Annotated in this window: 51 protein-coding genes, 1 tRNA gene and 1 pseudogene (1 of these 53 running past the window's edge); 36 read left to right on the forward strand and 17 right to left on the reverse strand. The window is 43.6% G+C overall.

Features of this window, described 5'->3' with window-relative positions:
* On the forward strand, positions 1 to 789 hold the 3' portion of the coding sequence (gene rnd, locus SNR28_RS13955) for a ribonuclease D (protein WP_375753204.1). 327 nt of this gene lie to the left of the window's left edge; only the last 789 of its 1,116 coding nucleotides appear in the window; its start codon lies off the left edge, out of view; the stop codon is at positions 787 to 789.
* A gap of 62 nt (positions 790 to 851) precedes the next feature.
* Here the strand turns inward: rnd and minE are convergent, their stop codons facing one another.
* Genes minE through minC form a run of 3 tightly spaced genes read right to left on the reverse strand, consistent with a single transcriptional unit; the run spans position 852 to position 2,607 of the window.
* Complete coding sequence (gene minE / locus SNR28_RS13960) at positions 852 to 1,118, reverse strand: cell division topological specificity factor MinE (protein ID WP_375753205.1); 267 nt, start codon at positions 1,116 to 1,118, stop codon at positions 852 to 854.
* A gap of 1 nt (position 1,119) precedes the next feature.
* On the reverse strand, positions 1,120 to 1,932 hold the full coding sequence (gene minD, locus SNR28_RS13965) for a septum site-determining protein MinD (protein WP_375753207.1): 813 nt from the start codon (positions 1,930 to 1,932) through the stop codon (positions 1,120 to 1,122).
* A 12-nt stretch (positions 1,933 to 1,944) separates the two neighbouring features.
* A complete protein-coding gene (gene minC, locus SNR28_RS13970; RefSeq protein ID WP_375753209.1) occupies positions 1,945 to 2,607 on the reverse strand; it encodes a septum site-determining protein MinC in 663 nt (220 codons plus the stop codon).
* Positions 2,608 to 2,794: 187 nt separating this feature from the next.
* Here minC and SNR28_RS13975 point away from each other — a divergent pair, with 187 nt between their 5' ends.
* Positions 2,795 to 3,073: a YcgL domain-containing protein gene (locus SNR28_RS13975; RefSeq protein ID WP_375753210.1), complete on the forward strand. Its 279-nt coding sequence runs from the start codon at positions 2,795 to 2,797 to the stop codon at positions 3,071 to 3,073.
* A 93-nt stretch (positions 3,074 to 3,166) separates the two neighbouring features.
* Positions 3,167 to 4,111, forward strand: a complete 945-nt coding sequence (locus SNR28_RS13980) for a lytic transglycosylase domain-containing protein (protein ID WP_375754085.1) — start codon at positions 3,167 to 3,169, stop codon at positions 4,109 to 4,111.
* Positions 4,112 to 4,169: 58 nt separating this feature from the next.
* Here SNR28_RS13980 and SNR28_RS13985 read toward each other — a convergent pair whose 3' ends face one another.
* Together SNR28_RS13985 and folD are read right to left on the reverse strand one after the other, a co-directional pair.
* A complete protein-coding gene (locus SNR28_RS13985) occupies positions 4,170 to 4,607 on the reverse strand; it encodes a LysM peptidoglycan-binding domain-containing protein (protein WP_375753212.1) in 438 nt (145 codons plus the stop codon).
* 170 nt (positions 4,608 to 4,777) lie between these two features.
* Positions 4,778 to 5,638: a bifunctional methylenetetrahydrofolate dehydrogenase/methenyltetrahydrofolate cyclohydrolase FolD gene (gene folD, locus SNR28_RS13990; RefSeq protein ID WP_375753214.1), complete on the reverse strand. Its 861-nt coding sequence runs from the start codon at positions 5,636 to 5,638 to the stop codon at positions 4,778 to 4,780.
* Positions 5,639 to 5,962: 324 nt separating this feature from the next.
* On the opposite strand from folD, the gene SNR28_RS13995 reads away from it, so the two are divergent.
* Both SNR28_RS13995 and SNR28_RS14000 read left to right on the forward strand, forming a co-directional pair.
* Positions 5,963 to 6,039, forward strand: a tRNA-Arg gene (locus SNR28_RS13995).
* 99 nt (positions 6,040 to 6,138) lie between these two features.
* Positions 6,139 to 6,486 (forward strand): RidA family protein, encoded by a 348-nt coding sequence (locus SNR28_RS14000; protein ID WP_375753216.1) that lies wholly within the window; start codon positions 6,139 to 6,141, stop codon positions 6,484 to 6,486.
* Positions 6,487 to 6,530: 44 nt separating this feature from the next.
* Here the strand turns inward: SNR28_RS14000 and SNR28_RS14005 are convergent, their stop codons facing one another.
* Together SNR28_RS14005 and SNR28_RS14010 are read right to left on the reverse strand one after the other, a co-directional pair.
* The gene (locus SNR28_RS14005; RefSeq protein WP_375753218.1) at positions 6,531 to 6,818 is read right to left on the reverse strand and encodes a helix-turn-helix domain-containing protein; all 288 of its coding nucleotides are present in this window, start codon (positions 6,816 to 6,818) and stop codon (positions 6,531 to 6,533) included.
* Positions 6,819 to 7,038: 220 nt separating this feature from the next.
* Entirely contained in the window at positions 7,039 to 7,629 is a 591-nt protein-coding gene (locus SNR28_RS14010) for an EF-hand domain-containing protein (protein WP_375753219.1), read from the reverse strand.
* Between the two features lie 200 nt (positions 7,630 to 7,829).
* Here SNR28_RS14010 and SNR28_RS14015 point away from each other — a divergent pair, with 200 nt between their 5' ends.
* Both SNR28_RS14015 and SNR28_RS14020 read left to right on the forward strand, forming a co-directional pair.
* Positions 7,830 to 9,602, forward strand: a complete 1,773-nt coding sequence (locus SNR28_RS14015; protein ID WP_375753220.1) for a DUF1800 family protein — start codon at positions 7,830 to 7,832, stop codon at positions 9,600 to 9,602.
* Position 9,603: 1 nt separating this feature from the next.
* On the forward strand, positions 9,604 to 10,998 hold the full coding sequence (locus SNR28_RS14020) for a DUF1501 domain-containing protein (protein ID WP_375753222.1): 1,395 nt from the start codon (positions 9,604 to 9,606) through the stop codon (positions 10,996 to 10,998).
* A gap of 45 nt (positions 10,999 to 11,043) precedes the next feature.
* On the opposite strand, the gene SNR28_RS14025 is transcribed toward SNR28_RS14020, so the two are convergent.
* On the reverse strand, positions 11,044 to 11,799 hold the full coding sequence (locus tag SNR28_RS14025; RefSeq protein ID WP_375753223.1) for a hypothetical protein: 756 nt from the start codon (positions 11,797 to 11,799) through the stop codon (positions 11,044 to 11,046).
* A 101-nt stretch (positions 11,800 to 11,900) separates the two neighbouring features.
* A complete protein-coding gene (locus tag SNR28_RS14030) occupies positions 11,901 to 12,356 on the reverse strand; it encodes a hypothetical protein (RefSeq protein WP_375753224.1) in 456 nt (151 codons plus the stop codon).
* Positions 12,357 to 12,587: 231 nt separating this feature from the next.
* Between SNR28_RS14030 and SNR28_RS14035 the strand changes: the two are divergent.
* Positions 12,588 to 13,295: pseudogene (locus SNR28_RS14035) on the forward strand (formylglycine-generating enzyme family protein).
* 12 nt (positions 13,296 to 13,307) lie between these two features.
* Positions 13,308 to 14,111, forward strand: coding sequence for a formylglycine-generating enzyme family protein (locus SNR28_RS14040; protein ID WP_375753226.1), 804 nt, complete (start codon positions 13,308 to 13,310; stop codon positions 14,109 to 14,111).
* Here the strand turns inward: SNR28_RS14040 and SNR28_RS14045 are convergent.
* Both SNR28_RS14045 and SNR28_RS14050 read right to left on the reverse strand, forming a co-directional pair.
* Complete coding sequence (locus tag SNR28_RS14045; protein ID WP_375753228.1) at positions 14,104 to 15,993, reverse strand: methyl-accepting chemotaxis protein; 1,890 nt, start codon at positions 15,991 to 15,993, stop codon at positions 14,104 to 14,106. The two genes, SNR28_RS14040 and SNR28_RS14045, sit on opposite strands and share 8 nt — an antisense overlap.
* A gap of 212 nt (positions 15,994 to 16,205) precedes the next feature.
* Entirely contained in the window at positions 16,206 to 17,891 is a 1,686-nt protein-coding gene (locus SNR28_RS14050; protein ID WP_375753230.1) for an NAD-dependent malic enzyme, read from the reverse strand.
* Positions 17,892 to 18,337: 446 nt separating this feature from the next.
* On the opposite strand from SNR28_RS14050, the gene SNR28_RS14055 reads away from it, so the two are divergent.
* From SNR28_RS14055 to SNR28_RS14090, 8 genes are all read left to right on the forward strand, one after another.
* A complete protein-coding gene (locus SNR28_RS14055) occupies positions 18,338 to 19,714 on the forward strand; it encodes an SLC13 family permease (RefSeq protein ID WP_375753231.1) in 1,377 nt (458 codons plus the stop codon).
* A gap of 150 nt (positions 19,715 to 19,864) precedes the next feature.
* Positions 19,865 to 20,776, forward strand: coding sequence for a LysR family transcriptional regulator (locus tag SNR28_RS14060; RefSeq protein ID WP_375753233.1), 912 nt, complete (start codon positions 19,865 to 19,867; stop codon positions 20,774 to 20,776).
* A 353-nt stretch (positions 20,777 to 21,129) separates the two neighbouring features.
* Positions 21,130 to 22,617 (forward strand): DASS family sodium-coupled anion symporter, encoded by a 1,488-nt coding sequence (locus SNR28_RS14065; RefSeq protein WP_375753235.1) that lies wholly within the window; start codon positions 21,130 to 21,132, stop codon positions 22,615 to 22,617.
* 148 nt (positions 22,618 to 22,765) lie between these two features.
* The gene (gene frdA / locus SNR28_RS14070; RefSeq protein ID WP_375753236.1) at positions 22,766 to 24,589 is read left to right on the forward strand and encodes a fumarate reductase (quinol) flavoprotein subunit; all 1,824 of its coding nucleotides are present in this window, start codon (positions 22,766 to 22,768) and stop codon (positions 24,587 to 24,589) included.
* The gene (locus SNR28_RS14075) at positions 24,586 to 25,326 is read left to right on the forward strand and encodes a succinate dehydrogenase/fumarate reductase iron-sulfur subunit (RefSeq protein ID WP_375749919.1); all 741 of its coding nucleotides are present in this window, start codon (positions 24,586 to 24,588) and stop codon (positions 25,324 to 25,326) included. The genes frdA and SNR28_RS14075 overlap by 4 nt, the downstream gene beginning before the upstream one ends.
* 3 nt (positions 25,327 to 25,329) lie before the next feature.
* Positions 25,330 to 25,713 (forward strand): fumarate reductase subunit FrdC, encoded by a 384-nt coding sequence (gene frdC, locus SNR28_RS14080; RefSeq protein ID WP_375748744.1) that lies wholly within the window; start codon positions 25,330 to 25,332, stop codon positions 25,711 to 25,713.
* Between the two features lie 10 nt (positions 25,714 to 25,723).
* Positions 25,724 to 26,086, forward strand: a complete 363-nt coding sequence (frdD, locus tag SNR28_RS14085) for a fumarate reductase subunit FrdD (protein WP_375753238.1) — start codon at positions 25,724 to 25,726, stop codon at positions 26,084 to 26,086.
* A 108-nt stretch (positions 26,087 to 26,194) separates the two neighbouring features.
* Positions 26,195 to 27,064 (forward strand): AraC family transcriptional regulator, encoded by an 870-nt coding sequence (locus SNR28_RS14090; protein WP_375753240.1) that lies wholly within the window; start codon positions 26,195 to 26,197, stop codon positions 27,062 to 27,064.
* A 61-nt stretch (positions 27,065 to 27,125) separates the two neighbouring features.
* On the opposite strand, the gene SNR28_RS14095 is transcribed toward SNR28_RS14090, so the two are convergent.
* Positions 27,126 to 28,337, reverse strand: a complete 1,212-nt coding sequence (locus SNR28_RS14095; RefSeq protein ID WP_375753242.1) for a B12-binding domain-containing radical SAM protein — start codon at positions 28,335 to 28,337, stop codon at positions 27,126 to 27,128.
* Positions 28,338 to 28,604: 267 nt separating this feature from the next.
* Between SNR28_RS14095 and SNR28_RS14100 the strand changes: the two genes are divergently transcribed.
* Entirely contained in the window at positions 28,605 to 30,056 is a 1,452-nt protein-coding gene (locus SNR28_RS14100) for an adenylosuccinate lyase family protein (protein WP_375753244.1), read from the forward strand.
* A 103-nt stretch (positions 30,057 to 30,159) separates the two neighbouring features.
* Positions 30,160 to 30,678 carry a tripartite tricarboxylate transporter permease gene (locus tag SNR28_RS14105; RefSeq protein WP_375753246.1) on the forward strand — a complete coding sequence of 173 codons (519 nt, stop codon included), beginning with the start codon at positions 30,160 to 30,162 and terminating at the stop codon, positions 30,676 to 30,678.
* 207 nt (positions 30,679 to 30,885) lie between these two features.
* Here the strand turns inward: SNR28_RS14105 and SNR28_RS14110 are convergent, their stop codons facing one another.
* A complete protein-coding gene (locus SNR28_RS14110) occupies positions 30,886 to 31,902 on the reverse strand; it encodes an IS110 family transposase (RefSeq protein WP_375748966.1) in 1,017 nt (338 codons plus the stop codon).
* 71 nt (positions 31,903 to 31,973) lie between these two features.
* Between SNR28_RS14110 and SNR28_RS14115 the strand changes: the two genes are divergently transcribed.
* The 7 genes from SNR28_RS14115 (at position 31,974) to SNR28_RS14145 (ending at position 37,393) form a co-directional block, all read left to right on the forward strand.
* Entirely contained in the window at positions 31,974 to 32,966 is a 993-nt protein-coding gene (locus SNR28_RS14115) for a tripartite tricarboxylate transporter permease (RefSeq protein WP_375753248.1), read from the forward strand.
* A gap of 125 nt (positions 32,967 to 33,091) precedes the next feature.
* Entirely contained in the window at positions 33,092 to 33,763 is a 672-nt protein-coding gene (locus tag SNR28_RS14120) for a response regulator transcription factor (protein ID WP_375753251.1), read from the forward strand.
* Between the two features lie 3 nt (positions 33,764 to 33,766).
* Positions 33,767 to 35,053: a sensor histidine kinase gene (locus SNR28_RS14125; protein ID WP_375753252.1), complete on the forward strand. Its 1,287-nt coding sequence runs from the start codon at positions 33,767 to 33,769 to the stop codon at positions 35,051 to 35,053.
* 74 nt (positions 35,054 to 35,127) lie between these two features.
* Positions 35,128 to 35,742: an effector binding domain-containing protein gene (locus SNR28_RS14130; RefSeq protein WP_375753253.1), complete on the forward strand. Its 615-nt coding sequence runs from the start codon at positions 35,128 to 35,130 to the stop codon at positions 35,740 to 35,742.
* Positions 35,743 to 35,747: 5 nt separating this feature from the next.
* Entirely contained in the window at positions 35,748 to 36,077 is a 330-nt protein-coding gene (locus SNR28_RS14135) for a hypothetical protein (RefSeq protein ID WP_375753255.1), read from the forward strand.
* Positions 36,078 to 36,148: 71 nt separating this feature from the next.
* A complete protein-coding gene (locus SNR28_RS14140; protein ID WP_375753256.1) occupies positions 36,149 to 36,298 on the forward strand; it encodes a hypothetical protein in 150 nt (49 codons plus the stop codon).
* A gap of 12 nt (positions 36,299 to 36,310) precedes the next feature.
* The gene (locus tag SNR28_RS14145) at positions 36,311 to 37,393 is read left to right on the forward strand and encodes a B12-binding domain-containing radical SAM protein (RefSeq protein ID WP_375753258.1); all 1,083 of its coding nucleotides are present in this window, start codon (positions 36,311 to 36,313) and stop codon (positions 37,391 to 37,393) included.
* A 77-nt stretch (positions 37,394 to 37,470) separates the two neighbouring features.
* Here SNR28_RS14145 and SNR28_RS14150 read toward each other — a convergent pair whose 3' ends face one another.
* Positions 37,471 to 38,931 (reverse strand): DUF3360 family protein, encoded by a 1,461-nt coding sequence (locus SNR28_RS14150; protein WP_375754086.1) that lies wholly within the window; start codon positions 38,929 to 38,931, stop codon positions 37,471 to 37,473.
* A 392-nt stretch (positions 38,932 to 39,323) separates the two neighbouring features.
* Between SNR28_RS14150 and SNR28_RS14155 the strand changes: the two genes are divergently transcribed.
* On the forward strand, positions 39,324 to 41,882 hold the full coding sequence (locus SNR28_RS14155) for a DUF294 nucleotidyltransferase-like domain-containing protein (protein WP_375753259.1): 2,559 nt from the start codon (positions 39,324 to 39,326) through the stop codon (positions 41,880 to 41,882).
* Positions 41,883 to 41,890: 8 nt separating this feature from the next.
* Here SNR28_RS14155 and SNR28_RS14160 read toward each other — a convergent pair whose 3' ends face one another.
* Positions 41,891 to 43,306, reverse strand: coding sequence for a YdiU family protein (locus SNR28_RS14160; protein ID WP_375753260.1), 1,416 nt, complete (start codon positions 43,304 to 43,306; stop codon positions 41,891 to 41,893).
* Between the two features lie 231 nt (positions 43,307 to 43,537).
* On the opposite strand from SNR28_RS14160, the gene SNR28_RS14165 reads away from it, so the two are divergent.
* The 6 genes from SNR28_RS14165 to SNR28_RS14190 all read left to right on the forward strand — a co-directional run bounded on the left by SNR28_RS14165 (position 43,538) and on the right by SNR28_RS14190 (position 50,541).
* Complete coding sequence (locus SNR28_RS14165) at positions 43,538 to 45,502, forward strand: methyl-accepting chemotaxis protein (protein WP_375753262.1); 1,965 nt, start codon at positions 43,538 to 43,540, stop codon at positions 45,500 to 45,502.
* 267 nt (positions 45,503 to 45,769) lie between these two features.
* Positions 45,770 to 46,180 (forward strand): hypothetical protein, encoded by a 411-nt coding sequence (locus tag SNR28_RS14170; RefSeq protein ID WP_375753264.1) that lies wholly within the window; start codon positions 45,770 to 45,772, stop codon positions 46,178 to 46,180.
* A 239-nt stretch (positions 46,181 to 46,419) separates the two neighbouring features.
* Positions 46,420 to 47,415: a TRAP transporter substrate-binding protein gene (locus tag SNR28_RS14175; RefSeq protein ID WP_375753265.1), complete on the forward strand. Its 996-nt coding sequence runs from the start codon at positions 46,420 to 46,422 to the stop codon at positions 47,413 to 47,415.
* Between the two features lie 74 nt (positions 47,416 to 47,489).
* Positions 47,490 to 48,116 (forward strand): TRAP transporter small permease, encoded by a 627-nt coding sequence (locus tag SNR28_RS14180; RefSeq protein ID WP_375753267.1) that lies wholly within the window; start codon positions 47,490 to 47,492, stop codon positions 48,114 to 48,116.
* A 3-nt stretch (positions 48,117 to 48,119) separates the two neighbouring features.
* Entirely contained in the window at positions 48,120 to 49,481 is a 1,362-nt protein-coding gene (locus tag SNR28_RS14185) for a TRAP transporter large permease (RefSeq protein ID WP_375753268.1), read from the forward strand.
* Positions 49,482 to 49,638: 157 nt separating this feature from the next.
* On the forward strand, positions 49,639 to 50,541 hold the full coding sequence (locus SNR28_RS14190) for a VirK/YbjX family protein (protein ID WP_375753270.1): 903 nt from the start codon (positions 49,639 to 49,641) through the stop codon (positions 50,539 to 50,541).
* 20 nt (positions 50,542 to 50,561) lie between these two features.
* On the opposite strand, the gene SNR28_RS14195 is transcribed toward SNR28_RS14190, so the two are convergent.
* Both SNR28_RS14195 and SNR28_RS14200 read right to left on the reverse strand, forming a co-directional pair.
* Positions 50,562 to 51,905 carry a sigma-54-dependent transcriptional regulator gene (locus SNR28_RS14195; protein ID WP_375753271.1) on the reverse strand — a complete coding sequence of 448 codons (1,344 nt, stop codon included), beginning with the start codon at positions 51,903 to 51,905 and terminating at the stop codon, positions 50,562 to 50,564.
* A 29-nt stretch (positions 51,906 to 51,934) separates the two neighbouring features.
* Positions 51,935 to 53,713 carry an ATP-binding protein gene (locus SNR28_RS14200; protein WP_375753273.1) on the reverse strand — a complete coding sequence of 593 codons (1,779 nt, stop codon included), beginning with the start codon at positions 53,711 to 53,713 and terminating at the stop codon, positions 51,935 to 51,937.
* 472 nt (positions 53,714 to 54,185) lie between these two features.
* Here SNR28_RS14200 and tig point away from each other — a divergent pair, with 472 nt between their 5' ends.
* The 3 genes from tig to clpX all read left to right on the forward strand — a co-directional run bounded on the left by tig (position 54,186) and on the right by clpX (position 57,652).
* Entirely contained in the window at positions 54,186 to 55,490 is a 1,305-nt protein-coding gene (tig, locus tag SNR28_RS14205; RefSeq protein ID WP_375753275.1) for a trigger factor, read from the forward strand.
* Between the two features lie 190 nt (positions 55,491 to 55,680).
* Positions 55,681 to 56,307, forward strand: coding sequence for an ATP-dependent Clp endopeptidase proteolytic subunit ClpP (gene clpP, locus SNR28_RS14210; protein ID WP_277826401.1), 627 nt, complete (start codon positions 55,681 to 55,683; stop codon positions 56,305 to 56,307).
* Between the two features lie 64 nt (positions 56,308 to 56,371).
* Complete coding sequence (clpX, locus tag SNR28_RS14215; RefSeq protein WP_375753278.1) at positions 56,372 to 57,652, forward strand: ATP-dependent protease ATP-binding subunit ClpX; 1,281 nt, start codon at positions 56,372 to 56,374, stop codon at positions 57,650 to 57,652.
* The last annotated feature ends 19 nt before the right edge of the window (positions 57,653 to 57,671 follow it).

Below are 57,671 nucleotides of genomic sequence, written 5' to 3' on the forward strand. Positions count from 1 at the left end.
CTTGGTCATGGACTATCGACAGGTTTTGCTGCAATGGTCAGTGAATACCTTGATGTTGAGTTAGATAAAAGTGAGTCTCGTACAGACTGGCTCGCAAGGCCACTTAGCGATAAACAGCTAGACTATGCCGCTGCTGATGTGTTCTATCTAAAACCTCTTTTTGAGCAGTTAGAAGAGAAGTTAACCGAATCTGGCTGGTGGGATGCAGCGTTGCAGGAATCTGAGTTGCTGATAGAGAAACGAGAAGTGGTTATTGACCCGGATAAGGCGTATCTGGATATCAAGGGAGCCTGGCAACTGAAACCAGAGCAACTAGCGATACTTAAGCCTTTAGCATCCTGGCGTGTTAAAGAAGCACTTAAACGAGATTTAGCATTGAACTTTGTTCTAAAAGAGCAGGATATGTGGAGCATTGCCAGATACGCGATTAAGAGTCGTCGTAAAATGGAAGAAGAGGGTATGGACCCTCGTGCAATCCGACGTCATGGAGAAAAGCTCGTCTCTATGGTCAAACTTGCAGAACATACTCCATCGGACGAATGGCCTGAACGCATTGAGCGCCTAATGGACAAACCAGGCTATAAGCAGAAATTCAAAGATTTGAAAGATGAAGTGAAAAAGGTGTCTCATTCGACCGGTTTGGCTTCCGAGTTCTTGGCATCTAAAAAGCAGCTAAACCAATATATCAGTTGGGTTTGGCGCCACGAACGTAATCCAGCGAAACTTCCAGATGTCGCAACAGGGTGGCGTAAAGCGCTGCTGTGCGAAAAGCTGGATACGCTGATGTAAGAACCTGAAAAGCCCCGGACGGGGCTTTTTTAAATCAGTAATAGAGAGCTTATGACTTTGCTCTACTTACTCTCTTCGTCAGGCAGTTTGACGTTAAGTTCCAAAACAGACAGATCATCGTCACCCTGCTCCAGAGAAACGTTTACCATTTCCGGATCGACTTCCACATACTTTGCCAGCACTTTCAGGATATCTTCTTTAAGCTGAGGTAAGTAAGAAACAGAATCACCCCCTTGACTGCGACGCTCTGCAACAATTATTTGTAGGCGTTCTTTTGCCAATCCTGCAGACTTTTTCTTTTGAGGGCGGAAAAACTCTAGTAGTGACATTTTACCCTCCAAACAGACGTTTAAAGATGCCTTTTTTCTCTTCTGTTAAGAATCGAAAATCCATCTGGTTACCTAAAAGACGCTCAACCGTATCGTTGTATGCCTGACCAGCATCGGAAGCCTCATCAAAAACAACCGGTACACCTTTGTTAGAAGCGTTAAGCACGGCCTGACTCTCTGGAATAACGCCCAGCAATGAGATGTGAAGAATCTCTTCTACATCTTCTACGCTTAGCATTTCACCCTGATTAACTCGTGCTGGATTGTAACGCGTCAATAGCAAGTGCTGCTTAACTGGTTCTAGTCCTTGTTCCGCTCGTAGAGACTTGGAGTCAAGAATGCCCAGGATGCGGTCTGAGTCGCGAACTGAGGAGACTTCCGGGTTAGTGGTAACAATGGCTTCATCTGCAAAGTAAAGCGCCATCAGAGCGCCCTGCTCGATACCAGCAGGCGAGTCACAGATAACAAACTCGAAATCCATCTCGTCAAGTTCATCAAGAATTCGTTTCACCCCATCTTTGTTGAGGGCGTCTTTATCTCGGGTTTGTGATGCAGGAAGGATAAATAGGTTATCAGTACGTTTGTCTTTAATAAGGGCCTGATTCAGGGTAGCTTCGCCATTGATAACGTTAACGAAGTCGTAAACGACTCTGCGTTCACAACCCATAATTAAGTCCAGATTTCTCAGGCCAATATCAAAGTCAATAACGGCAGTTTTTTTACCTTGTAGAGCTAGCGCTGATGCAATTGCAGCGCTTGAGGTTGTTTTCCCAACTCCACCTTTACCAGATGTAACAACAATAACGCGTGCCATGTCTGTTCCTTTCTAATTTTTTAATACTTCAAATTTCAATATGTCGCTCTCCATCGAGAGCATCACTTTTTGTTTCCAAAATTCTGACTGGATTTGATCGCTCAGCCAGTAGTTACCTGCAATGGAAACGAGTTCAGCTTGCAGGTCATTACAAATGATGTGTGCTTCTATTTGTCCGCTTGCCCCGGCAATTGCGCGACCTCTTAACGTGCCATGGACATGAATGCTGCCATCGGCAATAACTTCTGCACCAGGGCTAACGTGGCTCAATATAATAAGATCGCTGTTTGCTGCGTATATTTGTTGCCCAGAACGGACAGGAGTTCGAACAACTTTAGCCGGCACCATCTTCTGAGAAGCCTTTTGAACCGGAGTGGAGCCAGACATGACTGCCAGCCCTGATTCTTTCGCTCGGTTTTCAGTTCTTTTATCTCTGCAGCCCATGACACCGACAGGTACCATTCCCGACTTCTGTATCCCTGTTTTCAGTACAGTAAAATCGATATCTTTGGTCACTTTCGCAATATTGAGTACGATAGGTGCGGATGAGAAGAAAGAGGGGGCTTGCGAGATTTTTTCATTTAAATAACACAGAGTATCTGATAATGGGTTGTCAGATAGATGAAGAACGGATAGCGTAAAGCTGCTACCTTTTAAATCCGGGGAGTTCGCCATAGTGCCTAACGCCTCATATAATCAGATATAGCGAAAAAGAGTAAGGCATGTTATAGCTGAAAGGTATACTCAGCAAGTGAACTTACTGTAAAAATAGCTGTTTAATATATAAATGGTGGTGAAATAAGCAAAATCTAATCTTTTCTGATTAAGTTTTGCTCTAACGTTAATAATAACAAGGGTAAATATGTTTTGTTCGATTTATAAAACTAACAAAAAAGATGGTGCATATTTGTACATTCCCAAGCGGGATGACTTTTCTAAAGTACCAGATTCGTTACTTGAAATGTTCGGAAAGCCTACATTTGTCATGATGATTAAACTTGAAGAGCGCAAGCTTGCTCAGGTTGATATTGAAAAAGTGAAAGAATCTATATCTGAACAGGGTTTTTTCCTGCAACTACCGCCACCTCCAGAAAACGTTTTGGACCAGTTTAAAGAGCAGAAGAAAAAAGAAAACTCATAAAAAATTCTGCTTTACTTAAAGAAAAGTAAAAAGACATGTCAGTTGTCATAAGGATCGAATTTGAATAAGAAGATCATTGCACTATTACTAAGTATTGGGGTTTCAGCTTCGGCATTTGCAGCGAAGCCAGAGTTTAGTACTTATATTGATGGGCTTAAGCAGGAAGCACGTGATAAAGGTATTTCTGAACAGATAATTCAGGAAGCATTTGAAGGTGTTGAGTACAAACCCAGAGCAGTAAAAGCAGATAGAAATCAGCCAGAAAAAAAGCTGACTCTTGATGAATATATTCCAAGAGCCGTACCCGACTGGAAAGTGAAACAGGCGAAAAAGCTCTACGACAAACACTACGCAGAGTTGTCGAGAATAGGTAAGGAGTATGGTGTTCAACCTCGCTTTATTGTTGCGCTGTGGGGTGTTGAGAGTAATTTCGGAAGCCTGACGGGTGGTTATAACGTAATCGATGCGCTTTCAACTCTTGCTTATGACGGTCGCAGAGAGGCATTTTTCCGCAAAGAAACAATGGCCGCACTGACAATTTTAGATCAGGGACATATCTCAGTCGATCGAATGAAAGGCTCCTGGGCGGGCGCAATGGGCCAATGTCAGTTTATGCCCAGCTCCTTCATTAGATACGCTGCTGATGGAAATGGTGATGGCAAGAAAGACATCTGGAACAGTGAGTCAGATGTTTTTGCATCCGCTGCAAATTACCTGAGCGAATCTGGCTGGGATGAGAAGTACACTTGGGGACGTCAGGTACAAGTGCCTCAAGACATCTCGGAAGATTTAATCGGCAGACAAGCTGAGAAAGGAAAAACACTTCAAGAGTGGAGTGATTTAGGCGTGACCAGACATAATGGCACTAAGCTTCCTAATCCAGATGAGCCAATTAAGGCCTGGTTAATTATGCCAGATGATGTAAATGGACGAGCATATCTTATTTACAACAACTATCAGGTGCTTATGAAGTGGAATCGCTCTTATTACTTCGGAATCGCTGTGAGTCATTTGGCTGACCGAATCAAGTTTGGATAAACAAAAAGGCCAGAATCACAAGATTCTGGCCTTTTCTTTAACTAGCAACTAATTAAAATTAGTTAAGTCTGATTTTTTCACCAACGTAAAGCGTGTTGATATCTTTGTCCTGGAACTTAGGGTTCAGAGCAACGATTTCTTTAACTGTTGTGTTGTTTTCTTCAGCGATAACAGTCAGAGTGTCGCCTTTTTCTACAACGTAAGTAGCTAGTCTCTGAGCTTCTTGTCTAGCTTCTTCTTCAGCGATAGCACTTTCTCTGTCGTCCAGTTCCTGGCTCTTATGAGATAGGTTCTGCTGCTTTTCGTTTAGTAGCTGTTCTTTAGTGTATAGGTGCTCTTCTACGTCAGTCAGCTTCTGCTCTTTTTCATTCAGTTGCTGTTCTTGGTTAGATAGCTGCTGTTCTTTTTGCTCAATTTCATCTGTGCTTGAACAACCTACAGCCAGAGTAGATGCGCCTAACATTAGCACCAACAGACTTTTGTTAATTGATTTCATTATTTTCTCTACCTTGTTGTATTTAAAGAGAAAATAAAGATTAACAGTGCAATGTATGGCAAATATCTGGAGAATGTTAGCGTTTTATGGAGTTGGAAAGAGAAAAGTAAAATATGCACAATAGATTATATGGCTTCTTATGAAAAAGAAGCCATATGAATACTTGATGGTTATTTAGCCTGTTTATACTGTTCGCAGGCAATCATAGTGTTTTCAATCAAACTAGCTACAGTCATTGGACCAACACCACCTGGTACAGGGGTAATAAAGCTGGCATTTTCTTTAGCACCTTGATAGTCAACATCACCAACCAGTTTTCCATCTTCCATTCGGTTGATGCCCACATCGACCACGATCGCACCTTTCTTAATCCAGTTACCCGGTATGAAGTTAGGTTTGCCAACAGCAACCACCACAACATCCGCCTGACGAACAAAAGATTCAAGATCTTTGGTGAAGCGATGACAAGTCGTTGTCGTACATCCAGAAAGCAGCAACTCCAGTGTCATTGGTCGACCAACAATATTTGATGCCCCTACAATGACAGCGTGTTTCCCACGAAGTTCAATGTTGTAGCGTTCTAATAACGTAATAATGCCTTTAGGTGTGCATGAGCGAAGTTTAGGGATACGTTGTGCAAGTCGACCCACATTGTATGGGTGGAAACCATCTACATCTTTAGCAGGGTGGATTCTTTCAAGAACTTTAGTGCTATCAATTCCGGCAGGAAGAGGAAGCTGAACCAAAATACCATCAACTTCTGAGTCTTCGTTTAGTTGATCAACTAACGCGAGCAGTTCTTCTTCGGTCGCGGTAGCAGGCAAGTCATAAGATTTTGAGACAAAACCCACTTCATCGCATGCTCTTCTTTTACTTCCAACATAAACCTGAGACGCAGGATCTTCACCAACAAGAACTACTGCCAGACCAGGGGCGCGTAACCCAGCTTCTGTCCTTGCTTTTACGCGAGCCGCAACTTCTGAGCGGACGGTTTGTGATATAAGCTTTCCATCGATATTTTGAGCAGTCATAGGTTCCCTTGGTGCATGTATATATAGTTTCTGGCGCATTGTCGCAAAAAAGCCATGAAATATCCATTGCGCAAACGTTTGCTTTTTGTTGTATATCGAAGACATTTGAAAGAAGTGCTAAGGCATGTCTGAAAGGGCCGGACCTTTTGAAACTTTAGGACTTAAGTGTTTGTATCAAATCTTTTTATAAACTGACTAATATACAAGCAAACAATTAAAATCCCCCGATAAAGCCGTTGACACACACAGGGTGAAGCATGTAGATTACGCAGCACTGTTAGGCAATTGCCAATCAGTGTTCAAGTAAGATTAAGTTCTTATTGTGCGCCCTTAGCTCAGCTGGATAGAGCACGTCCCTTCTAAGGATGTGGTCGAAGGTTCGAATCCTTCAGGGCGTGCCATTATTTTAAGCCGCAGCAAGTTAATCCTTGCTGCGGCTTTTTCGTATGTCTAAAATTGTTGCCCGGTACAGATGCTATTAAAACAAAAAAGGAAAAATAATGACGATTGAAAGAATTGAGTCCACAGAACGTATGAGCCGTATTGTTAAGCATAACGGTACCATTTACCTTTGTGGTCAAACGGCGGGAGATGCAGAGTGGGATATCGCAGAGCAGACTCAGCGTTGTCTTGATAAAATTGATGCGCTACTTGAAAAAGCGGGCAGTAACAGAGATAAGATTCTTTCTGTGACTATCTATATCCGTGACATGAAAGATTTTGCTGCAATGAACAAGGTTTGGGATGCATGGGTAGCGAACAGTGAAAAACCTGCACGCGCATGTGTTGAAGCTCGTATGGCCCGTGATGTTATTCTTGTCGAAATGTCAGTGGTTGCTGCGCAATAATTCGAGAATGAGATATAAAAATGGCCGGTTTTAACCGGCCATTTTTACTTTCTAAAACCTAGTGTGGAAGCTATGTCGCTCTGACGTTCCATTACCCACTGGCTATCAAATGGTCCCCAGTCTGAGAGCTGGTAGTATCCATCGTTATGACGCCGACCATCCTGGACAAAAATCAGCTCAATACCAATACCCGGTAGAGCTTTTAATACATCCTGGATCGTTCTGCGTGGCCAACCCGTTCTCTCAATCAACTTTGGCACGTTTGGTCTTTCCATACTTTCAACCAACAGCGCTAAGTACAAACGTCTGGCAAATACAGGACTTAACTGCATGAATCCTCCCTAAATGGTCCTAAGCATATTGATCTACCACCACTTTCTCAGCGCAGAAGCAATATGTTCAGCCTCATTATTTCCTATCTGACAAGAACGTTTTTGCGCTTGATCAATAGAAGTCCGATCCATGTTAGTTTTGTAAGAGCGATGAATTCTTACCGATAAGGTACTTAATTAGTGTTTATTGTCCTGTAATTGCCGCCACGTCGCATTATTTTTATCGTAGGTGTTGACCTATATACTCTTCGAAGCTTAACTTATTGTCTTCGTTATCATCCAGATAGTCGAATGAGTATTCCGCATACTGATTGATGTTTTCATAGTAGCCCTGCCAGTATTCCATATCGGCTTTACACTCCACGGGGATATTTTTGTCAGCGTAGCTCTCTTTTAACTTGTTTACGTATTTATTCGCTTGAGCAAGGTACTCTTCTTTCGACAAGAACTTGTCTTTGTTTTTGTCCGCTTCCTCGAAAGAGGCTTTCCAGTAAGCGCTATATTCCTTTTCTCCATTTTCAGTAAACTCTTTTCTGGTTACGATCTTGTCGTTGTTTTGGTCCAGAGCTTTGAACGTCTTAACCAAATCAGGTTCTACCATTTTTAGTGTTTTCTCAGTACATACTTTTGATAGCTGCTGATTCCAATGCTCACCTTCAGTATCTACTCCGCTATTTTTGAACTCTTCCATCGTCAGTTCATTGTTTTTGTCTGTGTCGAAGTAATCGAACATAGAATCTGCAATTGGTGAGGCCAGTGCACTACCTGCCATTAGGGGTAGCAGAAACGAAAGGGTTTTAGTCAGCTTCATAATAATTCCTGTGGTTGATTGATAGCGTTGATGGGAAGAGTGTACGAAAGCAAAGGTTACTTTTTGGTTATCATCAAAAACGAAGTTTTCGGGGGGAGTGCTAAAAAATATGAGGAAAGAGAGGTAACCAAAAATTAACATCATTAAGTCTATGATTCATTTTTTACTAACATTAGTTTGTAAGCGAAAAGGAATGTGTGATGAAAAATAGCAAGCAACAGGTTAGCCGGTTTCTGATGCAGGCAACGCTTGGTGCCGATCAGAAGCTAATAGACAAAGTCTCTGATATAGGTATTGAGAAATGGTTGCAATCTGAATTGGAATCTCGACCTTCTTATGGTGATACGTTTGAGTCTTCTACGAATGATATCTGGCGCTATTTTCGCTCCAGGCTGCTTAAGGCTCATGGGCAAAGGGCCATCGATGGTGATGGAAACAACCCTGCATTGCCTTACAAGTGGTATTTCCATATGGGCTGGTGGCAGAACACTCTTGAAGCACAATCGCACCTTTTAAGGCACCGAGTCGCTCTTGCACTTAGTGAAATTCTGGTTATTTCCGACAACTCAGTGTTGGAGCTGGATGCTATTGGCATGGCAAGTTATTACGACCTGTTGTACAAGCACGCATTTGGCAATTATGCAGACTTGCTTTTTGATGTATCCATGCATCCATGTATGGGTGTGTACTTAAGCCATATGAACAATCGAAAAGCCGACCCCGCGAAGCATATTCACCCTGACGAAAACTATGCCCGAGAAATAATGCAGCTATTCTCTATCGGTTTATATCAGTTGAACCCTGATGGCAGTAAAAAAAGGGATGCGAATGGAAAGTCAATTCCGACCTATGACAACCGTGACATCAAAGAGCTCGCTCGCGTGTTTACTGGCCTTAAAGCAGACAGCTACCAATTTGAATGGGAAAACAGCTTTTGGCAAAAAGAGTTCAATGGTTATGAAGTGAGCTTTGAAGATGGGATCGAGAAACGCTTTAAAACGATTCCATTTGTGAATATGACCAAGCCAATGAGCATTGACGAGAGTTATCATGATCGTCTTGAAAAAAGCTTATTGAATGGACATATCAAGCTTAGAAGCCACACTTCTGGCGAAGAAGAGATTCGGGTTGTTACTGATAAACTGGTTTCCTACCCAAGTACCGCTCCGTTTATTGCAACGAAACTGATCAACCAGCTGGTTACGTCGAATCCGAGCCCGGAGTATGTTGAAGCCGTAGCAAAAGCATTTGGTTCTCGTGGTGATTTGAAAGCTGCGGTTAAAGAGATACTGATATTCCCTCTTAAAAACCCTGTAGGCAAAAAGCGTTTCATCGCCTCGAAGAAGGCCGATGGTAAGTTGGTTCAATCGCAAAAGCTGAAGTCTCCAATACTTCGTGTGACTCAGTTGTTAAGAGCATTTAATGCTTCAAATCAGTCAGATAAACTTTGGTTGATTGGTGATGATATTCAGGATCAGTTGCAACAACACCCACTCTCGTCACCGACGGTGTTTAACTTCTATAAACCTAATTTTGTCCCTCATGGGGCGATTGAGGAATCGAAACTGGTGGCTCCGGAGTTTGAGCTGCATAACACCGCTACTTCTATCGCCTATGTAAACAACATGTATTACTGGTTGTTTGGTGGTTATCTGCCAGCGGTGAGTACAGAGATAAATTCACAGCCGGATATTCAGAACGTACCCGAGCTGGACGTGGATATTTTGCAGAGGAACGGCTCCGATAAACTTAGCCTTGATTTGTCTGCCTACATTAGTAAGGCAGAAAACAAGGCAAATCATCCCCGGCTTATTGATGAACTGAGCTTGCTTCTGACTGGTAACGAGCAACTGAGTATCAAACCACAGATTCTGTCGTCCTTTGCGGCATATGACGACAACCCTGAATGGGTGGTTCAGACCATTGTTTTCTTTATCGCAATATCACCCGAATTTACTGTACAGGAGGCATAAAATGGGTATTTCCAGACGAAAGTTTATTAAATCATCGGCCACTGTAGGGGCGGGCCTGATGTTGGCAGGAAATGCGCCTGTTTATGCTGCACCGAAGACAAAGAAAAGTGTACTCGGCAATATGGAAGGTCAGGACAAAGCGCTTGTCTTTATTATGCTCGATGGCGGGAACGACTCTTTTAATATGTTGGTTCCTACGTCAGACAAGCATTACAAAGAGTACAAACAGTCCAGAAGTAATCTGGCACTTCAGAAGAAAAGCTTGTTGTCTCTGGGTTCCTATAAAGACAAGGAAGGCCGCAGCTTTGGATTACATGAAAGCATGCCTGAAGTGCAAAAGTTATTTAATGATAAAAAGCTAGCCTTTGTAGCCAATACGGGTCCCATGATAGAGCCCGTTACCAAGCCGGAGTTTTACGATAGTCAGGTGGCGCTGCCTCTTGGGTTAATGTCCCATTCGGATCAGTTTAAACATTGGCAAACAGCGAGGCCTGGGGAGAGAATTAACCGCGGTTGGTTTGGATACTTTGCGGATGCAATGCAAAGGAATAAAGCGTTGGATGAGATTCCTATGAATATCTCTCTTGCGGGCAACAATATTATGCAAAATGGCCACTCATCAGCACCATACTCGATAACCGAATCGGGTAGTGTCGGTCTCTATATTAACGAAGAGTCGACACCACTAAATGATCAGCTCCTGAATCATTTCGAAAAGAGCCTGAACATGGGGTATGGAAGTGATCCATTTAAAGAAAGCTATCTGGCAATTACTCGAGAATCGCAAGCACAACATGAGGTATATCGTGATGCTGCGGAAGGTATAAGGATTAATACGGATTTTTCTGAGAGCGATCTATCTCAGCAATTGCGAAGAGTGGCTCAGTCAATCAAGGCGGCAGATAAACTCGGGCATAAGCAGCAGACCTTCTTTTTGAGATACATTGGCTGGGATCACCACGATGAGTTAATCGAAAACCATGCCAGTATGTTGAGAGTGTTGAGTAAGGCACTAGGTGAGTTCCAACAGAGCCTTGATGAGCTAAATATAGCGGATAAAGTGGTTACTTTTACTGGTTCTGATTTTGGTCGAACATTGACGTCAAATGGCAATGGTACTGACCATGGCTGGGGCGGTAATACCATTGTTATGGGTAACAAAGTCAACGGTGGTCAAGTGTTTGGGGATTATCCGTCACTGACGCTTGGCAAGCAAAATGACCTGGATGTTGGTGATGGGGTGCTTATTCCGACAACTGCCATTGATGAACTATACGCTCAGTTAGCTCAATGGTTTGGTGCAAGCAGAGAACAAACTTATGCTCTATTCCCTAACCTTAAGAACTTCTTGCCGAAAGGGAAAGAATCTAAGTTGGCAAGTCTTATAAAGGCTTAGTGTTTAAAGTGCTGGCATACAATATATCGTATGCCAGCACTTTATTTATTCAACTTTTGCTGATTTATAGAAGTTAAGACCATTTTGTTGCTGTAATTGTTCAAGCTGACCAGTTTCTCTCATTTCAACCAGTTCCTGACTTACGTTTTCTGCTAGTTCTTTGTACTTAGGTAAAAGATACATATGGGCAGAATAGCTGTATAGAGAGTTTCTTATATAGAACTTCTCACCGACAAACTCATCACTTGCTAATAAACCGATCAGTTCGTTATCAACGCCAATAAAGAGATCGCATCTTTTGGCATTTAAGGTTCTAAGGCCAAAAGTGGTTGAGGATACCGCCCGAAAATGCGATTGGTCGAACAGCTCACTGATTTTTCTTTCTACAATCAGGGAGCCGCGGTGATAGCAGATATCATAGTCCCCATCCTGAATCTTTTTAAGAGAAGAAACATCAATATCCGGGTCGGTTGTTACCGCTAATACGTGACCAAGGTAATGGGGCTCTCTGACACGAATTAACTCTGGAAACCACTCGCCATACTCATATACCCGGCTGGTATCGCCATCGACATCACCATGAATTAGACGTTGATTAGCCCGTTTATGTGGGTAATGTTGAAAACGGATTTCTACACCGAGCTTGTCAAAGATGCCACTGTATAAAGATTTAAGATATTTGTCAGATGGGCTATCAGGCTTTTTTTGAATGGTAAGCGCAAGCGTATTCGATGCCGTATGGCAGGATACGATAGAGACAAAGCCAGCAATAAGAAGATTAAATAACCATTTCGTTTTCATCTAGCACTAATCATGGAGAGCAATAGTTATATGTTAGAAAATTGCTCTCCAAAGATCGATTCTAAATGCCAACAAAGATGACTGGTTCTCGTTTTTGAATGTTATATCGCTGTTTTTGCAAACAAACTATTTATTAGGTTGCCGTGTACTTTCGTATCGCGATAAAGCAAAAACAGAGCAGATAGCCATACTAGGCAAGCCATACCAAAGAGTAATCCGCCATCATTACCAATGACTTCGCCATTCGCGTTAAACTCAGGCATCACTATACCTAGCGGTGTAAACAGGTGAAAGACGATTGCGCCGGACATAATGCCTGCGCTCATCGCTGCACCTAACCCATGGAATCGAGAAAACAATAGGCCGGCAGCCACTAGCTCAGCGAATCCAATCATATATCCACCGTAAGTGCCAAACCAGGATAGCTCCGACCATTCACCTAAAGTTCCAAAAATATGCTCTGTTTCGTATGAGCCAGAAAACTTAAAAAACAGAGACTGAATAAATACGAATGCGATGAAAGCTGCAGGTAAATGTTTAAATGGAGCGAATTTCATAAGGTCACCATGTCACAAAAATAAAGTTATGGTTAACAAGAGCGGTGAAGCGGATAAAAAATTTCATATGGGTAACTAAAATTTAACTTACGATCGTTCAGGCTTAGCATTAACAGTAATTGGCAGGGATAACTCTTTATGAAGTTAATAACAAAATTCAGGGCACTTATGCCTCTGATGATGGCTTTTCAGGTCGGTTTTGTTTGGGCCCAACCATTAAATGACGCAGAAATGGTGGACATTCCCGGAGCAACTTTTGAAATGGGATGTAATCCGGATACAGACTATATCTGTGAGTACGTACCCGAAGAAAAGCTGCATAACGTCGAAATCAGTGGATTTAAGATAGATAAGTATGAAGTGACGACTCGTAGATATACAAAGTGTGTAGAGGCTGGTCGATGTGATATGCCTACAATTGGTGGGCTAATGCATTTTGGAAATGCCGAAGCGGAAAAGTTCCCGATAAATGGCGTGTCCTGGTATCAGGCGAAAGCATTTTGTGAATGGGAAGGAAAGCGCCTTCCGACATCGGCTGAGTGGGAACTTGCAGCAAAAGGTACAGATGGACGAACATATCCTTGGGGGTTCAAGGAGCCTGATTGCACTAGAACAGTCATGGATAGAGCAAATGCGGGTTATTTAGGATGTGGTACCGGCGATACGTTGAATGTTGGCTCGAAACCGAAAGGTGCATCTCCCTACGGTGTCATGGATATGGCTGGGAATGTTTGGGAATAGACGGCAGATTGGTTCGATGAAGGCTACTACTTTGTGAGTCCTCGCAAAAACCCAAAAGGGCCTAAAAGTGGTGAGTTAAAGATTACCAGAGGAGGGGACTTTATGAGTAGACAGGGGTACGAGCTTCGAACGACCGGTCGTTTCCCTTATTACCCATCAAATCCAAGTCCGGCAATCGGCTTTCGTTGTGCTAAGTAGAACAGGTATTTCATGATGAAAAACAAAAATAATTCCAGATTAACCATGACACTTTTTCTCGTTATGTTTTCATCAGCTGTGTACGCGGAGGCTGACTATAAAGAGATGATTACCATTCCTGCTGGTGAATTTGAAATGGGGTGTAAAGACTCGGATGGTGTCTATTGCCTACCCGGAACCACGCCCCACAAGGTACATTTGGATACCTATCAGATTGACAAGTACCTTGTTACTTTCGACCGATACCAGGAGTGCATTGACGCTGGTCGTTGCACGGAACCTTATATAGGGGCCGCTTGCAATTATGGTATGCCATGGGCCGGCGATCACCCTGCCAACTGTATAACTTACAAACAAGCAGAAGAGGTCTGTCGTTTCGAAGGTAAACGCCTTCCCAGTGAAGCAGAGTGGGCGAAAGCGGCAAGAGGAACAAAAAGCTATCTTTTCCCTTGGGGAAACAGCCCGTCACCTTCTTGTGACCGAGTGGTTATGAACGAGAAGCGTGATGGCAAAATGGGCCCGGGATGTGGTGCAGGAACCACTCAACCTGTTGGTAGCAAACCTCAGGGCGCTTCTCCTTACGGAGTGATGGATATGGCCGGTAACTTGTTTGAATGGACAAGTGACTGGTATTCAGAAAGCTATTTTTCTAATAGCCCACATAAAAATCCCAAGGGTCCGAAATATGGTGATGCTAAAGTGTTGCGAGGAAGTGCCTGGACTGCGAGATTCAGAGATGGGGTCGCACTCACTGTACGATCCCCATATGCACCTCAGGGGCAAGGTTATGTTGTCGGTGCCAGATGTGCTAAGTAATTTTGAACTTCGCTATTTGACCTGACAGATTTGATGCCAGTTCAGCCAGGCTTTGTGATTCATCCAGCCCTTTACTGGCATCTTTGAGCAGGTTTCCGGAGATCTCGTTGATCGATTCTGTATTGCTGTTGATCTCAACCGTAACAGAACTCTGTTCTTCTGCAGCTGAGGCTATCTGAAGAGACATATCGTTGATAGCCAATATTGCTTCATTGATGTCTTCAAAACTTTGTGCAGCCTTAGAGGTTTCTTCAACGCTGTGAGTTGCCAGGTTCTGGCATTTTTCCATGACAGATACTGCCTGCGTTGCTGTGGATTGTAGCTCAGCCAAAGTTTGCGAAATGTCTTCTGTCGAAGAGTGAGTTCTTTGAGAAAGTACTCTTACTTCATCAGCAACCACCGCAAACCCGCGCCCCTGTTCACCCGCTCGCGCTGCCTCAATAGCGGCATTTAATGCCAGCAAGTTGGTTTGTTCTGCAATTCCACGGATAACTTCTGCGATGGAGTTTATCTGTTCACTTTGTTGGTTGAGTGCACCTATCACTTCTCTTGCACTGTTAACCTCATTTGCCAGGTCGCTGATTGATTGTTGGCTAGAGTTGGATAATGTTTGCCCAGTATTGCTGATTTCTACGGATTTCTGAGAGTTTCGGGCCGCATCTTCTGCGTTATTGGCGATTTCCTGCGTAGCAGCGCTCATTTCCGTGACCGAAGTGGCCACCATAGTAATTTCATCTTGTTGTTGTTTTATTCGAACGCCTCTCTGTTTGGATGATTCAGCCTGAGTTTGAGCATTTTCATTTAGTGTTTCTGAGACTTTCGAGATGTCTGCAATCATGCTGTGCATTGAGGCAACGAAGCTATTGAAGTTGTGAGCAAGCTTACCTACTTCGTCATTACTCTTCGTATCAATTTTAACCGTCAGATCACCACCACCAGAAGCGATATCCTTAAGAGCCATCGAGACCTTTTCCAAGTCAGACAGTAGATAACGGATAAGAAAGTAAAGAGCGAACAAAGACGCGAGTATCAGCGAAACTGCGATCACTAATTGGTAAATCAGCAGGTCGAAAACGTCACTCAGAAGAACACTTTTGTGCTCTGCAACAATGAGATACCAGTCTAGTCCATCAATTTTAGATGAGGCGAGAAAATACTCCTCACCCTGAATTATGTGTGTCTCTACGGAATGCTTGTCTGCGCTATTGATGATAACTTGAGGTGTTAAATCAGCAGATAACGCATTGATGGGTTCATTGCGAAGCTCTTCATTGGGGTGAGAAATTATCGTGCCGTTTGCATCAACAAGAAAAGCAAATCCTTCGCCGATAGCTTTCACAGACGATACATAATGATTAACAGCATCAAGCTTTATGCTGGCTCCAACCGCACCAACAGATGTGCCGTTTTGAAGAATGCGTTCTGAAAAAGAAACCACCATTGCATTTAAAGACTTTCCCCAGAAAGGAGACGAAACAGCTACACCGTCAAAGTTTTTTACTCGTTTATACCAGGGGCGAGTAGTGGGGTCGTAGTTCTTTTTCGTGTTTTTTCCGTTAGGCCTATACATATCTTTGTTTTCAAAGCCCGCATAGACGTTTGAGAAGTTACCGGAGTTAATGCCATGATGAAGGCTATTTATTATGGTTGAGTCATCATCTGTTTTTTCTATGGCTCTCTTGACAGCGGAAATGACGCTTTTTTTGCTGTTAATCCATTGAGATATCATTTTTTGATTATTGTCGACATTGACCAGAGTTGTCTCGGTAATACCTTTGACTGTACTGGAATACATCGTAGATAAAGACAATGTGGCCTGAATGGCAGCCATAAGGATTAAAATCAGTCCGCTAACAACGAGTATCTTTTGTTTTAAGCTCATATTTTCTTACCTTACTTATTCATCAAATAAGTTTTTCGATGACCATGTATTCATTGTTGATATATTGAGCAGCTATTCAATAGGATCTTTGTTGATCTTTTTATAAGAGTACTTGCAATTTTTGGAATTATTGCGGTTTGTCAAAAGGTTAGGAGAAAGGAGTTAGAACCACACCTGTGGAGCTGGTGGGTTCTAACGAGAGGAACAGTTAATTAAAATGCGGTTCGTTTATATGGTCGGTAGTCTGCAGTCCAGAAGTTTTTAAGGATTTTCTCTATGAGTCGGTCGTGGGGGACAACTGCTGCATGGCCCTGTTCCATTGCTTTTTTAGACACTGCAAAAGCTATTGCGATAGAGACGTCACGAATTTGTTCCAGAGGCGGAAGTAGTGATCCAACACCGTTTTGAACAAGAGGTGAGTGCTCAGCAAGTTCTCTGCTTGCCTCCATCAACATCTCATTAGTCACCCTTTTTGCTCCGCAGGCTATCACACCTAAACCAACGCCAGGGAAGATATAACTGTTATTACACTGAGGTATCATGTGTTTACGGCCATTGTGTACAACAGGTTCAAATGGACTTCCGGTTGCAACAATAGCGTTCCCGTTCGTCCATCGAAGAAGATCATCAGGTGTTGCTTCTGCACGGCTTGTAGGGTTAGACAATGGGAAAATAATTGGCTTAGGTGAATGCTTTTGCATTTCCTTAACCATATCTTCTGTGATTAGCCCCGGTACACCTGATACACCGATCAAAATGGATGGTTTTGCGTTTTTGATGACATCAAAAAGCGAGATGTTGTTTTCTGTTTTCCACTTGCGTATTTCTTCATTGTCTCTTGCCAGTTTTTCCTGAAAATCTAACAAGTTAGGCATGTCTTTACTAAGCAGTCCCCAGCGATCAACCATGTATACTTTCGAACGGGCTTTTGCTTCGGATAAACCTTCTGAAATCATCTGTGCGATGATGGCTTCTGCGATACCACAGCCAGCGGAACCAGCGCCAACAAATGCAACATTTCGTTCGCTAAGTTTGACTCCATCGACTTTACAGGCGGCTAGCAGTGTACCGACTGTTACGGAAGCTGTGCCCTGAATATCATCGTTAAAGCAACAAACTTTGTCTTTATACCTTTCCAGAATAGGCATCGCGTTCTTTTGCGCAAAATCTTCAAACTGAATTAATGCATCTGGCCAGCGTTGTTTCACCGCCTGTATGAACTGGTCAACAAACTCGTCGTACTCTTTCCCAGTGATTCGTGGGTGTCTCCATCCCATATACATAGGGTCGGACAATCTTTGCGGGTTATTTGTGCCTGCATCAAGAACAATCGGTAAGGTGTAAGCTGGGCTTATGCCACCACAAGACGTGTATAGCGAGAGTTTACCGATTGGGATACCCATACCGCCAATCCCCTGATCTCCCAGGCCAAGGATACGTTCGCCATCAGTAACAACAATGACTTTGACGTTGTGTCTTGAAGCGTTATTGAGCATTTCTTCCATGCGGTGTCGGTTAGGATACGAGATGATAACGCCCCGGGCACGGCGATAGATCTTAGAAAAGTTCTCACAGGCTGCACCGACAGTGGGTGTGTAGATGATTGGCATCATCTCAGAGATGTGGGTCTGAATTAGGCGGTAGAATAGGGTTTCGTTGGTGTCTTGAATATTTCGCAGGTAGACGTGTTTATCCATGTCTGATTCGAAGCATTTATACTGCTGATAAGCTCGCTCAGTTTGCTCATCAATCGTTTCAATTGCTTCCGGTAGTAATCCATCTAAATTGAACAACGTCCTTTCGCGAGTAGTGAATGCACTGCCTTTATTCAGTAAAGGTGACTCAAGGAGGCTTGCACCCGCATAGGGGATGTAGAGAGGTTTTTGACTATTGTTCATGGCGTTTCCGTTAATGGTCATGGCTGTATTGGATTTTTAATAATCTGGCGTGGCAGATTGGTTGGGTAAAATAAATGACCGCGGACTAATAAACAATTTCAATGAATGGAACAGTAATTTAATAAAACGCAAGAATGGTTATTTGATATAAATTTTAATATATATAAAAAGGATGAATGTCTCATTATTCTAACTTCATCTGGAGTTGGTTGTTGAGAATCAGAGCTGCTTTAGCAAATAGATTGCTATCGCTGAGTAGCATAATATCAATGTGTTAGCTGGTGAATTTGAAATTCACCTGACTCAACTCTTAACTAAATTGCAAGATTATTGTCATTTATTGAGATTGTTAAAACTAAGGCTTTCTAATACTTTCCTGCCTAATCCAAATACGGATGTAAAAACCCTACGTAAATATTAATAAATATATTAATTAAGGAATGCCTATGAGCAATCTAAGCTTAACAATGGGCAGTAAGTGGAAAATAGATAGAAGCTTACTGATATTAATTGCCGATGTAATACTGTTTTTTGTAATGCTTAATTATTTACCATTCGAAAAACACATTGTTAATGGACTCAGCCTACTGACATTTGTTGCCATCATTTGGCTGACAGAAGCGATTAACGTGAGTATTTCAGCCATTATGGTTCCCGTTCTGGCTGTGGGTCTTGGTGTATTTGATACCAAGAAGGCTTTAAGTAGCTTCTCTGATCCCATCATCTTCTTATTCCTTGCTGGCTTTGCTCTTGCTGCGGCATTACACAGACAAAAGCTGGATCAGGCGATTGCTAACAAAGTGTTAGCGATGGCAAAAGGGAAAATAGCGGGCGCTGTTGTCATGTTGTTTAGCGTGACGGCTTTGCTTTCCATGTGGATAAGCAACACAGCAACAACGGCAATGATGCTACCTATGGTGCTAGGAATTCTTAGTAAAATTGATCCTAATAAAGAACGAAATACCTACTTATTTGTGCTGCTGGGTATTGCGTACTGTGCAAGTATTGGCGGCATCGCGACGATTGTTGGTAGCCCACCGAATGCGATTGCTGCGGCTGAAGTCGGCTTAAGTTTCACCGAATGGATGGCTTACGGTGTGCCGATGACCATGATTCTGTTACCACTTGCAGTATTCATTCTGTTCCTTATTTTTAAACCAAATCTAAACCACACCTTTTCGGTTAAAGAACAGAAAATTGAATGGAACAAAGAGCAAATCATCACACTCGGCATCTTCCTGTTAACCGTTACTTGCTGGATATTCAGTAAGCCATTAAATGCCATGCTTGGTGGTGTGAGCAAGCTGGATACGCTTATTGCGGTATCCGCGATGGGAATGCTTGGAGTGTCGAAAGTTGTTGAATGGAAGGACATCGAAAAATCGACCGATTGGGGTGTCTTGATGCTGTTCGGAGGCGGTATCTGCCTGAGTAATGTTCTGAAAACATCCGGTACGAGTTTGTTCCTGGCAGAAAACTTAAGTGCGTTTCTACAAAGCGCAGGTTTGTTGTTCACAATTTTTTCGGTGGTCGCTTTTGTTGTATTCCTTACTGAGTTCGCTAGTAACACTGCTAGTGCAGCGCTACTGGTTCCTGTGTTTGCTTCTATTGCTGAAGCTATGGGTTTATCTCCTATTATAACTTCGGCTCTGATCGCTGTATCTGCTTCATGTGCCTTTATGCTGCCTGTGGCAACGCCACCTAATGCTATCGTGTTTGGCTCTGGTTATATCAAGCAACAGGATATGATGAGAGCTGGGTTTATCCTCAACATCGCTTGTATCACAGTAATTACGATTTTTGCTTATATGTTCTGGATGTAATTTCCGAAACGCCTGTCTTTTTAGCCGCATTCGTGCGGCTTTTGTCTATTTGGTCAAACTATTCATATAAAAAATGGATCTTCCGCCATTACTTGTTAAATAATGAATAGATAAGTCTAATCTATCACTTTTTGCAAGAGTTGGTGAGTTATGAATTTAAAGTCACTTCAGATCTTCGAAACCATAATGAAGAAAGGCTCATTGGCAAAGGCCGCTGATCAGCACTGTTTGAGCGAATCAGCAGCTAGCCGTCAGATTTCTCAGTTAGAGGCTCAGGTTGGTTTTAAGTTGTTTTCCCGTGAGAAGCGAAACCTTAAACCCACGCCTAAGGGCTATAAGTTTTATCAGGAAATACGCCGTATCTTATACGGATTGAATGAGATCCCGGACATTGTAAAAGACATTACGCTGTCAGATAGAAATCACCTCCGCGTGGTAGGTATTCCAAGGTTGGTGAGGAACATCATGTCACCGGCAGTGGCCCGAATGTGCGCTGAACACAAGGATATCCATGTCCACATTGATGTTCAGGCGATGCGGAATATTGAAAAATGGGTGGCGGGTTACCAGTTCAATCTAGGCCTCGGTAGGGTTCCTGCGGAGCATCCTTCTATTGTGACTAAAACGATCTGTTCTTTACCAACGGTTGCGGTGCTGCCATATGGTCATCCGTTGTCAAATCGTAGTGAAATAACGCTGGCAGATCTTGATGGACTCCCTTTGGTTTCTCTGATTAAAGACACCTTTTTGGCAAAGAACATTGTTAGCTTGTATGAAAGCCAGGGAATGGTTTATAACCCAGATATTGAAGTGGCAAGTTCATTTCATGCCTGCAGCATAGTTGCATCAGGTTACGGCTTTACAATTGGTGATCCATTAGCTGCTCACAGTTTAGGTGATAACGCGGTGTCTATCGTCCCTCTTACAACCGACTTTAAGTTTGACTTTGCTTTCTTTGAACCTGTTGATGCAGACTTGTCCGATTCCACCATTTTGTTCCAGAAATACATTTTGGAAGTTACTAAAGAGTTCTGTGACAAATACGGATATCCCTCTTTTTAGGTAGTGAGCTTCTGCGCGACCTCTCAGTTTTTGAAAGATTTTATCGCTGAGAGGTTGTTGTAACTATGTTTCCACCTCTCATGCCTTTCTAATTAATATCAATTCACCTTCCTCTAATAGACTGTTTTTAAAGGGTAACTGTAACTTGTCCTTTGCATTTGTAAGGTTACTTTTTTGTAAATAAATAAAGCTTGCATAAAGTGCAATTAATCTTGTTTTAATTCAATTTGTTGAAAGTATTGAGTGGGATTATTTTGTGGGTATTGGTCATTTGAACTGGTTATGTGTTGTTCGAAATGACCCTGTTTTACTGACGGTTTAACCCTACAAATATCACTCGAATGGTAACGAATATGAACCAGAGTATCGCACAAAAAATGCCTAATCAGGCTATGGATGCAAAAGAGAAAGAACCTTTTGTCGTCGCAAAAATTATACCTACAGCGTTAATAGTCCTGGTAGCCACCCTAATGTGGCAACTGGATCCACCAACCGGCCTGGACAATGCCGCTTATCACACTGCAATTATCTTTATTGGAACGATCGCTGCGATTGTTGCAAACGTTCTGCCTACAGGCGCAGTAGCTGTAATAGGGCTTGCTACATATGCAATCTTGAGACCTGGTGGTGAAGCAGGTGCGAAAGCAGCAATCACTAGCTCACTGAGTCATTTTAACAACTCTTTGATCTGGCTTATTATTATCGCGTTTATGATTGCAAGAGCCTTTACCAAAACAGGCCTTGGCAAACGTATTGCTCTATTGTTGCTTAGCAAGTTCGGTAAATCATCGCTTCGCGTTGCATACTGTCTAGGTGTCGCTGACTTCCTGATTGCACCTGCAACACCAAGTAACACTGCTCGTTCCGCAATTGTCTCTCCTATTGCCAACTCACTAGCGAAAACCATCAACAACTCGGACACTAAGTTAGGTAAGTTCCTTATTTCTAGTGCGAGTGCGATGAACGATGCATCAGCGATCGGTTTCCAAACTGGTTTCGCAGGTAACCTTGCACTTGTTGGTATTGCTTCTTCCGTTGCGGGTATAACTCTGACTTTCTCTGATTGGGCTTTCTATCTTCTTCTACCCGCTTTAGTCCTTTTGATGGTGACACCTTTTGTTCTTTACAAGGTTATTTCTCCTGAAACAAAGGAAACACCAGAAGCGCCAGAATTCGCAAAAGGCGAACTGAAGAAAATGGGTGCGGTTTCATTCTCTGAATGGAAGTTGATCGGTGTGTTTGTTGGACTGATCGTTATGTGGGTTGGTGGTAAAGCACTTGGTTTACACTCGACAACTTCTGCATTCATAGGTCTGTCTGCGCTGCTTCTTACTGGTGTGCTTACCTGGAATGATATTAAGTCAGAGAAAGGTGCATGGGACACATTGATTTGGTTTGCTGTGCTAATGGGTATGGCTAGCAAGTTGAAAACACTTGGCTTTACCGGTTGGGTTGGCGATTTAGTATCTGGTGCACTATCCAGTGGTCTTGACGGAGCGTCTGCGACAGTCTTCCTTGTTGCTATGATGGCTTTCTACTTGTTCACGGCTTACTTCTTCGCATCGGGTACGGCTAAAGTGGTTGCTCTTGGTCCTGTAATCATTGGTGCTTTGATGTCTCTGGGTGTGTCTCCACTGGTATCTGTTCTGGCGGTTGCTGGTATTACAAACCTTGGTTGTAACCTGAGTACTTATAGCCACGCGCGTAACCCTCTTCTAATCGGCTATGGCTACCATTCTGACAGTGAGTGGATGAAATATGGCCTTGTAATTTCTATCTCTGGTGCAGTCCTATTTATGTGTGTAGGTCTGGTTTGGTGGAACGTTCTAGGTCTGATGTAACCCTGATTTTTCTTACTAAGGCGTCACACGCTGTGTGACGCCTTAATTTCGCGCCTATACCTAAGTGCTTAATTCATATGAAGCATTTAGTTATGAGCAATAAATACATTAATTAAAACAAGCTAATAGCTTTTATCGGAGGATAACTGTGAAAACCATAACCACAGATATCGCAGTCATCGGCGCTGGCGGCGCTGGTCTTCGTACTGCAATCGCAGTGGCTGAAGCCAACCCTGACTTAGAAGTCGCCCTGATTTCAAAAGTCTACCCTATGCGTTCACACACTGTGGCCGCAGAAGGCGGGTCAGCTGCGGTCATTAAAGATGAAGACAGCTTAGACAACCACTTCAACGATACCGTTGGCGGTGGCGACTGGCTGTGTGAGCAGAATGTCGTGGAATACTTCGTGGAAAATGCCACCCGCGAAATGATTCAGATGGAACAATGGGGCTGCCCATGGAGCCGTAAAGAGAACGGTGACGTGAACGTGCGCCGTTTCGGTGGCATGAAGGTAGAGCGTACCTGGTTTGCTGCGGATAAGACCGGCTTCCACATGCTGCACACCTTGTTCCAGACCTCGATTAAGTACGATTCCATCAAGCGCTTTGACGAATACTTCGTGGTTGACCTGTTGGTTGAAGACGATGAAGTACAAGGTCTGGTGGCGATTCACATGTCCGAAGGTGAACTGGTGACCATTAAGGCTAAGTCAGTAGTATTGGCGACGGGTGGTGCGGGTCGTGTGTACAACACCAACACCAATGGTGGCATCGTGACCGGTGATGGTATGGCGATGGCCTATCGTCATGGCGTGCCACTGCGTGATATGGAGTTTGTTCAGTATCACCCAACAGGTCTGCCGGGTACCGGTATCCTGATGACCGAAGGGTGTCGTGGTGAAGGCGGTATCATCGTCAACAAGAATGGCTACCGTTACCTTCAGGATTACGGCATGGGACCGGAAACCCCGGTTGGCGAGCCGAAGAACAAATACATGGAGCTGGGCCCTCGTGACAAAGTGTCTCAGGCGTTCTGGCATGAGCAGCAAAAAGGCAACACCATTGAGCACCCACTCGGTGATGTGGTGCACCTTGACCTGACCCACTTAGGTGAAGAGTACCTGCAAGAGCGTCTGCCGTTTATCTGTGAGCTGGCTAAAGCGTACGTCAACGTGGACCCGGCAAAAGAGCCTATCCCAATTCGTCCAACGGTGCACTACACCATGGGCGGCATTGAGTGTGACCCGAACTGTGAAACCAAGATTAAAGGTCTGTTTGCAGTGGGTGAATGTGCATCCTCTGGTCTGCACGGTGCCAACCGTCTGGGCTCAAACTCTCTGGCGGAGTTTGTGGTGTTTGGCCGCGTAGCGGGTGAAAACGCCGTGAAACGTGCCGAAGAGTTCAAAGGCTGGAATGACGCGTCGATTGAGAAGCAAGTGAAAGCGGTGGAAGCACGCATTGCCGCACTGCTTGAGCAAGAAGGCGAAGAAAACTGGGCAGAAATCCGCACTGAAATGGGTAAAACCATGGAATCGGGCTGTGGTATCTACCGCCGTGAAGACCTGCTGGAAGAGACCATCAACAAACTGGCTGAGCTTAAGAAGCGTTATAAGAACATTGGCATCAAAGACAAAGGCAAGGTGTTTAACACTGACCTTCTGTACGCCATTGAAGTGGGCTACGGTCTGGAAGTGGCGGAAGCGATGGCGCACTCAGCGATTCTTCGTCGTGAATCCCGTGGCGCACACCAGCGTTTGGATGAAGGCTGCACTGAGCGTGATGATAAGGACTTCCTGAAACACTCTCTGGCGCACTTCAATGAAGATGCGGCGCCATCGATTGATTACAGCGATGTCATCATCACTAAGTCTCAGCCTAAAGCGCGTCTGTATGGTGCAGCAGCAGAAGAAGCGGCAGCCAAAGAAGCCGCTGAAGCCGCGGCCAAAGCAGGTGAATCAGAGGAGCAGAAATAATGGCGAACCGAGTACAGAAAATCGACATTCTGCGTTATGACCCTGAGAAAGACGCAGAGCCGTATACCCAGACCTTTGAAGTGCCGTTTGATGAGACCATGTCTCTTCTGGATGCACTGGGTTACATCAAAGATAACTTAGATAAAAACCTGTCGTTCCGCTGGTCTTGCCGTATGGCGATTTGTGGCTCTTGCGGCATGATGGTGAACAACTATCCAAAACTGGCGTGTAAGACTTTCTTACGTGACTACCCGGATGGCATGCTGATTGAGCCACTGGCGAACTTCCCGATTGAAAAAGACTTAGTCGTGGACATGACGCCATTCATTGAGCGCTTAGAAGCCCTGAAGCCTTACATCTTAGGCAATGACCGTACACCAGAAGATGGGCCAAACAACCAGACCCCTGAGCAGTTGGCAAAATACAAGCAGTTCTCTGCGTGTATCAACTGTGGCCTGTGTTACGCCGCGTGTCCTCAGTTTGGTCTGAACCCTGAGTTCTTAGGTCCTGCGGCCATTACTCTTGCGCACCGCTACAACTTAGATAGCCGTGACAATGGTAAAGAAGAGCGTATGGAGCTGCTTAACGGTGAAAACGGCGTTTGGGGTTGTACCTTCGTGGGCTTCTGCTCGGAAGTGTGTCCGAAGAACGTCGACCCGGCTGCAGCTGTTAACCAGGGCAAGATAGAATCTTCGAAAGACTTTATGATTGCGATGCTGAAACCACAGGAGGCGTAAAACATGAGTAACCGTAAACCTTATGTTCGTGAAATGAAAGCCACCTGGTGGCAGAAGAGCAAGTTCTACCGTATGTACATGTTGCGTGAAGCAACGGTACTGCCTTTGATTTTCTTCACTCTGTTTTTGACCTGGGGGCTGGGCAGCTTAGTGAAGGGCCCTGAATCATGGGAAGCGTGGCTGACCTTCATGGGTAACCCGCTGGTGATTATCATCAACATCCTGGCGCTACTGGGCAGCTTGTTCCACGCTCAGACCTTCTTTGGCATGATGCCTCAGGTGATGCCAATTCGCATCAAGGGTAAGTTGCTGGATAAGAAGCTGATTGTACTTTCACAGTGGGGCGCCGTAGCGGCGATTTCCCTGATTGTTCTCATCATCGTATAAGGAGTCGATTGTGGTAGATAAACATCCAAAACGTTCAGACGAGCCGGTATGGTGGGGACTATTCGGTGCCGGTGGTACCTGGTTTGCAATGATCACCCCTGTGACCGTACTGGTTCTGGGTATCCTTGTTCCTCTGGGTATCATCGATGCTGAAGCAATGAATTATGACCGTGTTACAGGTTTTGTGAAAAGCTTCATCGGTGTCTTTTTCACCATACTGACTATTTCACTACCAATGTGGCATGCGATGCACCGTCTGCACCACGGTATGCATGATCTTAAGCTGCATATTGGAACCGCCGGTAAGATCTTCTGTTATGCCACTGCAGGGATCCTCACTGCACTGAGCATCACCTTGATCTACATGATCTAAGTTAAATACAGACCCGTCACAAGTCTGAGTCCCTCGAATATGCCCCGTGGTTCACCGGGCATATTCCTTTCAATCAGACTCATCAAGCAAAAAGTGTTGAATAAAATTATGGATGCAATTTCTGAATTGAAGCCAGCGCTGTTTAATAATGAGTTATCTACTATTAAAGTGCGTTTGCTAAAAGATGTTTGTCTTAGCTATGGCCGTAAGACAACCGCCCCAGCCATCAACAGTCATGACCACTGTCTGGTGTATATTACGGAGGGCAATGGATACCATTATATTGATGGTCGGTCGACGTATTGTAAGCCGGGAACCTTACTTATATTAACCAAGTATCAAGTCCATCGATTTATGGAAGTAAAAAGCTGGGATGGTATTGTCGTTTATTATTCCGAGAAAGACCTGATTACTAAAGACAACCTAACGGCGAGCAACATGTTGAAAAGGTCCATCCGTCAGCTTGATGTTATTTATAACGTGAATGAGTTAATAGAGAGCGATCTCACGAGCTTGTATCGCGAAGGGTTAAATCAATCGGATTCACTCTCTCTGACTCTTCAAAAAAATATCCTGCAAAACATCTTATATAAGTGCATTTTACGCAGTGACAATGTGTGTGTTCAGGTTGAGCCTGAAAATGATATGGAACTGTTTTCCAGCTTTATCGATATGGTTGAAGAGCGTTGCACAGAAGAGCACAACCTGAACTTTTATCTGGAAGCGCTTGATGTGTCCCGGAAGAAACTCAACGCGCTTTGTCGGAAATACGAAGATACAACAGGTAAGAAGCTTATCGACAAGTACCTGTTATCGGATATTAAGCATCAGTTGGTTTATTCGAACGATCCGATATCGGTGATTTCCGTGAATACCGGATTTAGTGAGTCGACGAATCTCTCTAAGTTCTTTAGGAAGTACACAGGGATATCTCCCAGAGAGTTCAGGCGCTCCTTTTACGTTAGAAGTGCAGCGTAATAAAAAATGCCGAATCTACGGAGCAGACTCGGCTATTTTTTAGTGTCATTTAAAATAGGCGTTATTTAAACCACTTCCTTAGCTTAGCGGTCCAGCCTGAATTTTGTTTCCAAACCCAATAAATACCTTCATCCAGTTCAGATGGTTTCATTCCTTTTGGCTGATATACAGTATGGCTTCCATCATATTTAGACCAGTCTTTGGTAAGCAGTCTCTGTTCTTCATCGAACTTTTTGAATGTCTCAGAGCCGGGGAATGGAATAATGTTGTGGGGAATCACTTTATCAACGTTAATCTCTTCTACGAAGTCCTGTGTTTGTTTAAAGATCTCCGGAGTGTGCTCGTCGAAGCCAAACAGAAAGTCACCCCATACCTCAATGCCATGATCCTGGATTTTCTTAATGTAATCCTTCAGCTTGGATGGCTTAACAAACCCCTTCTTCGATGCTTTCAACGCTTCCTCTGATGGTGTTTCTATACCCAGTAAAACAGCCTGGAAACCGGCTTTTTTCGCAGCAGCCAGCAAGTCATCATCGCGTGCGATCATGACGGTTGTTTCACCGTAGAACTTCATATTCAGTGGTGTTAGTGCTTCGAATAGCTGCATTGCATATTCACGATTATGGGTAAGGTTGTCCGAGTGTAGTTCAACCCATTGAACGCCCAGCTTTTTAAGCTGTTTAACCTCTTCAACAATGTCTTCTATTGGTCGTTGCATAAACTTATTAAAGAACTTGTGAACGAGGCAAAAACTACACTTGTGTGGGCAGCCGCGAGTGACCACCACTGACCAGGTGTAGTGGTATTTCGATGGTGGAATGATATCCGTTGGGTACGGGTTCAGTTTCGATAAATCAACCGGTTCGCTGCTCTCATAGCGTGTTTCCAGGCAGTTATTTTCAGCATCAGACAGCAATTGTTCCCAGTAATTTTCCACCTCACCAAGAATGATACTATCCGCATGTTCTGCGGCCTCTTCCTGCATAAACATGGTGTGTAGACCACCTAACACTACCTTCTTACCCTTCTTGCGGAATGTCTTAGCAAGCTCATACGCACGATAAGCATCAGGCGTAGACATAAAGATAACGACCAGTTCTGCGCGAGAACTTGTATTAGCTTTCATGCCAATCGTCTCATCGGTCATTTCAACTTCGTATTGGGCAGGGGTCGTAGCAGCTGCAGAAAAAATATTTTGTGGTGGTCCACCGGTTTCTGCTTTGTATTTTGAATAGTCGCTGCCTGAAGAAGCCTTAATTAAATAGATTTTCATCGTATCTGCCCTATGTGTTTACAGTGGACTCAGATTAACTCGTCATTGGTTAATTTTTGGTTATCAACGAAGTAATTGCAATATTGCATTTACTGCAAGAATGGTTGATTTAATACCAATTGTTCAAATGATTGTTCTGGTTTAGCGTAAGAGATAAATAAGAATAAAGAATGTTCGATGTTTGGCTATAAGTTGTGCGAATGCATTGCTGAATGCTAATTGTCGATAACGTTTTGTTTATAAAACTAAAATATCGTGAGACATATTATGAGAATCAGAGCAAAGAAACTATCCGTGTTGCTATCAGTGGCGTTAGCATCTACATCCCTACCTATTCTGGCATCAGCTAGCGATACAGCTGCTTCATCCAGTATAGAGCCTGTAAGCGTTTTTGATTCAAGAGTATATGGTGACCTGTTTGGTACGCCTGAGGTACGAGCAGTATTCAGTGACCGCGCTATGGTTGAGCAATGGGTAAAGATTGAAATTGCGTTAGCCAAAGCACAAGCTGAAGTCGGCATTATTCCCAAAGAAGCTTATCGCTCAATCGAAAAGGCAGGGAAGAGCCTTGAAATCGACTACGCTAAGCTGAAAAAAGGAACCAACAAAGTAGGCCGTGGTATCAAACCAATGCTTTCCCAGTTTAAGAAGGCAGGAGACGATAAGGTTTCTGGTTACCTTCACTTTGGTAGCACCACACAGGACATTATGGATACAGGTACTGCACTGCAAGTTAAGCAGGGTGCCGTTCTGATTCGCAAACAAGCGGTTATTTTGCTGCAACAAATGGCGGATATGGCAGAGAAGCATAAAAATACCGTTATGCTTGCTCGCTCGAATGGTCAGGATGCTGTTCCAACAACCTTCGGCCTACACCTGACAACATATGTTTCTGAAATGGCGCGTAACATTCAGCGTCTGGATGAGGCTTCTTCAAGACTGACTGCGCAAATCGGAAGCACAGTCGGAACATTAGCTCCATACGGAGAGAAAGGGCCAGAGTTACAACAGAAGTTTGCTGCAGAGCTTGGTTTAGCCGCACCAATATCTCCGTGGAATCCGAGCCGTGATGTCTTTGCCGAGATAGTACAAACACTTTCTATGATGGATGCAACTCTGGGCCGTCTGGCACTGGATATTAATAATCTTGGTCGCACTCAAATCAATGAGCTGAAAGAAGGTGAGGGCGGTGCGAGCAGTACCATGCCACAGAAACGTAACCCACGCGCATCAGAGTTTATGGGTGGATTCTACCGTATGGGTAAAATGTACAATGCGGCATCACTGGACATCATGAGTCACACAGATACTCGCCAGGGCTCTCCTTGGATTCTAGAGTGGTCTATTATTCCTGAATCTTTCATGGTTTCTTCTGCATCAATTGAGCGTGCTCAGAGAATGTTCTCTAAACTAATTGTGAATGAAGATGTTATGAAGGAAAACTTTGCTGCTGCTAAGCATTTCTCTATGTCTGAAGCCCTGATGAACAAACTGACGGCTAAACTGGGTCGTTCAGAGGCGTACAGCTTAGTGAAGAAGGCTATTAAGAAGTCGGATCCAGAAGATACGCTTTTAGATGTGATTGCGAAGAATCCGTCAATTAAGAAGCATTTGAGTGACAAAGAGCAGAAAGATATCGTAGTAGCAGAAAACTATCTGGGCTCATCTGAAATGATTGTTGAGCGCACGGTATCCTGGGTAAGAAGTGAGTATAAATAAGTAGTACTGGGTTAAGCTGACCTATAGGTACTATATTTCTCAATAGCCTGTACTTGTTTTAAGGTGCAGGCTTTAATCATAAATAAAACAAAGAAATAGACGATTGGATATTGCTTTCCTATACAACGGTCTGACACTTTTGGCCGACCCTCTTCTCATACTGCTGTTGATAGCAGGCATGATTGTGGGACTATTTCTTGGCGCACTTCCAGGTATAACAACATCACTGAGCCTTACGTTGCTATTGCCTTTTGCCGTTGAACTGCCGGTCCATCACGGTTTTATGTTAATGCTGGCTGTCTATACCTCGACCATTATTGGAGCGGGGGTCATGTCTATATTGTTTAATGTTCCCGGAAATCCCGGAGCGATAGCGACAGCCTTCGATGGATATCCAATGACATGCAAAGGTCAGGGCCAGGAAGCTTTAAGCGCACATGTGATGGCGTCGGCAACCGGAAACACATTTGGCTGGCTTGTTGTGGCCTTTATGTTTATCCCTCTATCCCAGATAGCCAAGAACATGGGAAATGTAGATGTTCTGCTTCTTACCGTTCTGGTTGTTGTGCTTGTGGGTGTCATGGGGGCAAACATGTATGGTACGCCCCAGTTTTGCAAGTAGATAACTTAAAATAACTGAGCTGGTTTGCGCCAATGTATTCAGAGTCTATATGGACTTTTATTCATTAGTCCCGCTCTACGATGAGATCCGCGCCAGATTGTCCTCATAAGCGTGAAAGCACTACTTAAGTTGCTGTTTTGCCCCTCAGGTCTTCAATCTGGTGGTCTGACCGTCTTGTCATCTTTCATTATCATTTGCAAACTTGGTTTAAACTCTTACTTCAAACGGTTTTCGTGTTGCCATAACTGACCAAGATATTCGGGCCAATTTATTAGCCAGTGCCACAACAGCTACATTAAACGGTTTCCTGCGTTTCATTTCAGTTAACCAAGGGCCAAAGTACCGCTCTACCGAGGAATCTCGCCATAGAATTGACCTCGCAGCGTGAATGAACAGCTCTCGCAGTTCTTTGTTTCCACGCTTTGATATACCAAGCATTCGAGGCTTACCCCCTGTTGAGTACTGATAAGGTACTAAACCAATCCACGCAGCAAAGTTTCTTCCATTTGAAAAGTCTTGTGGATCACTTACCGCCGACAAGCAGCAAGAAGCCGTCATAGGTCCTATGCCTGGAACACTCTGCAATAAACCCATGAGTTCATTCCCTTCGTTAAGCTGTTCAAGTTTCTTCTCTTGCTCTTTTATCCATTGGTTTAAGAGATTGTAATAATCTAGTTGCTGTCTTAATTCCATAATCAATAGTGGTGGTACAGGCTCTTTTTTATCTGCCAACCACTGAAAAAGCCCTTTCATGTAATGATGGCCACGGGGAAAGCTGATACCAAATTCAAGAAGCATAGAGCCTATTCGATTCATACAAGCAGTTCGTTCTTTAATATAACCAGACCGAATCCTACGGATTGCTATAGCTACCTGTGCTTGCTCACTCTTTGGCGAAACAAACCTCATCTTAGGTCGCATAGCTGCTTCTGCTATTGCATCAGCATCAATGAAGTCGTTTTTGTTCGTTTTGACGTAAGGCTTTACATATTGTGCAGGGAGCAGTTTAACGTGATGACCATATTCCTGACATTTTCGAGCAAACCAATGGCACCCACCGCATGACTCCATTGCTACGATGACTGGTTCATGAACTGAAAGTAGCTGAAGTGTTTTCTGTCTGGATAGTTTTTTGCGAAAAGTCTCCCGGCCCGAAAAATCGTGGCCGACAAGATGAAAAACATGTTTTGCTAAGTCGATGCCGATAATGTGTGTGTTGAGCATGATGGTCACCTTTTCCCTTTCCTCAATACTATCGAGTGTAGTGGAATGAAGGGGCGTACCATCTAATTAGCATGACGAAATCAATACTATCTGGATTGTTTGGTTTGCTCGCGACAATGTTAAACGTCCCATTTAATGGCGGTGAGCCCGTTGAAGTCGGTTTTATAACGTTTGGTGATAAAGTGCCGCTTATGATCATGTTGGTTGGGATTTTCTCTGCGCCTGAGCTGTATAAGCTCACTAAGCGAAAGAAGATTACCTGCGGTAATGCACCACATATTCATTCGACAAAAAGCGATATTAAGGGCGGAATTAAGACGCTAATCAAGTACCGTTGGTCAGTGATACGGAGTTCTTTAGTTGGACTTTTTGTGGGCTTGCTACCTGCGGGTGGCGGTGCGTTGTCTTCGATGAGTTCTTACTTTCTGGCTAAAAAGCTAAGTCGAAATAAAAAACAGTTTGGTGAAGGTGCTGTTGAAGGTGTTGTGGCTGCTGAATGCTCTAACAGCGCTTCGATTTGTGGCGCTATTATTGTCTTGCTTATCCTTGGTATCCCCAGCAGCAATTCTGCTTCTATTTTATATGGTTTAATGCTGGAGACAGGTACTCCGGTAGGCGGAAGTTTCTATCTTGATAACTTATCGATAGTTTATGCCATTATTGCAGCGGGCATATTTAGTTCGGTTGTTTTGGCATTGCTCACCGCAACTATGATTCCGTACATCACCAGACTGGCCAATATAAACACCAGAATTATTCTTCCTGCTTTAACTGCACTCATCGTTGTAATGTCTTACTTATATCGCAGTTACAATGGCGATGTTCTTTGCCTGATCCTATTTAGTGTTATCGGAATCGTAATGAACAAGTATCACTATCCAGCGGTTAGTTTTATCTTGGGTTTACTTCTTGGGTACAAAATACGGCATGGCTTTGAAGAATTAACCAATATCCTTATGACCGCGCCTGAAATACTGTTGCAAAAACCAGTCTCAATGCTTGCAATGGTTGCGATTGCCTATCTTTTGACAAGACATATCTGCTCATTGAAAGAGCAAAAATAACGGTATTATATTTTCTGGTATCTGATGCTTATCACGATCTGTGGACGAGCAGAGTACCTTGTCTCCAGCCCTTTGCTCGTTATTTGTTACACTGTATATATTCAAGTACATCATATGGTTAAAAAATGAAAATCGATGCCTTACTGATTGAAGATGATCGCGATCTCGCTGAAGCTGTTGCTGATTATATGGAGGTTGATGGAATCGAGTTTGATTTCGCTTACAACGGACAAGCTGGTGTTGCTCTGGCTCTTGAAAATCGTTATGACATCATTCTTACCGATATCAACATGCCAAAAATGGATGGTTTGGATGTGTGTCAGACGTTAAGAGATAAGGGCATCAGCACGCCTATTTTAATGCTCACAGCCAGAGATACATTGGACGATAAGCTGAAAGGTTTTTCTGTCGGGTCGGATGATTATTTGGTTAAGCCGTTTGCCATGGAAGAACTAAAAGTTCGGATGCTGGCTTTGGTGCGAAGAACTTTAGGTACGGTTCAAAAGCTATCAGTTGGTGATTTGACCGTCGATTTAGATAAACGTGAAGTCAAACGACAAGGGCAGTCGATTACATTAGCTCCGGTCCTCTGGAAGATACTGGCTTACCTTGTTCAAAATAGCCCCAATGTGGTTGCGAAATCTGACCTGGAGCAAGCGGTGTGGGGAGACGATCTGCCAAACCCGGATAGTTTAAAGGTTCATCTGTTCAAGCTTCGTCAGGCGATCGATAAACCGTTTGAGACCAAGCTCATTCAGACTGTGCATGGTGTTGGTATTGTGATTAAAGAGCCATAAGTAATGAAAAACAGCAGCATTAAGCGCGATATTTATCTTTACCTGTTCGGCATTGTTGTGAGCCTGATTGGTATATATACCCTGATGGTGAACCAGAGCTATACGATAGGTCTATACGAAGCGACAAGGTACGGATTTCTGTACGAAATAGACAAGATAGAAAAAGATTACTTGGATGATGGTGAGCTGGAAGAGTACAGCCTTGGGAAGACCTTTCAGGTATTCACGGATTTCAATCAGATCCCGCAGGAATACGTTTATAGCTTTGATTGGTTGAGTTTTAAAGAAGATGAAATATATGAGTCCTATATTTCAGCTACACCGGAACGTGCTGCTCAGTATCTTTATGCTGTTTATCATGTAGTAGAAGGTAGCAACACCGCTATCTATATCGTCTCTGAGTATGATCAGGCTATCTATGAAAAGGTGCTGGAACAAAATCCACCACAGCCACTAAATCAGATGAACACAGTTATTGCCGGCCTGTTGATACTGTTGGTTTTCTTTATTATTCGTTACCTGATCCACCGGCTTACCAAACCTGTTTTAGATCTTGCCAAATGGGCAGAAAATCTGGATATCGACAACAGGCCAGAGAGGGTGAAACTCAAATACAGAGAGCTAGAGCTTCTTTCAGACACTTTGGTTACCAGTGTTCAAAAACAAAAAGAGTTGATTGAGCGAGAGGAGTTTTTTCTTCGCGCAGCCAGTCACGAGTTGAGAACTCCGATTGCTGTTATTTCCGCAAGCTCTGAGTTATTAGAACGATCCTCGTCTGAGCTACCTAAGAGTAATCAGCGCGCTATTGGTCGAATAGGGCGTTCCATCCACTCCATGCAAAGGTTGATGCATACGCTTTTATGGTTGGCTCGTGAGCAACAAGAGATGCAGGATCTGACGGATATCTCTTTGGCTGACACATGTAATCTTGTCGTTGAGGAACACCTCTACTTATCAAAAGATAAAGATATTGAAATAAATGTGTCGGAAACCGAGGAAGGGGCGCTGCTTAAGCGACAAAATGACTCCTTGGTACAAATCGTCTTGATGAATCTGGTAAGAAATGCAATACAGCATACGGATTCTGGGGAGATAAACATTGAAGCTTCCGCAAGTTCAGTTGTTATCAGTAACCCTTCGGAGTCTTCGGGAGCCAAGCAAGAACATGACCTCTACAAAACGAGCTTTGGAGTAGGACTGTTTCTGGTTGAAAAGATCTGTAAAAAGCAAGGTTGGAACTTTGAGTTTAAACAACGGAATGATGTTATTGTCGCCAAGGTATTGTTTTAACTGGTAACCAAAATTTAACCCACATAAAAGTAAATTGATTTCCTGATTACAAGTTCACTCTCGGGAAATCACTCATGCTTCGTAACCTCTCTTTTGCGTTAATTCTCGCAATCACGATACCCATCATCTTTTTTGTCTATCAAGCGCCGTCTGACGACAGGCATTTATTGTATAAATATATCGTTAGTGAAAAAGAGGCGGAGCAAAGCGCCCTTGAAGTAGAAAACACGACAGTCAAAAGTACAGAAAGCATGTACTTTGTCGGTGAACTCTACAATCTCAAATTTCAGAGCTCACCTGATTCAGAGTTAATCAAATCGTTTTATCACTTTTCCCAGAGTAACAGGGGCACGATCGTCAACCGTGCTTCTAATGATATCTATCTTATATATACCGATTATTCCTGCTACGCAGATGGTGAATTACCAGTGTTTATCGGCTATCACGTTAACGCATTGCCAGAAGGTAAAAGAACCGATCCTTTCGAGGTTCTTACTGTCCCGGTTCAGAGTTATAGGGCCATTGCGATGAAGGGAGATATCTCAACTGCGGCTCAGAGAGCCTGGCGAGATGCTGAAAAACAATCAATAAACAGGACGTTTAAGTTTGATATGGAGATTTATAAAGAAAACCGGGTTGGTGATTTTAAACCGAGTCGTATTTTGGTTTCCATTAAAGATAGGAGTTAAAACTAATGACTGGAAATGCGTGGTTAATGTTTGTTGTGTCAGAGTTGTTTCTGGTTATGTCGCTGACATTTTTTAAACTTACAGTCCGATCGCCTGATGTTGCGATATTCGACCTGGGGGTATGGCTGTGTTCCGTTATCGCTATATGGACATTTGGTCGCACCCTTACTCAGTTTGATATAGGCAGTATTACTGCACTTTGGCTGGGGTGTGCTGTGATTCTTGTCTCAATATTGTCGCTCTTCTTCTTGAATGAAACATTTACACTTTGGAAGGTGATTTCAATCGTAATGACGACACTTGGCGTTACTGGGTTAATTATTTCTATGCGTTAATCGGTTTGGTAACCAAAAGATAATGCTCTTCCCTTTATTATGCAGTTATTGAATGAGTAAGAGGCAAAATTATGACTTGGGTTCTTGAAACACTACTTTGGGCAATTGTAACGGTATCGGTATGTGTGGCGATTTGGGGTTTTTACTGGCCAAACATTCTGATTGCTTTGGGCATCTCAGTTGCGGTTTCTCTGCTCATTGGCAACAGTTGGCGTTCATAACCAGGAGGCTTTATGAAAATTACTCTGATTAACGCTTGTTACAACGGCTTTATCAAACCCTATAAGAGACACCAAATTACAAGTTCTTATAGCTTATCTCCTACGGTTGCCGCTCTGTCTGGCTTGGCGGAAGTTGAGGTTATTGATGAAGCTTTAGATAGGGTCGCACCCTATAGAGCAAACGGAGATCTGGTCGTAATTTTCACAGCAACACCAGATGCAATGCGCGCTTATGAATTGGCAGATATGTATATGAGACAAGGCATACATGTTGTTTTAGCCGGTCTGCATCCAACTGCAATGACTTTAGAGGCACTTCAGCATTGCAATAGCGTTGTACGAGGAGAACCAGAACGACTATGGTCTGGAATCCTTTCAGATTTTCGTGAAGGTCAATTGAAGCCATTGTATTGCACGGTTTCCGATATTTTAGATAACTCGGATTTCTACTCAATAGATGAAACGGTGTCAAAGTTAATCTGTAATGGACAGCATCTGATCGAGTTAAATACACATGCTTTAAATTACGAAAGAGCTTACTTATTTGAACTGTTTAAAGCGATGAAGCATTTAAGTATCCATTGGACTGCAGAATCAATCATCAGCATTGCCGACGATAAGGTGTTGTTGGAAGCCGCTATTGATGCAGGGCTTCGAAAAGTCATTGTCGGTATCGAAGCCCCCTTTGATAACATACTTAAGCCTAAGCAGAGCATCCAGCAATTAAGAGAGCTGGGCCTCGCTGTAGAGTGCCGCATGATTTTTGGGTTGGATACACACGATAATCAGATATTCGATAGAACATGGAGTTACGTTCAGGAGTTAGGGATAGATATCTGTCATCCAACGATTTTGACACCTTATCCAGGCACTCTTATCTATGACGAACTGGAACAAGAGGGAAGAATACTTACCAAAGACTGGTCACAATACGATGGTGAACATACCGTGTTTGTTCCGGCCAATATGAGCCCTGGAGAGCTTGAGTCTGGTGTATATAACTTTGCTTTTAGAAACCGTTCTGCTGATGAGTTAATTCACAAGAAAGAGTGGAAGGAGAAACGATTCGTATCTGCGATGTGCGTTGATTTTTAGAATTGTGATTTCATAAAAAAGAAAAAGGGCACTGATGAAAATCAGTGCCCTTAGTCGTTTATCTTTCTTCGAAGGTATTAGTTACCAATCAGAGCTGGGATGCCTGGTAGCTGACCTACTAGTGCAAGTGAACCAACACAGATAACAAAAGCAGCACCTGGGATTAGGTATTTGTCTTTTGCAGATAGCTCTTTAGCACGCTCGTGGTCACCGATTAGACCCATGTTGTCTAGTAGCATTGTTGTCGCCCAACCAAATACTGGGTTTACAAATGCACATGCAAAGATACAGATACCAGCACTTAGTGAGTCTTTGTGCTTGTGAATCATCTGCATACCTGCTTCAAGTAGTGGCAGGAATACACCAACAATCAGAGCAACACGTAGAACAGGTTCCCACATTGCAAGGTCCATTGGGTAACCGATAACAGCTGCCGCGATACACATGATACCAGTCAGAAGTGCACCACCAGGGATAGGACGTTTTGCGATTGCTGCCGGGATCATGTAAGTACCCCAAGAAGACGCCAGATTACCACCACCAAGGAATGAACCGATACCCTGACGGATAGAAGCAACCATCATAGTGTCATCAACGTCCATCAGTACGCCTTTCGCTTCTTTCGGATAGTTAAGCTCCTGGAATACACGGTGACCCAGGTAGTCTGGAGACCACATTGCAACTGCCAATAGTGCGAACGGCGTTACCGCAATAAAGTGCTCTAGGTTTGGCCAGCCAAGCTGCCAACCTGTGTCTTCACCCCACCAGTAGAACGGGCTGAAGTGTGGTAGACCTGGTTCAGTCGTAAACGCAAAGTCTGCACCCATAACGTAAGCAACAATACCTGCGATTAGAGAACAAAGTGGGATTGCTAACCAACGTTTGTTTACTTTCGCCAGGTAAGCGTAAACGGCCAGAGTAACACCAATAACGGCAAACGAGATGTAGCCTTGATCAGTACTCGCAGCCCAGGCTTCAGTTTTGTTGATCTGACCGATCAAACCCACTGCACCCAGATAGATAAGCAAGCCGCCCCGCACACCAACGCCTGTCAGCGTCATTAGCTTGGAGCCACCTTTTGTATATGCAAGGATGAAACCGAACATACACACCATTATACCCAGAGCCAACGGGTGTCCACCTGCGGCTGCAATCAATGGTATCAATGGGATCATCGGGCCGTGTGTACCGGCCAGGTTTGAGTTAGGGTTTAAAATTGCAGAGAAAAGGATTACGAACAGTGCACCCGCAATAAGTAGTTCATAACGAACGTTCTCAGCAACAAACTCCGGAGACAGACCAAACTGTGCAGCAAATACAGCAACCATAGCGGTTACCATTACTACTTTACCGATAGTTGCAGCCAGCGCTGGTACTAAGTCTTCAAGTTCCACACTGTAATCACGCGAAGGTAAGTGAATACCCCAGCGGTTGAAGCGCATGATCTTAAGATCATGATTCAGAAACTCTTCACGAGTTTCAAACTCTTGCGCCTTACGACGCATATCTCTATAAAACTTCTTGCCTTTGTTTGACATGTAGTCTTTCCTTTTAGGATTCGAGTCCAGCCATACTCGCTCAGGTTCCGCTTGCGCTCGGTATATCGGCCTTCGACCGATACGAGACGACATCCCAGACGCTACCTTGCATCTTTATTTCTGTATAAAGAGGGAAAATGACGGTTGGCATTTCTCGATGGTGAAAAACAGGATGGTATGTTTCCATCCCGATAAAAATTCTATCCACTGTTGGTCACTAATTTTAGAAAACCTATTAGCTAAAATTATTGATTTAGGTTAATTTATCAAAAAAAGTTGAGGTGTGTTCTAGCCCTTTTGGATGAAGTTGCTACCGAGCGCACACTTTTGATTAATTTGTCAGTATAGTTTTAATGACCTTTATGCTGTTAATGCTCAGGCTGTAATTCACAATGAAATTATCCGAACACGCTGATCGTACAGAGCAACTATATGGAGTCCGTGCAGAGGACATCCATAAATGGATTGACGGTTTCTTTGACTACAATGGGGCCGATCACTCTATGAGAATGGCGAGAAATGTCGATTTTGATCCCTATGATCATCGCCGTTTTCGTCATTGTCGAGAAGCACTTGGAGAAGCGATTAAAGCGTTCGGTGACAAATATACGAACCAACAAATCAAGGACGTGTTTGAGACCCATATTCGGGACGACTACGATGGTTACCTACCGTCACGGGCCGATTTTCAAAATGGTACTTTTACCGCGAAGTACCATGACGCAGCTCATGGAGAAGAGCTTAGCGAAGTTCTGGACGCCAATGAGCTGGCAGATTATTTCAGTGGTCTGCACACATCACAGCAAGAAAGTCAGCCAACATTTAATAGTTTCAGTCTGCGTATTGTCTTGCCTACCATAGCAGCCATTTTCCTGTTTGTTACCGCCATTATTTATGTGATTGTTCCTCTTGTAGAGGACTCGATGCTTGGTCAAAAACGTCAAATGCTGAAGGAGCTCACCTCTACTGCTGTAAGCATAGTTGATAGCTATGTGGCTCTGGAACAAAGAGGTGTGTTGACACTAGAAGATGCTCAGGAGCAGGCCGCCACTGACATCAAAGCGATGCGTTATGGTAGTGAAAATAAAGATTACTTTTTTATTACCGACATGCACCCAAATATGATCATGCACCCCTATAGAAGTGATCTAAAAGGGCAGGATTTAACTCACTACACTGATAGCGAGAACACCACAGATTTTCCTATATTTGTTGAGATAACTAAGTTAGTTAAAGCCTCACAGCATGGATACTTGGAGTACCAGTGGCAGTGGAAGGATGATCCGAACATCACGGCCCCAAAGATGACCTATGTTGAAGGCGTCGAAGAGTGGCAGTGGATTATTGGTACAGGTGTCTATTTTCGAGATGTGCAGGAAAGCATAGACAGGCTTGAAAGTATTCTTTCACGTGTATTTTTTGCGATAACACTAGGATTGGTTCTGTTAATGGCATACGTCATTTCCCAATCTAAAGTGATTGAAAATCGTAAAAAACGTGCAGAACTGGCGCTACATGAAGCGAAAGACCGCTATCGTGCTCTGGTTGAATCCTCAAATGAGGGTTACATACTTGAGGCTGATGGACAGATTATCTTCTCTAATAGCAGACTTCATCAATTACTGGGCTATACAGACACCGAACTGAAATCCCATTCGATTTGGAAGAACCTATTTTCAGATAGCCCTCAAAACACCGAGGTATTGCACCACCTTTTACAGCTGTTCAACCATGCCAGTGAGCCTGGTGAGTTTGAAGCTCAGTTGCAGACAAAGGGTGGTAAGAAGATTGATATCATCTTGAGTACATCCAGAATATTTTTGTCGGAAAAACTCGGACATGTGATTTCCTTCCGACCAATTGTTCGCAAGATCTATGGTGGTCGTTTTGGGCCTGTAAACCATATCAGCAACTATCGAAAGATAAGTAGTAATCTGGTTATCGAAATAGAAAATAGTGATAATCAGGGGCAAGTGGTTGAGTCACTGAATCAGTTACCTGAGTTGATCAGAGAGATGATTGAAACAGGGACACGTCCGGATTACTTACGCCGGCTTATCGGTAGTACCTACGATGCAGCAATCCGTCGATTCATCGATCTTACTATTGAGGATATCGGAGAACCACCGGTTCCGTTTTCGTTTATTTCGTTTGGTAGCAATGCCCGCCACGATATGACGTTGTTCTCCGATCAAGATAACGCCATCGTATTTGAGACTCCCGATGATGCCGATCTGAAATCCATCAGACGCTACTTCTTGCACCTGGCTGAAAAGGTGTGTGCAATGCTTAATCAGGCTGGTTACAAGTATTGCGAAGGCTTGATTATGGCATCAAACCATCAATGGTGCCTGAGCCAGAAAGAGTGGGAAGAAAACTTTGGCATGTGGATAGAGCAAGCTTCTCCAGACTCTATCCTGGAGCTCAATGTGTTCTTTGATATCCGCTCAACTTATGGAGATGCTTCTCTGGTTGACCGAATTCAGCTGCATATTCAGAAGCTATTAAGAGAACATGAGGAGTTTTTGCCGATTTATGCCGCCAACTGCCTCTCATATCAGGTTCCTTTGAATGCCGCTGATGAAATTCAAACCGAAAACTTTGATGGCAGAGCGTCAATCAACCTTAAAGATTGCTTAAGACCGATGGAAATTTTCTGTCGTATCTACGCCCTTAAGCACGATATCAGAGAAAGTAACACCATGTCCCGACTGAAAAGTTTGTTAGGGCAGGGGGAAATCGATGCCAAAACTTTCCGTGAGATGGTGTTTATCTTCGATCACATCTGGCAGCTTCGTTTTATCAATCAGATCATTGAGTACACAGACTTACGTAAGGTAAATGATGTGTTGGCGATCAACGATCTCACGTACTTAGAGCAAAAGAACCTAAAGAACGTGTTAACCCGCGTATCCCAGTTTCACGATAAGGTTGAGAGGGATTTTCTTTAGAAAAAACTCTAAGTCCCACAAAAAGTTTGATAATAGCGGTCGCCATCAGGTGGGAGATCCTGATAAGAGGCCAGTTTTTCAGATTCAGTATATGGTTCGGCAAGTGCAGACAGAAACCGTTCTGCACTGTGTGAACTGTTCTGTTCAATACAATCTTGAATAACACTTTCCACATGATGATTTCTGGGAATCACCAGTGGGTTTACTTTCGCCATGATATTCTGTGAATCGCTATCAGTTTTCTTAACCCACTCATCACACCACTGTTTTAACTCCGGAATGGCAGTTTGCTTATTAGTTGAAGACAATGAGTTACCCAAATCGATAAACGTTTGAGTGTAATCCAGTTTGTATTTTTTCATCACAGACAATAACTGTTCAGTAAGTGGTTTATCTGTGTCTTTGAGCCCCAGCTTTTGAGCCATCATTTTGTAGTAGCTGCTGTAGTAGAGCTCAGTTATTTCTTCGATAAGCGGCTCAACTTGTTTCACGGCTGCTTTTGTATCGCTATTAACGAGTGGCAAAAGGCTTTCGGCAAATCGAGTCATATTCCATTGCATGATTGCTGGTTGGTTGCCAAAGCAGTATCGACCTTCTGTATCGATAGAGCTAAATACAGTCCTGGGGTTATATGTTCCCATCATGGCACACGGACCGTAATCAATCGTCTCACCTGAGATAGCTGTGTTGTCTGTGTTCATTACGCCATGAATAAAGCCAATGCGCATCCATTCAGTTATGAGGGTAACCTGTTTATTGATGACTGCTCGTATCAGAGATACCACTTTGTCCGGAGAATCGGTATCGATTTCAGGAAAGTGTCGGTTTATGGTGTAGTCCACCAAGCGCTGAAGGTTCTCGATTTTGCCAGACTGCGCATGGTATTGAAATGTCCCGACTCTAATATGACTACTGGCAACACGAGTGACAATGGCACCTTGTTCAGGTCCTGTTCGGTATACCTGTTCACCGGTTTTCACTACAGCAAGTGCTCTTGTTGTCGGCACGCCCAATGCGTGAAGGGCTTCACTCATAACATACTCTCGAATAGCAGGGCCTAGTGCACATCGGCCATCGCCTCTTCGTGAGAAATTAGTTCTTCCAGATCCTTTTAGCTGGATATCGATGGCTCCACCATTGCCTAGTCCAATCTCACCCAATAGGTGAGCTCGGCCATCACCTAACTGAGGGTTGTAATGCCCAAACTGATGGCCAGCGTAGGCCTGAGCAATAGGTATCGAGCCGGGAATGAGCTTGTTGCCTGAAAAGTATTCAGAGGCTTGGTCTTTGAGCTCTGAGGTTAAGCCTAGATTCTGCTGTAGTTGGCTATTCCAGAGAAAAAGTTCAGGGCCTGCCACTGGCTCTGGATTTATCTCCTGACTGAAGCTACTTCCCAATTGATGATACGAGTGAGTGAATTTCAAATTAACATCCTTGTTCTTCGCCGTGATCTAGCCAATTAGTCTTATTCTCTTAATTAAATGGCTGATGAATATCAAGAATCGAGTATAAACACCGATAAGGGTTTATATATGGCGTATTGTTAAAATATTCAACGTGAGTGCAAATAATTGTTAACAAGAGCCTAGTATATATGCTGTTTTGATGCTTATATTAAACTTGTTGCTAGTTGCTGTAGGAGTTGAAGCCTTACTATGAGAAATAACCAACCTGTTACGCAAAAAGAACAAAAATTTAGAACACCTGAAGATTTAGTCTCTGTGACTGATTTGGATGGAAAAATAAAATACGTCAACAATGCCTTTCTTGATATCAGTGGCTTTTCCTTAGAAGAACTCATTGGTGCAGACCACAACATTGTACGTCATCCGGATATGCCAAAAGCTGCTTTTGAAGATTTATGGGCAACGGTTCGATCAGGAGTCGGGTGGCGAGGAATTGTTAAAAACCGATGCAAGAACGGTGATCACTATTGGGTAAGTGCGTTTGTGACTCCGGTGATGAAAGCCGGAAAGGTTATTGGTTATCAGTCAGTACGTTCGGAACCCACGCGGGCTCAGGTTGAAGAAGCAGATAAGTTGTATGCTAAGCTTCGTCAGAATGATTCCCTAAAACTACCTAAACCTTCCCTGACCAAACGAATTTCTCTAAAAACAATTTTCGGCACCTCTACAGCAATTACCCTTATCGCTCTAACGCTCGTACTTATATCGAATATCCAGCAATCCAACACCTTCGGCATCTCCATGCTCGTCATCGCCATACTTAGTGTTGCGTTTTCATGCTGGAAGCTACTTTATGGGGTAGTGAGCCCGCTTGATAACATTCGATTTTTCCTGCGTGATATGGCGGGCGGTGACTATACCAAGCCTATTAACTCAGACCGTGAAGATGAGATTGGTCGTACGATAATGGCTGTAAAACTGTTACAGGCACGAAGTAAAACCATATTAGGCCAGGTTGTAGAATCTACTCAGGATCTTATTGTCTCGGCTGATCACCTTTCGGCTAGCAGCCATGAAATGTTGGGTCATATGAAGAGTCAGTCTGCAACTACGACACAGGTCGCAACGGCTATGAGTGAAATGAGCGTAACGGTTGAAGAGGTCTCTGGAAATGCCCAGCAATCTTCTGATACAACCGGAAGCGCTCAGGCAACGGTGACAGAAGGCGATGGAGTGGTGACGGATGCGCTGCACTCTATGCAGTTATTCTCTGAAGAGCTGACAAAAACCACGGAACAAATAAATCAGTTATCTGCAGACAGTGAGCAAATAAGTCAGATAACCGATGTGATTAGCGGCATTGCAGACCAGACGAACCTTCTTGCATTAAATGCTGCGATTGAAGCTGCCCGAGCGGGTGAGGCCGGACGTGGTTTTGCTGTGGTTGCCGATGAGGTTCGCGGCCTTGCATCAAGAACACAGGAGGCAACGCAAGAAATTCGTACCATGCTGGATAACTTATCTACGGGTATTAAACATTCAGCTTCAACAATTGAATCGAACAACCAGGAGGCGCAACAGGCTCTTGATAAGGTCGCTTCTTCAAGAGAGATTTTTGCTCAGGTTGCGGAGGGGATGCATCATATCAATGATATGAGTACTCAAATCGCGACAGCAGCAGAAGAACAAGCTCAGGTTGCTCATGAAATGAGCCGTAATATCGAGAGTATTAGTGAGCATGCAACCGAAACAGAAAGTGAAGCCGAAATGCTTCAGGTCAGAGTGTCGAAGATGAATGAAAATGCGCTACATCTTCAAAATCAGCTTAGTGATTTCGATATCGGTAATGCAAAAACCATCGATCTGACCGTGGCTAAACAGGCTCATCTCGCCTGGAAGACTAAGATACGAGCGTTTTTAAATGGTGATGAAAGCGCAGTGTCAAAAGAGCAGGCTTGCTCTCACAGGCATTGTGGATTTGGTAAATGGTACTTCAGTGAAGGAATGCGCAAGTATGGGACCATGTCTTCATTTAAAGCTATAGATGGACCTCATGAAAAGCTGCACAACGTAATGAAACAGATCATTGAAGCCAACGAGGCTGGAGATCACGACAAAGGTGAGAAGTTATACAACCAAATTGAACCTATATCTCAGGAAGTTGTGGCACAAATAGATAGGTTAGAACGTGAAGTAATGATACAGAACAAATAGGTTAAATTGCACTCGAATCTAAATGAATGCTAAAGCGTCTAAGCGATATATGAAACATAATGGTGAGTTTCATGCCAGCTTAGACGTTTTTTATTATTAGAAGGAGTGAAAAGTCATTGAATAATAGAAGCTTATGGTATGCTTTACTGTAATGTCTTGCATAGAAATAATTTATTACATTTGTTCTTTTTAATCTGACACTAACTTTACACTTACAACTCATTGTTAGGTTAAAATTTGCTCGGTTTTGTGTTGTACGAGAATTATATGTTTTCCTTATTAAGAAAAAAGCGCTGCATGGCTGGTGTCAGTGTCACGTTGGAAATGCTTGGAATGTCCAAGCGTACAGCGATGGACACCATCAGTTCCTATCCAGAATTTTTCGATATCATTGATGAGCTCTCCAGGAAAATGCCTTCGAAGCCAAGAGATATTGTGGCGGCTTTGGTGCTGGTTGAACGTATGATACTTGAAGAATCAGGACCAAGATCTGAGTTGTTAAAATATCGGGACTGCCTCTATGAAGGCTTTAAACATCAGCTAAAAAACTACGAAAACTGGAGGGATATCGCTCACTACTACTGTATCGCGATGAATCTGGTGACTGGTGTTTATATGCCTACTAAAGATGAAATAGAAGAGTTGTTTGATCCGGAAGAGTTAGTCACTTTAACCTGAAAACTTAATTTTAACCATTTGTTACCAATGTGTAACAAATGACGCATTTGTGCAATTTCAATGTGTCATTTTCCACCCATTTATTCGACTAAGAGATTTGTCCATTAATCCTACAATTTCCCTTAAGCCTTATTGTTAATGGCTTGTAAGGTAAATGTTTAATGTTGGCCCGCATTTTGCCCTATAGAGTTCATACAGCACCCATTGATGGGACTGTGAATTTCTAAAGGAGAATAAAAATGTTCAAGCCACTTGCTCTACTATCTGTTTCTGCTCTTGCTCTGACAAGTTTTAATGCCGCTGCGAATTGTGACCCTGGTGAAGTTGTTATTAAGTTCAGTCATGTAACTAACGCTGATAAGCACCCTAAAGGTATCGCTGCTTCACTTCTTGAGAAACGTGTCAACGAAGAGATGAATGGTAAAGCCTGTATGCAGGTATTCCCTAACTCAACGCTATACGATGATGACAAGGTACTGGAAGCCCTTTTAAATGGTGATGTACAGATGGGGGCTCCGTCTCTGTCTAAGTTTGAGAAGATCACTAAGAAATACCGCATTTTCGACCTTCCGTTCCTGTTTGAAGATATTGACGCCGTTGACCGTTTCCAGAACTCAGAGTCTGGTGAAAAGCTGAAGAACGCGATGAAGCGTCGTGGCTTGAAAGGTTTGGCATTTTGGCACAACGGCATGAAGCAAATGTCTGCGAACAAGCCTCTGATGTTGCCTACTGATGCTGAGGGCCTGAAGTTCCGCGTACAAGCGTCTGACGTGTTGGTTGCACAGTTTGAACAACTAGGTGCTAACCCACAGAAGATGTCGTTCAAAGAAGTGTATGGTGGTCTGCAAACTAAGGTTATCGATGGTCAGGAGAACACTTGGTCAAACATCTACGGCAAGAAGTTTTTCGAAGTTCAGGACGGTGTAACAGAAACCAACCACGGTATTCTGGATTACCTGGTTGTAACGTCTAATAAGTTCTGGGATGGCCTGGATGCCGATGTACGTGATCAACTGGCTCAAATTGTTATGGAAGTAACACAAACACGTAACTCTGAGTCTGCAAAAGTAAACGAAGGCAACAAGCAAAATATTATCGAAGCGGGTGGTGTAGTGCGTCAGCTTACTCCTGAACAGCGTCAGGCGTGGGTTACTGCTCTTAAACCTGTATGGAAAAAGTTTGAGAAAGATATCGGTGCTGACTTGATTGATGCGGCACTGGCATCCAACAAATAACAAGCTGTAAAGCACATGGGTGGGAATCTACCCATGTGCTCCTTTCCCCTGATAATTAAAAACAGAGTCTTCATATGGAACAGTCATTTTTTTCCAAAGTCGCAAGGGTGACTGACTTAATCGAAGAGACCTTAATAGCGGGTTTCTTAGGATTAATGACACTTCTTACTTTTACCAATGTTGTATTTCGTTATGTGCTGAATGACAACATTTTATGGGCCCTTGAGGCAACGGTATTCATGTTTGCCTGGATGATCCTTGTCGGTGCATCTTATGGTGTAAAACGCCACTTTCATATCGGTGTGGATGTAGTGATTAATATGGCCCCTGAAGGCCTGAGAAAGATCTATGCCATGATTGCAGTTACCCTTTGTCTTACATTTTCAGTCCTGCTTCTTATTGGCTCATGGAACTACTGGTATCCGTTTGTCACTGAAAGGGCGTGGTATGAAACCGATGATATCCCTATGCCAGAGATGCTTCAGTTTCTTTCAGACTGGTTGAACGAAGGTGAGCGTTACGAGAAGCTTCCTCGTTTTATTCCTTATGCTGCTCTTCCTATTGGTATGGCGATGCTGACATTCCGTTTTGTTCAGATGGCTTATCAAATATTTACAGGGAAACTGGATCGATTAATTGCCAGCCATGAGGCTGAGGAAGATCTGGAAGCCCTTAAACAAGAAATTCAGAAGGAGGACTAAACGATGGCGATACTATTTCTCTTTCTGATGGTAATCGGCTTTATGCTAATCGGGGTGCCAATTGCGGTATCCCTTGGTTTATCAAGTATATTTTTCTTGCTACTTCATTCAGATGCTTCTTTGGCATCGGTAGCTCAGACACTATTTAATGCGTTTGCCGGACACTACACACTGCTTGCTATTCCATTCTTTATTCTGGCATCCAGCTTTATGTCCACGGGTGGTGTAGCGAAGCGTATCATTCGATTTGCAATTGCAATGGTCGGCTGGTTCCGTGGTGGCTTGGCGATGGCTTCGGTTGTTGCTTGTATGATGTTCGCAGCGCTTTCGGGTTCGTCACCAGCAACCGTAGTTGCAATTGGTAGTATTGTTATTGCAGGCATGGTGAAAAACGGATACTCGAAAGAGTTTGCCGCAGGTGTTATCTGTAATGCCGGTACGTTAGGTATCCTGATCCCGCCGTCAATCGTAATGGTTGTATACGCAGCAGCAACAGATGTTTCTGTAGGTCGAATGTTCCTTGGTGGTGTTATCCCAGGATTGTTAGCCGGTCTGATGCTGATGATTGCTATCTATATTGCGGCGCGCGTTAAGAATCTTCCAAAGCAACCATTTGTTGGCTGGCCTGAAGCGATTTCGGCTGCGAAGGATGCAAGCTGGGGTCTGTTGCTGGTGGTGATTATCCTTGGTGGTATCTACGGAGGTATCTTTACGCCAACAGAAGCAGCAGCGGTTGCGGCAGTTTATTCTTTCTTCATCGCCAACTTTGTCTACAAGGACATGGGGCCATTTGCAGACAAAAATAATACTAAGCCGTGGATTGTAAAAGCGGTTCAGACATTCGTTCACAAGGATACACATGCAACGCTATTTGAAGCAGGTAAGCTTACCATCATGTTGCTGTTTATCATTGCGAATGCTTTGATTCTTAAGCACGTTCTTACAGAAGAGCGCATTCCTCAGATGATTACTGAGTCGATGCTATCCGCTGGTCTAGGTCCAATTACCTTCTTGATCGTCGTAAACGTTCTGCTGTTGATTGGTGGTCAGTTTATGGAGCCATCAGGCCTGTTGATTATTGTAGCTCCATTGGTATTCCCGATCGCAATTGCACTGGGTATCGACCCGATTCACCTTGGCATCATGATGGTGGTGAATATGGAGATAGGGATGATAACGCCACCGGTAGGGCTCAACTTGTTTGTAACCGCAGGTGTCGCGAAGATGTCGATGATAAATGTGGTAAAAGCAGCGCTTCCGTGGGTAGCGGTTATGTTCCTGTTCCTGATAATCGTAACTTACGTTCCATGGGTGTCTACCTGGTTGCCAACTACCCTAATGGGACCAGAAATTATAACAAAATAGCTTACTCAATCCCCTAATGAGATAAGTGATCACTCCGAAGTTGCCCCGCTTTGCGGGGCTTTTTTATGTAATAACTCTCCTGACAAACCCATACAGTAGATTGCATTTTTCTTCAGCATAATCGCCCGCATCTTGAGTTCTGTAGTAAGGGTAACTGATGCAACTTAAATCGCTATACCAGATTTCTAAAACAATTTATGGGAATAAAAAGAGATACAGCGTTTACAGAGATCAGTGCAGGTTTTGCTTTCGTTATGTAACTAATCCTGATGCAGCGAAAGCAATGCAATCGATCCAGAGTGATAACAACATTAAAGAACTTTTTAGAATCAGACCTAAGATTTATGATCAACCTTTGCATCCCCATGTGTGCGCAGACTGGGACAAAGAGACTCGCCTCAAGAACCTCTCTGCTCACTACCACTTTATGTCGGTTGAGTTTGGCGAGAAGTGCCGTGATGTATATTCCGATCAGGGATACAAACTATTCTCTATTCATGATAATCAGGGAGAAGAGTATGATGTTCGTCTCTGTGCAGGAGAGTGGCGAGAAGGGGGGCTGGGTTTAGCCATCACGAACAAGCAGTCCCAGGATATCTACTTCACTACATTCAACATCACTGAAAGCAGAGAGTTATTCATAGGCTGTGTTCAGGGTGCCAGAGGTTGTGTAGAAGGTCGTTCAGATACAATCAAATCTCTTACCAAAGCTCAGCATGGTATGCGACCTAAAGCGTTGATTGTGGAACTAACCCTGATGTTCGCCCGATATTTCAGATTGCAAAAAGCATACTGTGTTACCAATAAAGGCCATGTTTACAGTGCATCACGTTTTCGTACCTACAAACAACGTAAGAAAGTCGTCTTTGATTACGATACGTTTTGTGATGAACTAAACGGTGAGAAGCTCAACAGTTACAAGTTTAAGCTGCCATTGGCAAGCGTACGCAGGGAGTTGAGCACGCTGAACCGAACAAAGAGGAAAATGTACCGTAAAAGGTATGAACTCCTCGATAATTATGAGCAGCAGATGCAAGCATCACTCAGCAGCTTTGGTTGATTAGTCCCAGTTAACCTTATTCAATTAACCTTATAATTATCCTTGTCCAACTCGTATCTCTGCATCTTATCGTAGAGGGTTTTTCGAGCCAGACTTAGCTTATCCATGGTTTCTTTAATACTGCCTCCACACTCGATAAGTGCTTGCTCGATAACTGAACGTTCAAACTCTGCGACCTGCTCAGCCAGTGTGGTTGCGGTTGATGTTGTTTGCTCACTGCCATCTAACTGAACAAGCTTTCCTAGCAGCACGTAACGTTCGGCAGCGTTTCTTAGTTCTCTTACGTTCCCCGGCCAGTTATGGGTTAGCAGAGTTTGCATATCGGACTGAGATAGAGAGGTTGCAGCTTTACCGTATCGGGCGGCTGCAACTAGTAAGAAGTGGTGAAACAGAGCGGGAATGTCCTCTTTACGGTCTCGTAGGGGAGGAAGGTCGAGGGTAACGATATTAAGACGATAGTAGAGATCTTCCCTGAACGTACCTTCAGCTGCTGCCTGTTTGAGGTCGACTTTGGTTGCCGCGATCACCCGGATATCAAGCGGAATAGCCTGATTTGAACCAACTCGTTCTATTGTTCGTTCCTGTAATACTCGAAGCAATCGTATCTGCGCTTGCATTGGCATGGATTCAATTTCATCCAGAAACAGTGTCCCGCCCTGAGCATGCTCAAACTTACCAATACGTTTGGATTCTGCTCCGGTAAACGCGCCTTTCTCGTGACCATACAGCTCGCTTTCAATTAGGTTCTCCGGGACTGCACCACAGTTAACGGCAACGAAGTTTTGCTCCCGTCTTCCACTTTGCTCATGCAGCGAGCGGGCTATCAGCTCTTTACCAGTACCTGTCTCGCCAAACAGCAAAATGTCGGCATGTGTATCTGCGATGTGTGTGATGGTGTCACGCAGTGCGTTTACAGAAGGAGTTTCACCGATGATTCGTGGCCCAAGTGGGTTTTTAGCTTTTAGGGCCTGTTTGAGTTGCTTATTTTCCTCGGTAAGCTGACGCTTTTCTATTGCACGATTCACTGTGTCTATCAGGCGATCATTTGAGAATGGTTTCTCTATAAAATCGTAGGCGCCATCATGCATCGACTGAACCGCCATAGAGATATCGCCATGTCCGGTTATCAGTATGACAGGGAGGTCAGCATCTTGTCTTTTTATTGAATTCAGCAAATCCTGACCAGAGATTCCCGGAAGACAGATATCGGTAACCACAACCTGAGGTAAGCCGTTTTGCTTTATTTCTATCAAAGCCGACTCTGCATCTGGAAAAAACTTTGCTGAGATATCCGCCAACTCAAATGCCTGCTCATAGGCAATTCTCATATCCGGTTCATCATCAATAAAAAACAACTTACACATCTTGCACCTAATATTGTTATTTTGGATTGTTATTGCTGCTGTGCTATTGAGATAGTAAGACAAGCCCCACCGAGCGCAGAGTCTTCTATTTCCAGCGTACCGTTCATACTGTTCATTATCTGACGTGAGATAGACAGCCCGAGCCCCAGACCATTTTGCTTCGTGGTGTAAAAGGGCTGGAATAGTTGTTCGCCAACATTTTTGGAAATACCCGAACCGCTATCTTCAATCTGCAATTTTATCGCTTCACCATGGTCAGTTAGAGTGATGTATATCTGCTTTTTCTCACTTTTATTAAGTGCTTCAATGGCATTGGATATCAGGTTTATTAAGACCTGCTCTAACTGTATAGGGTTGATTCTTGCTTTTATTCTGTGTTTCGGGAATGCCGTTGTAAGTTCTATCTGGTTTGCTCTCAACCTTGTTTTCATCAGTTCTAGCGCTGAGGTAATCACAGGTTGAATTTGAGCTTCTACCAATTCTTCTGAAGAGCTCTTCTTCGCAAAGGACTTGAGCTGTTGACTGATCTTCGCCATTCGGTCGGTAAGCGCGGAAATTCTGGTCAGATTGTCTGAGGTGCGCTCAGGTTGCCCTTTATCCAGAAACTTTTTCCCGTTCTCCGCAAAGCTGCGAATTGCCGCAAGTGGATTGTTGAGTTCGTGACTGATACTTGCAGACATTTCCCCCAAAACGGCCAGTTTAGCCGCCTGAATGAGCTCATTTTGCGTCATTCTGAGTGCTTGTTCGGTCTTCTCTCTTTCTGCTATCTCAACTTGAAGTTCTGCGGTTCGCTCCATCACAAGAAACTCGAGTTTCTGTTTTGATTCCGCTTCTATCTGAGCGATTTGTCTGCGTTTTATCTGCCTGCTACGAATCAGCAACCAGCAAGCCAGTATCAAAGCGTAAATCAAGGTGATGACGATAATGAAACCAAAGGTAGACCAAAACACCTGAACTTTGGGCGACAATACTCTCACCATGAGTTGCTGAGAATCGAGGCTGCGTTTGGCACTCAAATACGTCCCAGCATAAAGAATCGGATTTTTACGGGCTAACTCACCAGTGGGCCCCTGATGATCAAAGGAATAACTGAGCGTATTAATTTCTTTGTTAAGGTACCTTTGAGAGTCTTTTATCTCTTGTTTTTTTGCGTATTCCAGTGGCAAAAAGCTGTTGAACAACCACTCTGGCTTGCTGGACATAAAAATTACACCATCAAAATCAGTGACGACAAGGTGACTTTTGCTGTTAGACCAGCTTTCCTCAATGTTAGATAAGTTGGTCTTTACTACGACGACACCAAGTGTTTCAGCCGCGTAAATAACGGGGTAAGAGTAATAAAACCCTCTTTTCCCAGATGTCGAACCCAGAGCGAAATACTGACCGCTCTTTTCTTCCATTGCTTGTTGAAAGTAGGGACGGAAAGAGAAATTTCTTCCGATAAAGGTATTTTCTTTTTGCCAGTTGCTGGCAGAGATTGTTGTGCCTTTTGTATCAAGAAGATAGATGTCTGATGCTTCGACAATCTCAGCAACGTTTTCTAAATATCGATTGGTAATCTCTATTTGTGCACTATTGCCGGGATGAGCCAGCGCATCAATAAGCTCGCTATCTTTTGATAACAATCGCGGGATATAGATGTATTTTTCAAGTTGGCTGTTTAACTGACTGGCAAACCGACTTAGTTCAGCAAGGTTGGTGTCGATTTGTCTCTGGTAACGGGTGTTCCAATATATGTGGCCTGCGGCAAAAACCGTAAAAAAGTAAAAAAACAGAATAATGAATGAGATACGTCTTAGTTTTGTCACTCTTAACTCCGTTTACTATGCCCCTTAAGAAGTAAATTGTGTCAGAAAAGTTAATGATTAGTTAGCGTTTACCGATGCGAAAACAAGACAAAGATCTCTTTTTCCTTATTTAAAGAAAAAAAACAGTACGATTCGTTGAAAAAACATATATCGTCCCCATCTTCAAACAGACAAATTGAGAATTTAGGTGATGACTCGACAGCGACATATCATATCGCTAGAATGTCGCGTCTAATTTTTTGGTCCTGAGACTAATCGGAGATACCTTTCCTGAATAAAAGGCAAAGATATCGCTAATTAGTTCGATGTCTGAGATGTTCTGACTTGATGATTCAAGTTGGCAGTTCCGACATCTATGCTCGATTTAGAATCTGTATCCGTAAGGGTGCACAAGGATATAGCCAATTATCGAAACAGAAATAGTTGGTTAAGTTACTCAGATAAACTGAGTTAGTTTTGAGGTTTATTAATAATGCAAGCTACTGTTGAAACTCTAGAAGGCCTAGAACGCCGTCTAAATATTACTGTTCCTGCTGCTAACATCGAAGACGCAGTAACAGCGGAACTTCGCAACATCGCTAAAAACCGTCGTTTCGATGGTTTCCGTAAAGGCAAAGTGCCTTTGAAGATGGTTGCTCAAATGTACGGCAAAGCAGTACGTCAAGATGTGATGGGCGAAGTAATGCAGCGTCACTTCATCGAAGCTATCGTTAAAGAAAAAATCAACCCAGCTGGCGCTCCTACTTTTGAACCAGTAGAGAACGAAGCAGGTAAAGATCTAGTATTCAACGCAACTTTTGAAGTTTACCCAGAAGTTGAGCTGAAAGGTCTTGAAAACATCGCTGTTGAGAAGCCAGTAGTAGAAGTTAAAGATGCAGACGTAGAAGAGATGATCGAAACTCTACGTAAGCAGCAAGCTAACTGGATCGAGTCTGAAGAAGCTGCTGGTGAGGGCACTCGCGCTACTATCGACTTCGTTGGTTCTATCGACGGTGAAGAGTTTGAAGGCGGTAAAGCTGATAACTTCCCACTAGAAATGGGTGCTGGTCGTATGATCCCTGGTTTTGAAGACGGTATCACAGGTAAGACTGCTGGTATGGAATTCGAAATCGACGTGACTTTCCCTGAAGACTACCACGCTGAAAACCTAAAAGGTAAAGAAGCGAAGTTCGCTATCAAAGTGAACAAAGTAGAAACTCGTGAGCTACCAGAACTAAACGACGAGTTCGTTTCTAAGTTTGGTGTTGCTGAAGGCGGTGTTGACGCTCTTAAAGCAGAAGTTCGTAAGAACATGGCTCGCGAGCTAGCTCAAGCAGTTAAGAACCGCATCAAAGAGCAGGCTATCGACGGTCTTGTTAAAGAGAACGAAATCGATGTTCCTTCTGCTCTTATCGATCAAGAGATCGGTGTTCTACGTCAGCAGGCAGCTCAGCGTTTCGGTGGCAACCCTGAAGCAGCAGAGCAGCTTCCACGTGAACTGTTCGAAGAGCAGGCTAAGCGTCGCGTAGTTGTTGGTCTTCTACTTGGTGAAGTAATCAAGTCTGAAGAGCTAAAAGCGGATGACGAAAAAGTGAAAGCTCTGATCGAAGAGATGGCTACAGCTTACGAAGATCCTTCTGAAGTAGTTGCTTACTACGAGCAGAACGAAGAAATGATGAACAACATGCGTAACGTTGCTCTAGAAGAGCAAGCAATCGACGCTATCATCGCAAAAGCTCAGGTTAGCGAAAAAGAAGTTGGTTTCAATGACATCATGAACCAGCAGCAGCCTGCGTAACTTCACTTTTCAGGCAGAAAGTTGAACCTATTTCAACTTCTCTGCTATCAATGGTCCGTTTGAGTTTCTCATTCGGACCATTTTGTACCATTCTATATAAATGTCCTGTTAAATCTGTTTGAATATACTAACAAATCAAAAAGATAAGACCTGACATCTACATAGGTTGGTATTTTTAGGGAAAAGATATATGAGCTATCAAGATAATAATCCAATGTCTCCAATCATGAACGCACTTGTGCCTATGGTTGTTGAGCAAACTTCCCGCGGTGAACGCTCTTACGACATCTACTCGCGACTACTAAAAGAGCGCATCATCTTCCTGACTGGTCAGGTAGAAGACCAGATGGCTAATCTTGTTGCGGCTCAGCTTTTGTTCCTAGAGTCGGAAAACCCGGATAAAGACATTTTCTTATACATCAACTCACCTGGTGGTAGCGTAACTGCGGGTATGTCTATCTATGACACCATGCAGTTTATTAAGCCAGATGTGAGTACTGTATGTATGGGTCAAGCGTGCTCAATGGGTGCATTTCTTCTGGCTGGTGGTGCTCCAGGTAAACGTCACGTTCTGCCTAACTCCAGAGTGATGATTCACCAGCCGTTGGGCGGTTTCCAAGGCCAGGCTTCTGATATTCAGATTCACGCTCAGGAAATTCTGACAATTAAAGAAAAACTGAATCGTCTATTGGCTGAACACACAGGACAGCCACTGGAAATCATTGAACGAGATACAGATCGTGATAACTTTATGTCTGCTGATCAGGCAGTAGAGTACGGTCTGGTGGATTCTGTACTGAATCATCGCGGTGAATAACTGCGTTTTGTTTAAATCTGATATACACTGAGATCAGAGAAAGTAAAGGCTAAGAGGTTAGCGAATGACAGATAAAAGCAAAGAGGGCGGTAGCGGTAAGTTGCTATATTGCTCTTTCTGCGGCAAGAGCCAGCACGAGGTTCGCAAGCTGATAGCTGGTCCTTCTGTTTACATATGTGATGAGTGTGTCGACTTGTGTAACGACATCATTCGTGAAGAAATCAAGGATGTACTGCCGAAGAAAGAATCTGAGGCACTGCCAACACCTCGCGAAATTCGCGAACACCTTGATGACTATGTAATTGGTCAGGACTACGCTAAAAAAGTGCTCGCTGTTGCGGTATATAACCACTACAAGCGTTTACGTAATGGTGATACAACTGCTGAAGGCGTAGAGCTGGGTAAAAGTAACATCCTTCTTATCGGTCCTACTGGTAGTGGTAAGACGTTGTTGGCTGAAACGCTGGCGCGCTTCCTGGATGTTCCTTTCACTATGGCTGATGCAACGACGCTTACTGAAGCGGGTTACGTTGGTGAAGATGTTGAAAACATCATCCAGAAACTTCTGCAGAAATGTGATTACGATGTAGCTAAGGCCGAGCGCGGTATTGTTTACATCGATGAGATCGACAAGATCTCACGTAAAGCTGAAAACCCATCGATTACGCGAGACGTATCAGGTGAAGGTGTGCAGCAGGCGCTACTAAAACTGGTTGAAGGAACTGTTGCTTCGGTTCCACCACAAGGTGGTCGTAAGCATCCTCAACAAGAGTTTTTGCAAGTAGATACATCTAAGATCCTGTTTATCTGTGGCGGTGCGTTTGCCGGTTTGGATAAAGTGATCGACCAGCGTGTAGCAACAGGTACTGGAATCGGCTTTGGTGCGGATGTACGTTCGAAAGATGAAACTAAGACGATTGGTGAACTGTTTACTCAGGTTGAACCAGAAGACTTAGTTAAGTATGGTCTGATTCCTGAGTTCATTGGTCGTCTGCCAGTAACAACGACACTGACTGAGCTGGATGAAGACGCACTGATTCAGATTCTTTGTGAGCCTAAGAACGCACTGACTAAGCAGTATGCAGCGCTGTTTGAGCTGGAAGACGCTGAGCTTGAGTTCCGCGAAGATGCACTGAAAGCAATTGCTAAGAAGGCAATGGAGCGTAAGACTGGTGCTCGTGGCCTGCGTTCGATTCTTGAAGGTGTGCTTCTGGAAACAATGTATGAGCTTCCTTCGACTTCAGATGTAAGCAAAGTTGTTATCGATGAATCTGTAATTAATGGTGAGTCTGAACCGCTATTAATCTACAACGGAAAAGAAAATCAGGCAGCCGGCGCTGAATAAGTTTTAGCTACTTGATTCC

The organism is Vibrio iocasae (genome assembly GCF_042245395.1).
Taxonomy (GTDB): domain Bacteria; phylum Pseudomonadota; class Gammaproteobacteria; order Enterobacterales; family Vibrionaceae; genus Vibrio; species Vibrio iocasae.

What these genes read in the sequence shown, in the direction of transcription:
- frdC (WP_375748744.1), top strand. Translation starts at nt 25,330, where the DNA reads ATGAGTAACCGTAAACCTTATGTTCGTGAAATGAAAGCCACCTGGTGG.
- SNR28_RS14140 (WP_375753256.1), top strand. Translation starts at nt 36,149, where the DNA reads ATGACTTGGGTTCTTGAAACACTACTTTGGGCAATTGTAACGGTATCG.
- clpP (WP_277826401.1), top strand. Translation starts at nt 55,681, where the DNA reads ATGAGCTATCAAGATAATAATCCAATGTCTCCAATCATGAACGCACTT.
- SNR28_RS14030 (WP_375753224.1), bottom strand. Translation starts at nt 12,356, where the DNA reads ATGAAATTCGCTCCATTTAAACATTTACCTGCAGCTTTCATCGCATTC.
- SNR28_RS14110 (WP_375748966.1), bottom strand. Translation starts at nt 31,902, where the DNA reads ATGCTCAACACACACATTATCGGCATCGACTTAGCAAAACATGTTTTT.
- SNR28_RS14095 (WP_375753242.1), bottom strand. Translation starts at nt 28,337, where the DNA reads ATGAAAATCTATTTAATTAAGGCTTCTTCAGGCAGCGACTATTCAAAA.
- SNR28_RS14040 (WP_375753226.1), top strand. Translation starts at nt 13,308, where the DNA reads ATGATGAAAAACAAAAATAATTCCAGATTAACCATGACACTTTTTCTC.
- SNR28_RS14155 (WP_375753259.1), top strand. Translation starts at nt 39,324, where the DNA reads ATGAAATTATCCGAACACGCTGATCGTACAGAGCAACTATATGGAGTC.
- SNR28_RS14055 (WP_375753231.1), top strand. Translation starts at nt 18,338, where the DNA reads ATGAGCAATCTAAGCTTAACAATGGGCAGTAAGTGGAAAATAGATAGA.
- SNR28_RS14145 (WP_375753258.1), top strand. Translation starts at nt 36,311, where the DNA reads ATGAAAATTACTCTGATTAACGCTTGTTACAACGGCTTTATCAAACCC.
- SNR28_RS14180 (WP_375753267.1), top strand. Translation starts at nt 47,490, where the DNA reads ATGGAACAGTCATTTTTTTCCAAAGTCGCAAGGGTGACTGACTTAATC.
- minE (WP_375753205.1), bottom strand. Translation starts at nt 1,118, where the DNA reads ATGTCACTACTAGAGTTTTTCCGCCCTCAAAAGAAAAAGTCTGCAGGA.
- SNR28_RS14170 (WP_375753264.1), top strand. Translation starts at nt 45,770, where the DNA reads ATGTTTTCCTTATTAAGAAAAAAGCGCTGCATGGCTGGTGTCAGTGTC.
- SNR28_RS13985 (WP_375753212.1), bottom strand. Translation starts at nt 4,607, where the DNA reads ATGAAATCAATTAACAAAAGTCTGTTGGTGCTAATGTTAGGCGCATCT.
- SNR28_RS14130 (WP_375753253.1), top strand. Translation starts at nt 35,128, where the DNA reads ATGCTTCGTAACCTCTCTTTTGCGTTAATTCTCGCAATCACGATACCC.
- tig (WP_375753275.1), top strand. Translation starts at nt 54,186, where the DNA reads ATGCAAGCTACTGTTGAAACTCTAGAAGGCCTAGAACGCCGTCTAAAT.
- SNR28_RS14045 (WP_375753228.1), bottom strand. Translation starts at nt 15,993, where the DNA reads ATGAGCTTAAAACAAAAGATACTCGTTGTTAGCGGACTGATTTTAATC.
- SNR28_RS14125 (WP_375753252.1), top strand. Translation starts at nt 33,767, where the DNA reads ATGAAAAACAGCAGCATTAAGCGCGATATTTATCTTTACCTGTTCGGC.
- SNR28_RS13975 (WP_375753210.1), top strand. Translation starts at nt 2,795, where the DNA reads ATGTTTTGTTCGATTTATAAAACTAACAAAAAAGATGGTGCATATTTG.
- SNR28_RS14050 (WP_375753230.1), bottom strand. Translation starts at nt 17,891, where the DNA reads ATGAACAATAGTCAAAAACCTCTCTACATCCCCTATGCGGGTGCAAGC.
- SNR28_RS14115 (WP_375753248.1), top strand. Translation starts at nt 31,974, where the DNA reads ATGACGAAATCAATACTATCTGGATTGTTTGGTTTGCTCGCGACAATG.
- SNR28_RS14190 (WP_375753270.1), top strand. Translation starts at nt 49,639, where the DNA reads ATGCAACTTAAATCGCTATACCAGATTTCTAAAACAATTTATGGGAAT.
- SNR28_RS14090 (WP_375753240.1), top strand. Translation starts at nt 26,195, where the DNA reads ATGGATGCAATTTCTGAATTGAAGCCAGCGCTGTTTAATAATGAGTTA.
- SNR28_RS14060 (WP_375753233.1), top strand. Translation starts at nt 19,865, where the DNA reads ATGAATTTAAAGTCACTTCAGATCTTCGAAACCATAATGAAGAAAGGC.
- SNR28_RS14175 (WP_375753265.1), top strand. Translation starts at nt 46,420, where the DNA reads ATGTTCAAGCCACTTGCTCTACTATCTGTTTCTGCTCTTGCTCTGACA.
- SNR28_RS14165 (WP_375753262.1), top strand. Translation starts at nt 43,538, where the DNA reads ATGAGAAATAACCAACCTGTTACGCAAAAAGAACAAAAATTTAGAACA.
- SNR28_RS14150 (WP_375754086.1), bottom strand. Translation starts at nt 38,931, where the DNA reads ATGTCAAACAAAGGCAAGAAGTTTTATAGAGATATGCGTCGTAAGGCG.
- SNR28_RS14015 (WP_375753220.1), top strand. Translation starts at nt 7,830, where the DNA reads ATGAAAAATAGCAAGCAACAGGTTAGCCGGTTTCTGATGCAGGCAACG.
- SNR28_RS14135 (WP_375753255.1), top strand. Translation starts at nt 35,748, where the DNA reads ATGACTGGAAATGCGTGGTTAATGTTTGTTGTGTCAGAGTTGTTTCTG.
- SNR28_RS14195 (WP_375753271.1), bottom strand. Translation starts at nt 51,905, where the DNA reads ATGTGTAAGTTGTTTTTTATTGATGATGAACCGGATATGAGAATTGCC.
- SNR28_RS14005 (WP_375753218.1), bottom strand. Translation starts at nt 6,818, where the DNA reads ATGCAGTTAAGTCCTGTATTTGCCAGACGTTTGTACTTAGCGCTGTTG.
- SNR28_RS14010 (WP_375753219.1), bottom strand. Translation starts at nt 7,629, where the DNA reads ATGAAGCTGACTAAAACCCTTTCGTTTCTGCTACCCCTAATGGCAGGT.
- SNR28_RS14065 (WP_375753235.1), top strand. Translation starts at nt 21,130, where the DNA reads ATGAACCAGAGTATCGCACAAAAAATGCCTAATCAGGCTATGGATGCA.
- SNR28_RS14000 (WP_375753216.1), top strand. Translation starts at nt 6,139, where the DNA reads ATGACGATTGAAAGAATTGAGTCCACAGAACGTATGAGCCGTATTGTT.
- SNR28_RS14025 (WP_375753223.1), bottom strand. Translation starts at nt 11,799, where the DNA reads ATGAAAACGAAATGGTTATTTAATCTTCTTATTGCTGGCTTTGTCTCT.
- clpX (WP_375753278.1), top strand. Translation starts at nt 56,372, where the DNA reads ATGACAGATAAAAGCAAAGAGGGCGGTAGCGGTAAGTTGCTATATTGC.
- SNR28_RS14120 (WP_375753251.1), top strand. Translation starts at nt 33,092, where the DNA reads ATGAAAATCGATGCCTTACTGATTGAAGATGATCGCGATCTCGCTGAA.
- SNR28_RS14185 (WP_375753268.1), top strand. Translation starts at nt 48,120, where the DNA reads ATGGCGATACTATTTCTCTTTCTGATGGTAATCGGCTTTATGCTAATC.
- SNR28_RS14020 (WP_375753222.1), top strand. Translation starts at nt 9,604, where the DNA reads ATGGGTATTTCCAGACGAAAGTTTATTAAATCATCGGCCACTGTAGGG.
- minC (WP_375753209.1), bottom strand. Translation starts at nt 2,607, where the DNA reads ATGGCGAACTCCCCGGATTTAAAAGGTAGCAGCTTTACGCTATCCGTT.
- SNR28_RS14100 (WP_375753244.1), top strand. Translation starts at nt 28,605, where the DNA reads ATGAGAATCAGAGCAAAGAAACTATCCGTGTTGCTATCAGTGGCGTTA.
- folD (WP_375753214.1), bottom strand. Translation starts at nt 5,638, where the DNA reads ATGACTGCTCAAAATATCGATGGAAAGCTTATATCACAAACCGTCCGC.
- minD (WP_375753207.1), bottom strand. Translation starts at nt 1,932, where the DNA reads ATGGCACGCGTTATTGTTGTTACATCTGGTAAAGGTGGAGTTGGGAAA.